This is a genomic window from Pseudomonas sp. zbq_18 (assembly GCF_043102245.1).
Taxonomy (GTDB): Bacteria; Pseudomonadota; Gammaproteobacteria; order Pseudomonadales; family Pseudomonadaceae; genus Aquipseudomonas.
This window is the reverse complement of sequence record NZ_JBICIT010000022.1, coordinates 278105-334746: the sequence shown is the minus strand read 5'-3', so window position 1 is coordinate 334746 and position 56642 is coordinate 278105. Positions and strand designations below refer to the sequence as shown.

Below are 56642 nucleotides of genomic sequence, written 5' to 3'. Positions count from 1 at the left end.
CGCTGAGCAGGAGCCAGCAGGATTTCATGCGAGCCTTCGACCTGGCGCCACAGGGAATGGCCATGCTCAACGCCTCGGGGTATCTGCTGGAAGCCAACCAGGCGCTGCGCCAACTTCTCAAGCGCAGCCACAAGGAGTTGGTCGGCGCGGTACTGGCTGATTTCTGCCTGCCGAGTGACCGTGAACTGTTGCACCAACACCTCGCCCAAGCCTCCGGACAGTCGCGGCTGGGCTGGTGGATACGGCTGCTGGATGCAGAGCAGAACCCTGTCGACGTCGAATGCAGTGCCTCCTGGCTTGGGCAGTCGGTGACCGGCGAAGCACTCTGCATCCTGCATATTCAGGACATCACCGAGCGTTTGCGCCTTCAGCAGTTGCAGCGCGAGTTCATTGCCAGCGTCAGCCATGAACTGCGCACCCCCCTGACGTCCATCGCGGGCTCGCTCGGCCTGATCAACGGCGGAGCGCTGGGCGAGGTTCCGCCAGCGATGCAGTCATTGCTGCACATCGCGCAAGCCAACAGTTCGCGCTTGCAGGAACTGATCAACGACCTGCTCGACATGGAAAAACTGATGGCCGGGAAAATGCGCTACGACATCCGCGAGCAGCCCATCTGGCCGCTGCTAGAGGATGCCGTGACGCACAACCAGCCGTATGCCGACCAATATCAGGTTGGGCTTGAGCTGGTCGGCAACCCTCTGGAGGTCAACGCCGCCTTCGATAGCCAGCGTCTGGCCCAGGTCCTGGCCAACCTGATTTCCAACGCGGTCAAGTTCTCCCCGCCCGGATCGGTCGTAACAGTCAAGGCAAGTGTCGATCACGACTGGCTGCGGGTCAGTGTCAAGGATCGGGGTATCGGCATTAAGGACGAATTCAAGAGCCGGATATTCACCCGGTTTTCTCAGGCGGATGCCGGCGATGCCCGGCAGAAGGGCGGCACCGGGTTGGGACTGGCCATCTGCAAGGAGCTGATTGAAGCCATGTCGGGACGCATGGGTTACGAATCGCAGGAACACCTGGGCAGCACCTTCTGGTTCGAGCTGCCCATTGCCAATCAGGTGGTCAAGGTATGACGAAACGCAAGGCTCCAGGCCATCCTCCCACGCCATCGAATGAGAGCAGCCGGCTCGCCGCCCTGCTCAGATTTGAGCTGCTCGATACGCCTGCCGAGGCCATGTTCGACAACATCACCGCGTTGGCGGCGCAAATCTGCGGAACCCCTATTGCGCTGATCTCGTTGGTCGATGCCGAGCGTCAGTGGTTCAAGAGTCGGCAGGGGCTGGACGCCCGTGAAACCCCGCGAGAGCTGGCCTTCTGTGCGCATGCGATCAACGGCGAAAGCCTGTTCGAAGTGGAAAACGCCCAGCTCGACCCACGCTTTAGGGACAACCCACTGGTGACCGGCGCCCCGGATATTCGCTTTTATGCAGGCATGCCACTGGCTGACGGTGAGGGCCATAACCTGGGCACCCTGTGTGTGATTGATCGCCAGCCCCGGCAACTCAATGCACAACAGAAGGCAGCGCTCGGCCTGCTCGCGCAGCAGACTATCCACTTGTTCGAGCTGCGCTTGCAGACGCGCCGTCAGCGTGAGCAGGCGGCGCTGCACAAGGCGATTCTGAGCAGTGTGGGGACTGCGGTGCTGGTCACCGACATGGAGGGCGTGATCCGCCAGGCCAGTCCGGGCGTGCGTCCTCTGCTGGGCTATGAGGCGGATGCCCTGAGTGGCCATAGCCTGCAACTGGTGCTACCGGATGAAGATCGTCAGCTGCGGCATGATCCTGCCAGCCCCTCCTTTAACGGCAGTCATGGACAGACCAGCCTGCATGAGTTGAGTGCCCGGCATCGCAAGGGACAGCGCATTCCCGTGCTGTTCAGCCTGACGCCGATTGCCATGGATGGTGATGCGCAGCTGGGCTATCTGTGCATCCTCAATGACCTGAGCTACCGCGAGGAAGCCCTGCAGCGCTTGCAACACATCGCCGGGCAACTGCCGGGTGTGGTCTATCAGTTCCAGCTGCATCCCGACGGCCGCAGTTGTTTCCCCTACGCCAGCGAGGGGCTACAGGACGTGTACGGACTGCAGCCCGAAGAGGTGCGAGAGGATGCGAGCATCGTGTTCGCGCGCATCCACCCGGACGACCTTCCCGCCGTGACCAGCAGCATCCAGGCCTCAGCGGAAAACCTCAGCGTCTGGCAGCAGGAGTACCGCTTCCTGCATCCCACCAAGGGGCCCATCTGGCTGGAAGGCCGAGCCATGCCGCAGCAACGTGCCGACGACAGCATTCTCTGGCATGGCTTCATCACCGATATCACTCAGCGAAAACACCTGGAGCAGATGAAAAACGAGTTTGTCTCGACCGTCAGCCACGAGCTGCGCACCCCCCTGACCTCCATTGCCGGCTCGCTGGGTTTGATCAATGGCGAGGCGTTGGGCCCTGTGCCGGACGCCATGCGCGAGATGCTGCTGATTGCCCAAAGCAATACCCAGCGTCTGCGCCAGCTGATTGATGACCTGCTGGACATGGACAAGTTGCTCGCGGGCAAGATGAGCTTTATTCCGCAACAACTGGAGCTCGACAGCTTTCTCGCCGAGTGTGCCAGCAACCATCAGGGGTTCGCCCGTCAGCATGAGGTGCAGCTCAGCTACATCGGCGGCCCGGCAGTGCAGGTCGTGGCGGACCCTCTGCGCTTGCAGCAGGTACTGAGCAATCTGCTGTCCAATGCGCTGAAATTCTCGCCAGCTGGAGGCCAGGTGCTGCTCTCAGGTCAATCACTAGAGGGGCAGATCAGGGTTTCGGTGGTGGATCAGGGGCCTGGCATTCCTGCCGAGTTTGCCGATCGGCTTTTCGAGAAGTTCGCCCAGGCCGATGCCAGTGACCGCCGGCAGAAAGGCGGCACCGGGCTGGGCCTGGCCATCAGCAAGGAGCTGATGGAGCGCATGGGCGGTGCCATTGGCTTTTATTCGCGCCCGGAGGGCGGCACTGTTTTTTGGATTGAGCTACCAGCTCCACGTCAGGATGAAACGCAATGACGATACTTGAACATGCGGTGGCCAAAGGACCCAGGTGGATGCCTTTCGTGGTGCTGTTGTGTGGTTTGCTGACCACGCTGGGGGCCTGGTATGCGCTTTGCACCATCCAGGAGAAAGCTGCAACTGAGGAGTTCCAGCAACTGGGCGATGAGGTGCTGGAGGCGATCGAGAAGCGCATGAGCAACCATCGCCAGATACTCCTGGGGGCGGCAGGCCTGTTTGACGCCAGCGCCGACGTCAGCCGGGACGATTGGCGGCGCTATGTCCAACGCCTGGATCTGGAGTCCAACTATCCGGGCATTCTCGGGCTTGGTTACAGCCAGGCCGTGCAACCAGATCAGTTGCATGCGTTTGAGCAGAGCGTGCGCCAGGAAGGCTTTGCCGAGTTCGCCATCAAGCCGGCTGGCAAGCGCGACTTGTATACCTCGATCACCTATCTGGAGCCCTTTTCGGGGCGCAACCTGGCGGCGTTTGGCTATGACATGTTTTCCGAGCCCACGCGACGAGCCGCGATGGTCAGGGCAGCGGAAACCGGCCTTGCCCAGCTGAGCAGCAAGGTCACGCTCCTCCAGGAGAATAACGGGCCGGTGCAAGCGGGCTTGCTGATGTACGTACCCGTCTATCAGCCGGGGGCTCAGCTGGATTCAAGCGCCGAACGCTGGGCGGCGTTACGCGGTTTCGTGTATAGCCCCTACCGCGTGACCGACCTGATGAATGCCCTGCTCGACAGTCGGGATTTGCAGATCGACTTCGCCCTCTACACCGGCGCGACAGCCTCTGCTGAACAGCGGATTTTCCTCAGCCACCCGCGCCTTGAAACGGCAGGCGAGCCTTCACGCACCCAGTTGCTGGAGCTGTTTGGCCAGCCCGTCTATGTAAGCTTCTATGCGCAGCCTGATTTCTACGAGCGCTTCCAGCAAGGCCAGGGGCTCTTGCTGGGCCTGGGCGGTGTGATCAGCCTGCTGCTGTTCCTTCTGACCCAGGTGCTTGCCAACGGCCAGCAACGGGCCATCGCCCTGGCCAGCGACATGACGTCCCAGCTGCGCCACAGCGAAGCAAGACTCCAGCGCGTCTTGCAGGGGGGGCATGATGGCTGGTGGGACCAGGACATCGAGGCGGGTCGCTTCTTTGCCTCGGCGCATACCTGGCGGATGCTCGGATATCCCGACCAGGGGCCTCAGCCGCCCCTCAAGGACCTTCTGCAGCTGGTTCACGCTGACGATGTCGCCGCGCTGCGTGAGCAACTCGTGGCCCCCGCAGGAGTCATGGAGCATTACCTCAATCACGAATGCCGGTTGATACGCCAGGATGGCCAGCCACTCCACGTGCTGCTGCGCGCATTGATTAAATGCTCGCCTGAGGGCCGCATGCTCAGTGCCAGCGGCACTGCGATGGATCTCACCGAGCAGAAGCGCATTGAACAGCTCAAGAATGATTTCGTATCGACGGTCAGCCATGAGCTGCGTACGCCGCTGACCTCGATCTCGGGCTCCTTGGGTTTGGTCAACGGCGGCGCTCTCGGCACCGTGCCCGAGAGCATGCGACCCATGCTGGAGATTGCCCAGCAGAACAGCCAGCGGCTCTCCCACTTGATTAACGACCTGCTGGACATGGACAAGCTGGCTGCCGGGAAGCTCAGCTTCGAACTCACCAGCCTTGATTTGGGCCAACTGCTCAGTGAAGCCCTGCTCAGCAATGCCTCCTATGCCGAGCAGCACCAGGTGCAGCTGGTGCTCGACAGCATGCCCACCATCACCGTGCGCGCCGATGCGCTTCGGCTGCAGCAGGTGCTCGCCAACTATCTATCCAACGCCATCAAGTTTTCCACGCCTGGCGCGGTGGTGCGGGTGCACGGCACGCTACGGGATGGGCGCGTCAGGGTCAGCGTCACCGACACTGGGCGGGGCATTCCCGAGCATTTCCACTCGCACATTTTCCAGAAGTTCTCCCAGGCAGACAGCAGCGATCAAAGGCAAAAGGGTGGCACCGGACTTGGCTTGGCGATCACCAAGGAACTCATTGAGCGCATGGGCGGGCAGGTGGGTTTCGACTCCCATGAGGGCCGGGGCAGCACCTTCTGGTTCGAGCTCCCGGTACTGGCCGAGAGCCTTCCACTGCTTGAGATGCAGCGCCCAATCATCCTGGTGGTGGAGGACGATCAGGACATAGCCCGGCTGTTGCACTCCCTGCTGGAAGAGGGTGGGTATCGGGCGCTGCTGGCTGAAAACCTGGCTGAGGCGCGGCATATCCTGGCAACACATGACGTGGCCGCCGTGACCCTGGACTTGCGCCTGCCTGACGGCCACGGATTTGAGATATTACTGGAGATTCAGCGTGCAGAGCGCACGAGAGACTTGCCCGTTATGGTCATCTCCGCAGCAGCCGAGCACGGCCGCCTCAATCTGCAGGGCGGCATCCACCTGGTGGACTGGCTGGATAAACCCATTGACCCGCATCGGCTGTTGAGCGGCCTGCGTCGTGCGCTCAACAACGTGCAGGGCAAACCGCGCATTCTGCATATCGAGGATGACCCTGATCTGCGCAGGGTGGTTGCCGAGCAGGCCAGAAATCTTGCGGAATTTGTGGGGGCCAGCACTCTCGTGGAGGCCCGCCAGCAGCTGGCACGCGGCTCATGGAATCTGGTGCTGCTTGATCTGCTCCTGCCAGACGGCAATGGCTCCAGCCTAATCGAAGAGATCCACCAGTCCCACCCGGGGCTGCCGATAGTGGTACTGTCCTCGACAGAGCTGTCGACGGAACAGCTAAGCTCTGTCGAAGCGGCACTGGCAAAATCTCGAACCGAACCGCGGGCATTCTTGAATGTGCTCGCTCGCCTGCTACCGACCAAAGGGGATACCCATGCCTGAGCTGAAACGCATATTGCATGTGGAGGACGACCCCTCCATTCAGGCCGTTGCCAAGGTGGCTCTGGAGGCTGTCGGCGGATTCGAAGTGCTGAGCTGCAGCAGTGGCCAGGAAGCACTCGACAAGGTGGCGGGTTTTGCGCCGGACTTTATTCTGCTGGATGTCATGATGCCCGGCATGGACGGCCCGCAAACGCTGGAGCGCCTGGTAGCGCTGGTCGATATCGACGTGGTTCCAGTCGCCTTTATGACCGCCAAGGTCCAGCCTCCGGAAATCGAGCACTACCTGAGCCTGGGTGCACGTGACGTCATCATTAAACCCTTCGACCCCATGCAGTTGGCGAGTCAGATACGCGCCATTTGGAGCCGCTCGAATGGATAGACAGAAGCAATTGGCTGACCTGCACGCCCAGCTGCAGCTGTTGGGCGAACAGTTCGCCAAACGCCTTGAGGAAGAGTTGCCGCAGCTGGCAGACAGGGCGCAGCAATTACAACGTTCCACCGATCCCACGGAGCAGATTGCGTACTTGCAGGATCTGCGCGAACAGCTGCACAAGCTGGCTGGCAGTGCCGGGACCTTTGGTTTCAAGGACCTGGGGCATCAGGCTCGGTTACTGGAACAGCAGTCGCAGCAATGGCTCAGCAGCCTGGAGCTGCAGCGCAAGGGGATTGACAGTTTTATCGATCAGCTCCAGAAACTGGCAGGCACTTCAGATCTCTCTGCCATGGCGACGCCAGCCCCGGCCGCTGTCGCGCAGCCGCGCAATAGCGCCTCTCAGGAGGCCCCCCGCCTCATCTACATACTCGAGGATGAGGAAAATGTAGGCGAGAGCATCCGGCGCACGCTCTCGACCTTCGGTTACCAAGCCCGCCACTTCACCTGCACTCGCCAACTGGATGAGGCGATAGCTCAGCAGAGCCCGGACGCACTGATTGTCGATGTCAATCTTGGTAATGATCGCCAGAGCGGCCTGGAATATGCGGCTTCACTGCTGGCTCATCTCCCGCAAGTGCCTCCGCTGCTGGTACTGACGACGCAGGATGACTTCGCTACCCAGCTACAGGCGGCACGCCTGGGGGCCGTCGGCTTTTTCAGCAAACCGGTTGATGTGGCCAAGCTGGAGAGTCGCCTTGAGCAATGTTTCGCACAGCAGGGCGGAACGCCATACCGCGTATTGATCGTGGATGATGACTATGAGCTGGCCAGTCATTACCGACTGGTGTTGGGCAGCGCCAACATGCTGGCGGAGGTGGTCAGTGAGCCGAGCCGGTTGTTCGAAGCCATTGCTCAGTTCAGCCCAGAGGTGCTGCTGCTGGATGTGAATATGCCGGGCTGCTCGGGAACTGAGCTGGCGCAGATGATTCGCTTCCACGACGACTGGATCAGAATGCCGATCATCTATCTGTCGGCCGAGACCGATATCGGCCTGCAGATGAATGCCCTGCTCAAGGCCGGTGATGATTTCATCACTAAGCCGATATCCGACAAAAGCCTGATCACCACGGTGTTTGCTCGAGCCCAGAGAGCAAGGCTGCTGAGCAATGCATTGTCACGGGATAGTCTGACGGGGCTGCTGAAGCACGCGGACATCAAGGAGCAGGTTGCCGTCGAGCAAGAACGAGCCTTGCGCACAGGCAAGCCCGCAAGTGTGGTCATGCTGGACATCGACCATTTCAAGAAGGTCAACGACTCATACGGCCATGCGGTGGGCGATAACGTCATTCGGGCACTGGCCAACCTGCTCAGGCAGCGGCTGCGCAGAGTCGACGGCATTGGCCGTTACGGCGGCGAAGAATTCCTCGCAGTACTGCCCGAGTGCAGTGCCGCTCAAGCCGTACAGATACTGGACGAAATTCGCCAGCAATTCTCCGGAATAGCGTTTTCCAGTGAAGTGGGGGATTTCAGTGTCAGCCTGAGTGCGGGCGTAGCGTCATGTGCCGAGCTGGAAGGCACTGCGCTGATCGATGCTGCCGACAAGGCGCTCTACGCGGCGAAACATTCGGGACGAAACAAGGTGTGTGTGGCTGAGATATAAAAACCCAACCCGAATTGCCCCGCCTTCGATGGACTATTGGGGTTGCTGGCGAGGCACCAGACACCTCTGCACAGCACTGCCCCCGACAGGACGGTGAGCACAAAAAAGCCCAGCTTCGTGCTGGGCTTTTTGCTGTCTGCCGACCTTACTGCGCGGCTTGCATGGTGCGTGCGCGCTCAGCCTGTTTCTGCTTCTTGTAGGCCAGCGCCGCCGGCGCCACCTGGCTCACCTGGCCGGTTTCCAGCCACTTCTTCAGGCGATTGGCGTCAGCCATGTGGGTGTATTTGCCGAAAGCATCCAGGACCACGAAGGCCACCGGCTTGCCGGCCATCTGCGTACGCATCACCAGGCAGTGACCGGCGGCGTTGGTGAAGCCGGTCTTGGTCAGCTGGATGCTCCAGTTGGCCTTGTGCACCAGGCTGTTGGTGTTGCGAAAGCCCAGGCTGTAGCGCGGCTTGCTGAACTGCTGGACGTGCTCGCGGGTGCTGCTGTACTGGCCGATCAGCGGAAACTGGCCGGCGGCCTTGATCAGCTTGACCAGGTCATTGGCGGTAGACACGTTGCCTTCCGACAGGCCTGTGGGCTCGCGGTAGCGGGTGTGGTTCATGCCCAGGGCGCGGGCCTTGGCGTTCATCGCCGCGACAAAGGCCGGCACGCCGCCCGGGTAGTGGTGGGCCAGGCTGGCGGCGGCGCGGTTTTCGGAACTCATCAGGGTCAGCAGCAGCATGTCGCGGCGGCTCAGTTGGCTACCGATGCGTACGCGCGAATACACACCACGCATCTCGTGGACGTCCTTGATGACGATGGGCAGCTGCTGATCCAGCGGCTGCTTGGCGTCCAGCACCACCATGGCGGTCATCAGCTTGGTCACCGAAGCGATCGGCACCTGCAGGTCGGGGTTGCTGGAGTAGAGGACCTGGTTGTTGTTGAGATCAACCAGCAGGGCGCTGCCGGAGGCCAGTTCCTGGGTCTGTGGCGCCGCCTGGGTGACGGGGGCGGTGAGGGTCAGGCAGGCCAGCAACAGGCCGGCGAAGGAAAGCATTTTTTTCACGGTCGGGATCCGCACGGTCGAGTGATGCCTGGCGATCCCTGCTGGCGAATGGCGTGAGTATAAGTGTGCGCTGCGCCTCAGGCGAGCGCGGGCGCGCTACGGCGGCCCAGGCGCAACAGGCCCATGGCCAGGAGGATGACCGCGGCACCAGCGGCCAGACGCGGCAGGTCGAAGTCACGGTTCCAGATCAGCAGGTTGACCAGCAGGCCGGCCGGCACGTGCAGCTCGTTCATGATCGCCAGGGTGCCGGCGTCCACCCGCGTGCTGCCCTTGACCCACCAGTACAGGCCCAGCGCCGTGGCGAACAAGCCCATCCAGACCAGCACGCCCCACTGCACGGTGGTTTGCGGCAGCTTGTCAGGGTTGCCGAACAGCAGGAAGGAGGGCAACACCAGCACCAGCGCGCCGAGGAAGAAATGGCCGAAGAAACGGTGCAGCGGCTGCGTCGGCTGGTAGTGCAACAGCAGCCGGCGGCACAGCACCTGGCCGGCGGCGAAGGTGGCGTTGGCGATCTGCAGCAGAATGAAGCCGAGCAGGTAATCGCCTTCCAGCTTGTCGAAACGGATGATCACCCCGCCGCCCACCGCCACCAGCGCGGCGAGCAGCGCCCAGGGGCTGAAGCGGCGAGCCAGGGCATCATCGAGCAGCGTCACGTAGATCGGCGTGAGCACGGTGAACAGCAGCACCTCGGGCACCGTGAGCACCTGAAAGCTGCGGTACAGGCACAGGTAGGTGATGCCGAACTGCAGCGCCCCGGCCAGCCAGAAGCCGGCCAGCATCCGTCGCGGCAGGCCGCGCCAGAGGGTGAAGGGGAGGAACACCAGGGCGGCAATCAGTACCCGCACCAGCACGGCGAAGTCACTGTCGACCCGCCCGGCCAGGTACTCGCCGATCAGACTGAAGGAAAAGGCCCAGAGCGCGGTGACGACCAGCAGGTAGGGCATGTCAGCTCAGCTGTGCACGCAGCTCGGCCAGTACCGGCGCGCTGTCCGGGCGCACGCCACGCCAGACGCAGAAGGCTTCGGCAGCCTGCTCGACCAGCATGCCCAGGCCGTCGAGGCAACGCGCCGCGCCATGCTCGGCGGCCCAGCGGTTGAACGCAGTCGGCGCCTTGCCGTACATCATGTCGTAGCAGACCGTGTGGCCGGGCCGGATCAGGCTCGGGTCGAGCGGTGGCAGCTCACCGGCCAGCGAGGCCGAGGTGCCGTTGATGATCAGGTCGACCGGCGCGCTGATCCAGTCGAAGCCACTGGCGGCTACCGGGCCGAGGTCGGCGAACTCGTGAGCCAGCTGTTCGGCCTTCTCCACCGTACGATTGGCGATGGTCAGGCTCTGTGGTCGTTCGGCCAGCAGCGGCTCCAGCACGCCGCGCACGGCACCACCGGCACCGAGCAGGAGGATGTGTTTGCCCGCCAGGTCGAGCCCGGCATTCACCGTCAGGTCACGAACCAGGCCGGCGCCGTCGGTGTTGTCGCCGAGCAGGCGTCCATCGTCGAGCTTCTGCAGGGTATTCACCGCGCCGGCGCGGCGGGCGCGCTCGCTCAGCTCGTCGGCCAGGCGATAGGCCTGCTCCTTGAACGGCACAGTGACGTTGCCGCCGCGACCCTCGGCGAAGAAGGCGCGGGCAAAGCCGGGGAAGTCGTCCAGCGGCGCCAGCAGAGCCTCGTAGGACAGGTCCTGGCCGGTCTGTGCGGCAAACAGGCGGTGGATCAGCGGCGACTTGCTGTGGCCGATGGGGTTGCCGAATACGCCGTAGCGGTCCATGGAAAATCCTTATGTCGAAGTAGGGCGGGTGAAACCCGCGATGCAAGACGCGGGTTTCACCCGCCCTACGCAGCAGATCTACGCGCCGGCCAGCCAGTCGCGGTCGGTCAGGAAGTACTCGGTCAGGCGCGCTTCCTCGCTACCCGGCGCGGGCTTCCAGTCATAGCCCCAACGCACGTGCGGCGGCAGCGACATGAGGATGGACTCGGTGCGCCCGCCGGACTGCAGGCCGAACAGGGTGCCGCGGTCGAACACCAGGTTGAACTCGACGTAGCGGCCCCGGCGGAAGGCCTGGAACTCGCGCTGCTGTTCGGTGAACGGCGTGGCCTTGCGCCGCTGAATGATCGGCAGGTAGGCCTGGATATAGGCATCACCGATGGCGCGCAGGAAGGCAAAGCTGGTGTCGAAGTCCCACTCATTCAGGTCGTCGAAGAACAGCCCGCCGATGCCGCGCGGCTCGCCACGGTGCTTGAGGTGGAAGTAGCGATCACACCAGGCCTTGAACTTCGGGTAGACCTCGGCACCGAACGGCGCACAGGCATCGAAGGCGACCTGGTGCCAGTGCACGCAGTCTTCCTCGTTGGCGTAGTAGGGGGTGAGGTCGAAACCGCCGCCGAACCACCACACGGGGTCCTCGCCTTCTTTCTCGGCGCTGAAGAAACGTACGTTGGCGTGCGAGGTGGGTACGTGCGGGTTTTCCGGGTGGATCACCAGCGACACGCCCATGGCCTCGAAGCCGCGCCCGGCCAGCTCGGGGCGATGGGCACTGGCCGACGGCGGCAGGCTGTCGCCGAACACATGGGAGAAGTTGACCCCGCCTTTCTCGATCAGCGCGCCGTTCTCGATCACCCGGGTGCGGCCGCCACCGCCGGCAGGGCGCTCCCAGCTGTCTTCGAAGAAGCGGGCGCCGCCGTCCTCGGCTTCGAGGGCGGCGCAGATGCGATCCTGCAGATTGAGCAGATAGGCCTTCACGGCCTGGGTACGTTCACTCACGGCATGGGTCCGGGCTGGGCAGAAGAGGGCGCAAGCATACCATCGTCGCATCCGCTGCTGGCTTGACGGCGGTCAGTCCGCGGCGTTGTATGGGCGTTTTGCCGAGGAGCACGAGACATGGCCAAGCGAATCCAGATCAGCCAGCACGGCGGACCGGAAGTGCTCGAATACACCGACTTCACGCCCGCCGAGCCGGGCCCGCAGGAAGTGCGGGTACGCAACCGCGCCATCGGCCTGAACTTCATCGACACCTACTATCGCAGTGGCCTCTATCAGCCGCCGGCACTGCCGTCCGGCCTGGGCACCGAGGCCGCCGGCGAGGTCGAGGCGGTGGGCAGTGCGGTGAGCCAGCTCAAGGTCGGCGACCGTGTGGCCTACGCCACCGGCCCGCTGGGCGCCTGCAGCGAGGTGCATGTGCTCCCCGCGCAGCACCTGGTCAAGCTGCCGGACTCGATCAGCTTCGAACAGGCGGCCGCGATGATGCTCAAGGGCCTCACCGTGCAGTACCTGCTGCGCCAGACCTACGCGGTGCAGGCCGGGCAAACCATTCTCTGGCACGCCGCCGCCGGCGGCGTCGGCCTGTTCGCCTGCCAGTGGGCCAAGGCCCTCGGCGTGAAGCTGATCGGCACCGTGTCGTCGCCGGAAAAAGCCGCGTTGGCCAAGGCCAATGGCGCCTGGGCGACCATCGACTACAGCCACGAAGATGTGGTGCAGCGCGTGCTGGAGCTGACCGACGGGGCCAAGTGCCCGGTGGTCTATGACTCGGTGGGCAAGGACACCTGGGAGCGCTCGCTGGACTGCGTGGCGCCGCGTGGCCTGCTGGTCAGCTTCGGCAACGCCTCGGGCGCAGTGACCGGGGTCAACCTCGGCATCCTGGCGCAGAAGGGCGCGATCTATGTGACCCGGCCCACCCTGTTCGCCTACGCCAACAGCGCCGAGAAACTGCAGGCCATGGCCGACGAACTGTTCGCCCTGGTCGAGAGCGGCCAGATCCAGGTCGAGATCGGCCAGCGCTACCCGCTGGCAGAGGCCGCCCAGGCGCAGATCGCCCTGGCCGGACGGCAGACCACAGGTTCGACCATTCTGTTGCCATAGGTTGGGTTGAGGCGCGTAACGCCGAAGCCCAACGAGCGAACCCCAGGGCGGCTATTTCGCCAATTCGCTCGCCTGCTGGGCTTCGCTGCGCTCGACCTCCGCTCCTCAACCTACGATGGGCGAATCACATCGCCCGTACGCAGGTCGCGGATCAGGCTGGGGTTGCGTCGCCCACCCAGAGCACCGCCGAGCACGGCGTCGAGCTGAGCATGGAAGTACTGCTCGACGCGCAGACGCGAGCGCGCGGAAGGGCGGCCGGCCGGGTTGGCCGAGGTGGACACCAGCGGGCCGGTGAGGGCACACAGCTCGCGCACCAGCGGGTGATCGCTGACGCGCAGGGCTACGCTGTCGTGCATGCCGGTGATCCACTCGGGCAAACGGTTCTGGTGTGGCACCAACCAGGTAGTGGGTCCGGGCCAGGTGCTGGCCAGGCGGTCGAGCCAGCGCTCGGGCAGGTCGTCGAGAAGAAAATCGAACTGCTCGATATTGTCGGCCACCAGGATCAGCCCCTTGTGCATGGGCCGATCCTTGAGCGCCAGCAGACGATCCACCGCGACCTCGTTCCAGGGGTCGCAGCCCAGGCCCCAGACTGCCTCGGTCGGATAGGCGATCACCCCGCCCTGACGCACCACCCGTGCTACCCGCTGTACCTGCCAACTGCTGTACATGCTCGCACCCATACGCGATGACTGGCTGCGAGTGTAGCCAGCTCAGACAACCCGGGGTACCCAACGTCCACCCTCGCAGGCCACCAGGCCTTCCAGCTCCAACTCGGTCAACGCCACCAGCGTCGCGCCGAGTTCCAGGCCACAGGCCTGGGCCAGGCTCTCGCTGGTCTGCGGGGCTGCACGAAGCTGCTGCAGCAACGGATGGTCGTTGCTCGGCACACTGACGGTACTCGGCGGCACCTGTTGCCAGCCGCGCAGGGCCTGCAGGATGTCGTCGACGCTTTCCACCAGCGTGGCACCTTCACGAATCAGCTGATGGCAGCCGCGCGCGCCGGGATGGTGAATGGAGCCGGGGATGGCATACACCTCGCGGCCTTGCTCGACCGCCAGGCGGGCGGTGATCAGCGAACCACTGGACGGGCTGGCCTCGACGACCAGTACGCCGAGTGAAAGGCCACTGATGATGCGGTTGCGCCGTGGAAAGTTGCTGGCCTGCGGGGGACTGTCCAGCGGCAGCTCGGAGACCAGTGCGCCACCCTGTTCGACAATGCGCGCCGCCAGCGCGAGATGGCGTTGCGGATAGATGTGCTGCAACCCCGTTCCCAGCACAGCCACTGTGCCCCCACCCGCGGCCAATGCCCCGCCGTGGGCTGCTCCGTCGATACCCAGCGCCAGGCCGCTGGTAATCACGAAACCACCGCCGGCCAGGCTGCGGGCAAAGGCATTGGCCGTATCCAGCCCAGGCCTCGACGCCCGCCGGCTGCCCACCATGGCCAATTGCGGGCGTTCGAGCAGACTGGCATCACCCGCCACGAACAGCAGCGGCGGAGCATCGTTCAGCTCGGCCAGCAGCCCAGGGTACAGCGGGTCGTCCCACATCAGCACGGATTGGCCAGGCTGCTCCAGCCAGCGGAGTGCCGAGGCGGCACGTTCACGCACCTCGGCACTGCGCCGCGCCTCGGCACAGGCCGCCGGAAGCCCCAGCGAACGCCAGGCAGCGGCCGGGGCACTGATGGCGGAACAGGCCGAACCAAAGGCCTCGAGCAAACGCTGAAAACGCTTCGGCCCCAGTTCGGGCAGGCTGTGCAGGCGCAGACGCGCCTCCAGTTCCGCAGGAGAAATGCAGCTCGTCATGTCGATCGTCCCTGATCGTCAACGCAGAAAAACAAACCCCCGCACGGGGCGGGGGTTTGGGTATTACGGGTTCTTCACCTTGTCCATCAAGGCCAGGTCGCGAGTGGCGTAGAGCACCAGACCATAGCTGAGCTTCTCGTAGGCGCGGAACACCATCAACAGACCGGAGCGCTGGTCGGGGATCTTCACCGAGTCGCCGGTGACACGATCACGCACGGTCTCGCCAGTCTTGTAGACAGCCAGCACGTTACCCTCGGACAGGCCATCGATCTTGCCCTTGTTGATGGTCACCACGTCGAACTGACCGATGCGATTCACACCGCGCGGCACGTCGAGGATGACGCCATCGACATCGGTCGCCGGCTCGCTCGGCATGAACGTGGAGTTGACGGCGCGTTCTTCGGTGGGGAACAGGCGGTCACCCGGACGGACTTCCTGGGTGGTGCGGGTCAGGTGCAGGGTCGCGATGTCGCCTTCCTCGGCCACCAGCTCGCCGCTGCCGATATCGTCGGCGTTGATCCCGAGGAGTTCCTTGGTCTCAGGGTCAGTGTAAGTCTTGCCCTGGCGGAAAATGCCGTAGACGGCCTGGGCGTCATCGAATGCGCCACGGGCGAAGATCCGGCTGCCCGCACCACTGATGACACTTTCCTGGTCACCGGCGACGACGTAGGGCTTATCCAGGAAGTCCTCCGCCGTATCGACAATCCGGTTGCTCAGCAGGAAGCTGTTGATGGCCTCCAGGGGAATGGTCGGAATGGCTTCGGCCATCGGCGTGCTGCGTACTTGCGGCGAGAGTTTGATGGTGCCACGCGAAGCACCGCGGTTGAGCATCAGGCGCGGCTGGCCATCGATGTAGACCAGGCTCAGGGTATCGCCCGGGTAGATCAGATGAGGATTCTCGATCTGCGGGTTGGCGTGCCAGAGTTCCGGCCACTTCCAGGGTTGGCTGAGGAACTTGCCGGAGATGTCCCACAGGGTATCGCCCTTGACGACCGTGTAGCGCTCCGGGTGACCTTGCTTGAGCTGAACGTCTGCCAGGGCAGTGCCGGACAGGCTCAGGCCGCCAGCGGCGACCAGCAGCAGGGCGAGTAGTGATTTCCTCATGCGGTGAATCCCTTTATTATGTGGCCAGCGCCTGTATGCCGCAGAAGTAGCGGCTTTCGAGCCGTTTTTCAAAGCTGCTCATCATCTTAGCAGCGGTTTTTTACTTTATTCCACAAGTGCATCACAAACAGCCATGGCGATTCTAAACATCCTCGAATTCCCCGATCCGCGTCTGCGGACGATCGCCAAACCGGTGACCGTTTTTGACCAGGCACTCTCGAAGCTGATCGACGACATGTTCGAGACCATGTACGCCGCTCCAGGCATCGGCCTGGCGGCGACCCAGGTCAACGTCCACAAGCGCGTGGTGGTCATGGATCTGTCCGAAGATCAGTCCGAGCCGCGGGTATTCATCAACCCCGAGTTCGAGTCGCTGACCGAGCAGATGGATCAGTACCAGGAAGGCTGCCTGTCGGTACCCGGCTTCTATGAGAATGTAGACCGTCCGCAAAAGGTGCGAATCAAGGCCCAGGAGCGCGACGGCACACCCTATGAGCTGATCGCCGAGGGCCTGCTCGCCGTGTGCATCCAGCACGAGTGCGATCACCTCAACGGCAAGCTGTTCGTCGACTACCTGTCCAGCCTCAAACGCGACCGGATCAAGAAGAAGCTGGAAAAACAGCACCGCCAGCAAGCTTGACCCCGATCTTCCAAAGGCTTGCTCCGGCAAGCCTTTTTGTTTGCAGTGAGAAAACCATGCGTATCATCTTTGCCGGCACCCCGGAATTCGCCGCCCAGCACCTGCAGGCCCTGCTTGATGCCGGCCGTCAGGTGGTAGCTGTTTACACCCAGCCCGACCGTCCAGCCGGACGCGGGCAAAAGCTGATGCCAAGCCCGGTCAAGCAGCTGGCCCTGCAGCATGGCCTGCCGGTGTATCAGCCGCAGACCCTGCGCGACCCCATCGCCCAGGCCGAGCTGGCCACCCTGCAGCCCGACTTGATGGTGGTGGTGGCCTACGGCCTGATCCTGCCTCAGGTGGTGCTTGATACCCCGCGCCTGGGCTGCATCAACAGCCACGCCTCGCTGCTACCACGCTGGCGCGGCGCGGCGCCGATCCAGCGCGCGATCGAAGCGGGTGACGCCAGCAGCGGCGTCACCGTGATGCAGATGGAAGCGGGTCTGGATACCGGACCGATGCTGCTCAAGGTCAGTACTACCATCACCGCCGAAGACACCGGCGGCAGCCTGCATGACCGCCTCGCCACACTGGGCTCGGCCGCCGTGGTCGAGGCCGTGGCCAAGCTGGCCGCAGGCGCCCTGCAGGGCGAAGTACAGGACGACAGCCTGGCCACCTACGCGCACAAGCTGAACAAAGATGAGGCACGTCTGGACTGGAGCCGCCCGGCCGTCGAGCTGGAGCGCCTGATCCGCGCCTTCAACCCCTGGCCGATCTGCCACAGCACGCTGAATGGCGACGCGCTGAAGGTCCACGCCGCCCAGCTGGGCGAGGGCAGTGGCCAACCCGGCACCATACTCGCCGCCGACAAGACTGGCCTCACCGTCGCCTGTGGCCAGGGCGCCCTGCGCCTGACTCGTCTGCAGCTGCCGGGGGGCAAGCCGCTGAGTTTCACCGACCTGTACAACAGCCGCCGCGAGCAGTTCGCCCCAGACCTGGTGCTCGGTCAATGAACCCACGCCTGGCCGCCGCCCGCGCCCTGGCCGCCGTGCTCAATGGTAAGGCCTCGCTGGGCAGCAGCTTGCCGCCGCTGCTGGACAAGGTCGAGCCGCGTGACCGCAGCCTGGCCCAGGACCTGGCCTTCGGCACCGCGCGCTGGCAGCCGCGCCTGCAATTGCTCGCCGACAAGCTGCTGCAGAAGCCGTTCAAGGCCGCCGACCGCGATGTCGAAGCGCTGCTGCTGATCGGCCTGTACCAGCTGCTGCACACGCGCATCCCCGCCCATGCCGCGATTGGCGAGACGGTCGCCTGCGTCGACAAGCTGAAGAAGAGTTCGCTCAAGGGCCTGCTCAATGCCGTGCTGCGCAATGCCCAGCGTGAGCATGCAGCCATCTTCGCCGAACTGGAGCGTGACCCGGTGCTGCATACCGCCCACCCACGCTGGCTGCAAAAGCGCCTGAAGGCCGACTGGCCGGAGCAGTGGCATGCGATCTGCGCGGCCAACAATGAACATCCGCCACTGCTGCTGCGGGTCAACCGCCGTCATGGCAGCCGCGATGACTATCTCGCCGAGCTGCGTAGCGCCGGCATCGACGCCGAAGCCTGCAGCTACAGCCGCGACGGTATCCGCCTGCTCGCACCCTGCGATGTAAAGACCCTGCCCGGCTTCGCCGAAGGCCGCGTCAGCGTGCAGGACGAGGCGGCCCAGCTGGCCGCCGACCTGCTCGACCTGGCGCCCGGTCAGCGGGTGCTGGACGCCTGTGCCGCGCCGGGCGGCAAGACCTGTCACCTGCTGGAGACGCAACCCGATCTCGCCGAAGTGATCGCCCTCGACCTGGAACCCGGGCGCCTGGCCCGCGTACAGGAAAACCTTGACCGCCTGCAGCTCAAAGCCACCCTGATCGCCGCCGACGGCCGTGCGACCAAGGTCTGGTGGGATGGCAAGCCGTTCCAGCGCATTCTGCTCGATGCGCCCTGCTCGGCCACAGGCGTGATCCGTCGCCACCCGGACATCAAGCTGACCCGTCAGGCCGACGACATCAGCGCCCTGGCCCAACTGCAGGGCGAACTGCTGGACGCCCTGTGGCCAACCCTGGAGGTCGGCGGTGTGCTGCTCTACGCCACCTGCTCGGTGCTGCCGCAGGAGAACTCGGACAACATCGCCGCCTTCCTCGCCCGCACACAGGGCGCACGTGAACTGGATATCGCCGGCCCCTTCGGCCTGAAACCGGCCCATGGCCGCCAATTGTTGCCACAGGTAGACGGCCACGACGGCTTCTACTATGCCAAGCTGATAAAGATCGCCGCGACTCCTCGCGGCTGAGGAAGGAACCCGATGAAGATCATCATTCTCGGCGCCGGCCAGGTCGGCGGAACCCTGGCCGAACACCTCGCCGGCGAGGCCAACGACATCACCGTGGTCGACACCGACGGCGACCGCCTGCGTGACCTTGGCGACCGCCTGGATATCCGCACCGTGGTCGGCCGCGGCTCGTTTCCCACCGTGCTGCGCCAGGCCGGTGCCGACGACGCCGACATGCTGGTCGCGGTGACCAACAGCGATGAAGTCAACATGATCGCCTGTCAGGTCGCCTACACCCTGTTCCACACGCCGACCAAGATCGCCCGGGTACGCGAGGCGGCCTACCTGACCCGCACCGGCCTGTTCGACAACGAAGCCATCCCGGTCGATGTGCTGATCAGCCCCGAACAGGTGGTGACCAACTACATCAAGCGCCTGATCGAAATTCCCGGCTCGCTGCAGGTGATCGATTTCGCCGAGGGCAAAGCCCAGCTGGTGGCGGTGCGTGCCTACTACGGCGGCCCGCTGGTCGGCCAGCAACTCAAGCAGCTGCGCGAACACATGCCCAATGTCGACACCCGGGTCGCGGCGATCTTCCGCCGCAACCGGCCGATCATGCCCAAGGGCGACACAGTGATCGAAGCCGACGACGAAGTGTTCTTCATCGCCGCCAAAGCGCACATCCGTGCGGTGATGAGCGAAATGCGCCGCCTGGAAGACAGCTACAAGCGCATTGTTATCGCCGGTGGCGGGCATATCGGCGAACGCCTGGCCGAGGCCATCGAGAGCCGCTACCAGGTGAAGATCATCGAGATGAACCCGGCGCGCTGCCGCTACCTTTCGGAAAACCTGGAAAGCTCCGTGGTGCTCCAGGGCAGCGCCTCGGACCGGGACCTGCTGGTGGAAGAGAACATCAACGACGCTGACATCTTCCTGGCCCTGACCAACGACGACGAGGCCAACATCATGTCCTCGCTACTGGCCAAGCGCCTGGGCGCGCGCAAGGTGATGACCATCATCAACAACCCGGCCTACGTCGATCTGGTCCAGGGCGGCGACATCGACATCGCCATCAGCCCGCAGCTGGCCACCATCGGCACCCTGCTGACCCACGTGCGCCGCGGCGACATCGAGAGCGTGCATAGTCTGCGCCGCGGTGCGGCAGAAGCCATCGAGGCCATCGCCCACGGCGACGCCAAGTCGAGCAAAGTGATCGGCCGGATGATCGAGGACATCGCCCTGCCACCGGGCACCACCATCGGCGCGGTGATCCGCGACGAGGAAGTGCTGATCGCCCACGACGACACCATCATCGAGTCCGGCGACCACGTGATCCTGTTCCTCGTCGACAAGAAGTACATCCGCGACGTGGAGCGCCTGTTCCAGGTCGGCCTGACCTTCTTCTAGCGCTGCCGAGGCCTGATGCCATGACGACGCCGGACTCGCTGGAAAAACTGCTGGCCAGGGGCGTGGACAACGCCCTGCTGCGCTTCGGCCTGGGCAAGAGCTACCTGGATGCCGATCAGCCCGAGGCGGCAGCGGAGCACCTGCAGAAGTGCCTGGGCTTCGATCCCAACTATTCGGCGGCGTGGAAGCTGCTGGGTCAGGCCTGCCAGCGCCAGGGCATGCTGGAGGAAGCGCGCCAGGCTTGGCACAACGGCCTGGAGGTCGCGCGCAAACGCGGCGACAAGCAGACCGAAAAGGAAATGACGGTGTTTTTGCGCCGCCTGGAGAAGGCCGTCGCACAGGAAGAAGGGGAGCGCTAGTCAATCGCGCTTGAAAGCCAGGGCGACTCCGCTGGGCTCGAAACGCACCACCTCCATCTGCACCACCGGGGCCTCGATCGGCAGGCCCTGTACCTGACCGCTGACCACTTCACCGATCTGCAGCAGACGCTGAGCCTCATCGACCACCACAAACACCCCGCTGTCGGAGATATCGCGGGTGGTGACCAGCATCTGGCCATGTACCGGATGATCGATGCGCAGCTGAACCTTGAGCGTCGTACGCACGTGTTCGCGCTTGTTGTCCATGCCATTCCCTGATCAGTGGCGAGAGTGCTCAGACGTTAATGGCTATCGGCCTCGGCATCAATACCACTTCTGCTCGCCATCAGGCCGCTTCTTGAAGCGTTTCATGCTCCACATGTACTGGCTGGGATAGGTGCGCACGTAGCGGGACACCACTTCGCTCATCGCTGCCACGCCCTCTTCGACGTTGTCGCTGTACATACCTTCGGGCGCTGCTTCGAGGATCACCTTGTAGCCGCTGCCATCGGCCAGGCGCAGCGCGTGCAGGAACACGCCCACCGCCTTGCCGCCGGCGAGCATGCCCGGCACGAACTTGCTGGTCAGCGCCGTGGTGCCGAGAAAGGGCACGAAAACCCCACTGCTGCGGCTCGGTTCGGGGTCCGCCGGAATACCCACGGCGCCACCCTTGCGCACTTCCTTGATGACGCTGAGGATGCCTTCCTTGGTCGATGGCGCCACGCGATTGCCCATCTGTACGCGCTGCTTCTGCAGCAACTCGTCCACCGCCTTGAGCTTGGGTGGACGGTAGAAAATGATCGGTTTGCACTGGTTGCAATAGAAGTGATTGAGCACTTCCCAGTTGCCCAGATGGCTGGTGATGCCGACCACGCCCTTGCCGCTGGCCAGCGCCTGCTGCAGCACCTCCAGACCTTCGACTTCGCGGATCAGCTTGAGCGACTTGTGCGCCGGCCAGATCCAGGCGCAGGCGCTTTCGGTCAGGGTCTTGCCGATGTCCTTGAGGCTCTGGCCGACCAGCTGATCCAGCTCAGCCTCGTTCAGCTCGGGAAAGCATTTGTTCAGGTTGGTGCGCACGACCTCGCGCGAGCCGTTGGGCAGCTTCCACATCAGCCAGCCAATGGCATTGCCCACCGCCTGCACCGCACGCCAGGGCAGCAGGGCAAACAGACGAAGGAAACCGACCACCAGGGCGCCTTTGAGCTTTTCCACCTGGGAACTCCGAGCATGAAGGGGCGGGCATTGTAACGGCTGCCCGGGCGCGCTGCAGGTAGTGAGCGACGAAAGCCGTCAGCTCAACTGCGCGTGGCGATCACAATCGGTCGTGTGATCCATGACCATGCCGGTGGCCTGCATATAGGCGTAGCAGATGGTCGACCCGACGAAGGTGAAGCCGCGCTTCTTCAGGGCCTTGCTCATCGCCTCGGCCTCGGGCGTCACCGCCGGCACATCGCTGCGAGCGCTGAAGTGATTGATCTTCGGCACGCCACCGACAAATGACCAGAGAAACTCGACCGGGTCCTCCAGCCTGAGCCAGGCCTGGGCGTTCTTGCGCGCCGCCTGCAGCTTGAGGCGGTTGCGGATGATACCGGGGTCCTGCATGCGCTCTTCGATTTCAGCGTCGGTCATGCGCGCCAGACGCTCGGCGTCGAAGCCGAACAGTACCTGGCGGTAACGCTCACGCTTCTTCAGCACGGTGATCCACGACAATCCCGCCTGGGCCCCCTCCAGCAGCAGCATCTCGAACAGGTGCTGCGCATCGCGCGAGGGCACGCCCCATTCCTCGTCGTGATAGGCGATGTACAACGGGTCGTCGTTGCACCAGAAGCAGCGGGTCATGGGCGTGCACCAGTCGGTGGATGGGAAGCAGAACTATAGCCAATAAATACTGTATGCAAATACAGCTATAAAGTGCGAAACCACTGGCCAGGGCGCAGCCTCGCAGGCCGGGATGATCGGGTATACTGCCCGGCTTTATGCAAACGCCTCGACACCGGTGGAATTCGTGAGCCAGACAACGCCCGACGTGAGCACCTTCCAAGGCCTGATCCTCGCCCTGCAAAGCTATTGGGCCGAGCAAGGCTGCGTGATCCTGCAACCCTACGACATGGAGATGGGTGCCGGTACCTTCCACACCGCCACCTTCCTGCGCGCCATCGGTCCGGAGACCTGGAACGCCGCCTACGTGCAGCCTTCGCGCCGCCCGGCCGACGGTCGCTACGGTGAGAACCCCAACCGCCTGCAGCACTACTACCAGTTCCAGGTGGTGCTCAAGCCGAACCCGGAGAACATCCAGGACCTGTACCTGGAGTCGCTGCGCCGCATCGGCGTCGACACCAACGTCCACGACATCCGCTTCGTCGAGGACAACTGGGAGTCGCCGACCCTCGGCGCCTGGGGCCTGGGCTGGGAAGTCTGGCTAAACGGCATGGAAGTCACCCAGTTCACCTATTTCCAGCAGGTCGGTGGCGTCGAGTGCTACCCGGTCACCGGCGAAATCACCTACGGCCTGGAGCGCCTGGCCATGTACCTGCAGGGCGTCGACTCGGTGTATGACCTGGTCTATTCCGACGGCCCGTTCGGCAAGGTCACCTACGGCGACGTGTTCCACCAGAACGAAGTGGAGCAGTCCACCTTCAACTTCGAGCACGCCAACGTCGACAAGCTGTTCGACCTGTTCGACTTCTACGAGTCCGAGGCCAACCGCCTGATGGAGCTGCAGCTGCCGCTGCCCGCCTACGAAATGGTGATCAAGGCCTCGCACAGCTTCAACCTGCTCGACGCCCGCCGCGCCATCTCGGTGACCGCGCGCCAGCAGTACATCCTGCGCGTGCGCACCCTGGCGCGGAACATCGCCCAGAGCTACCTGCTGGCCCGCGCCAAGCTCGGCTTCCCGATGGCCACCCCCGAACTGCGTGACGAAGTGCTGGCCAAGCTGGAGATTGCAGAATGAGTGCACATGATTTCCTGGTCGAACTGGGCACCGAAGAGCTGCCACCCAAGGCCCTGAAGAGCCTCGGCGAAGCCTTCCTGGCCGGTGTCGAGAAAGGCCTGAAGACTGCCGGCCTGGAGTATGCCAAGGCACGCTATTACGCCGCGCCGCGCCGCCTCGCCGTGCTGGTCGAACAGCTCGCCGCGCAGCAGCCGGACCGCAGCGTGCGCCTCGACGGTCCGCCCGTGCAGGCCGCCTTCGATGCCGAGGGCAAGCCGACCCAGGCGGCGCTGGGCTTCGCCAAGAAGTGCGGCGTCGAGTTGAGCCAGATCGACACCAGCGGCCCGAAACTCAAGTACGAGCAAAACATCGCAGGGCTGCCGGCAGTCGGCCTGCTGCCCGGCATCGTCGAGGCCTCGCTGGGTGATCTGCCGATTCCCAAGCGCATGCGCTGGGCCGCGCGCAAGGAAGAGTTCGTGCGCCCAACCCAGTGGCTGGTCATGCTCTACGGCCACCATGTCGTCGATTGCGAGATTCTTGCGCAGAAGGCCGGACGCCTGTCCCGTGGCCACCGTTTCCACGCCAACTACGACGTGGCGATCGAAAGCCCGGCACACTACGCCGAGAACCTGCGCGGTGCCTTCGTGGTCGCCGATTTTGCCGAACGCCGCACGCTGATCAGCCAGCGCGTCGCCGAACTGGCTGCCGCGGAGCAGGGCAGCGCCATCGTGCCGCCGGCGCTGCTCGATGAAGTCACCGCCCTGGTCGAGTGGCCGGTGCCGCTGGTCTGCTCGTTCGAAGAGCGTTTCCTCGAGGTGCCGCAGGAAGCGCTGATCACCACCATGCAGGACAACCAGAAGTATTTCTGCCTGGTCGACGCGGGCGGCAAGCTGCTGCCGCGCTTCATCACCGTGGCCAACATCGAGTCCACGGACCCTGCGCAGATCGTTTCCGGTAACGAGAAAGTCGTGCGCCCGCGCCTGACCGACGCCGAGTTCTTCTTCAAGCAGGACAAGAAGCAGCCGCTGGAACAGCGTAACGAGCGCCTGGCCAACGTGGTGTTCCAGGCCCAGCTGGGTAGCGTGTTCAACAAGGCCGAGCGCGTATCCAAACTCGCCGCCTTCATCGCCGAGCGCATCGGCGGTGATGCCAGCCGTGCAGCCCGCGCCGGCATCCTGTCCAAGTGCGACCTGGCCAGCGAGATGGTCGGTGAGTTCCCGGAGATGCAGGGCATCGCCGGCTACTACTACGCCAAGCATGATGGCGAAGCCGACGATGTGGCCCTGGCGCTGAACGAGCAGTACATGCCGCGCGGTGCCGGTGCCGAACTGCCGAGCACCCTGACTGGCGCGGCCGTGGCCGTGGCCGACAAGCTCGACACCCTGGTCGGCATCTTCGGCATCGGCATGCTGCCGACCGGATCCAAGGACCCCTATGCCCTGCGTCGTGCGGCCCTGGGCGTGCTGCGCATCCTGATCGAGAAGCAGCTGGATCTGGATCTGGTCGAAGCGGTGAGCTTCGCCATCGGCCTGTACGGCGACAAGGTCAAGGCCGCCGGCCTGGCGCCGCAGGTGCTGGACTTCATCTTCGACCGCCTGCGTGCGCGTTATGAAGACGAAGGCGTGGATGTCGCGGTGTATCAGGCTGTGCGCGCCCTCAGCCCGGCTTCGCCGCTGGACTTCGACCAGCGCGTACAGGCCGTGCAGGCCTTCCGCCAACTGCCGGAAGCCGCTGCCCTGGCCGCTGCCAACAAGCGCGTGTCCAACCTGTTGAGCAAGTATGAGGGGCAGATCGCCGCCAGCGCTGAAGCCCACTACTTCGACAACCCGGCGGAGTTCAGCCTGTACTCGGCCATCCAGCAGGCCAGCCAGGCCGTGCAGCCGATGGCCGCCGCGCGCTGCTACCGCGAAGCGCTGGAGCGCCTGGCCGCCCTGCGCGAACCGGTCGATGCCTTCTTCGAGGCGGTGCTGGTCAATGCCGAGGATGCCTCGGTGCGTGCCAACCGCTACGCGCTGCTCAACCAACTGCGTGGCCTGTTCCTCGGCGTCGCCGATATCTCGCTGCTGGGCTGATGGCCAACCGGGCGGCGCAAGGCCGCCCGGTTGCCGTGGTGATCAAATGAAGCTGCTGATTCTCGACCGCGACGGCGTCATCAATGAAGACTCCGACGCCTACATCAAGTCCCTCGACGAATGGATCCCGATCCCGGGCTCCATCGCCGCCATCGCGCGGCTGAGCAAAGCTGGGTGGACCGTGGCCGTGGCCACCAACCAGTCGGGCCTGGCGCGCGGCTACTACGATGCAGCCACGCTGGAGTCCATGCATCAGCGGCTGCGCCAACTGGTGGCGGAGCAGGGCGGCGAGGTTGGCCTGATCGTGCATTGCCCGCATGGCCCGAACGACGGCTGCGACTGCCGCAAACCAAAGCCAGGCATGCTCAAGCAGATCGCAGCGCACTACGCCACGGAACTGACAGGTGTATGGTTCGTCGGCGACAGCATGGGTGACCTGGAAGCCGCCCTGGCCGTCCATTGCCAACCCGTGCTGGTAAAAACCGGCAAGGGCGAACGTACGCTGGCCAAACCGTTGCCAGCGGCAACCCTGATATTCGATGATCTGGCGGCGATCGCCGATCAGCTTCTTCGCTAGAGAATACGAGCCCAATGACGACAGTGCAGGCCATCAGAACCTTCCTCTTCTACCTGCTGCTGTCATCGAGCGCCTTCTTCTGGTGCATCCTCTGCGTGTTCATAGCGCCCTTTCTGCCGTTTCGCGCCCGCTACCGCCTCGTGATCCAGGCCTGGTGCCGCTGCGCGACCTGGCTGGCCAAGGTGGTGGCCGGCATCCGCTACGAAGTGCAGGGCCTGGAGCATATTCCGCAGCAACCCTGCGTGATCCTGGCCAAGCACCAGAGCACCTGGGAAACCTTCTTCCTTTCCGCCTTGTTCGAGCCGCTGTCGCAGGTGGTCAAGCGCGAACTGCTCTACGTGCCCTTCTTCGGCTGGGCCATGGCCATGCTCAAACCCATCGCCATTGACCGCAGCAACCCCAAGGCGGCACTCAAGCAACTGGCCAAGCAGGGCGACGAGCGCATCAAGCAGGGCGCCTGGGTGCTGATCTTCCCCGAAGGCACCCGGATTCCGCCGGGCCAGATCGGCAAGTTCTCCCGCGGCGGTGCGGCATTGGCAGTGAACGCCGGCCTGCCGGTGCTGCCGATTGCCCACAACGCCGGCGAGTTCTGGCCCAAGCAAGGCTGGGCCAAATACCCCGGCACTATCCAGGTCATCATCGGCCCGGTCATGCACGCCGAAGGCGAGGGGCCTCGCGCCATCGCCGAACTTAACGAACGTGCCTTCAACTGGGTTTGCCAAGCACAGCAGCAAATCAGCGGAAAAGCCCCGCAAGTCAGCCGCGAAAATGCCTCCAGCGTCGCTTGACTGTCTGTGGACAAGCTGTGCATGAAATGCCATTAAAATGATATCAAGCTGCTTAAACTGATGATTCAAAAGGCTTAATTAACTTACCAAGCCGCACTCTTCGCGGGGCATAAGTTTTCTGCGCAATCGCGCACAGACTTCGTGGCACAGCGCACCGGCAAAGGGGCTAAGCTAGCCCGCATCATGTGAAAGGGACTTTCGCACCATGCCATCGATCTACCAGCTCAAACCCGCCTTCCAGAACCTGCTGCGCCCCACCGTGCAACACCTTTACGAGCGCGGCGTCACCGCCAATCAGGTCACCCTCGCCGCAGCCGTTATTTCCGTACTGCTTGGCGCTCTGCTGGCGCTATTCCCCACCACCACCTGGCTATTCGCCCTGATCCCGTTGTGGATGCTGCTGCGCATGGCGCTCAACGCCATCGACGGCATGCTCGCCCGCGAGTTCGGCCAGCAGTCAAAACTCGGCGCCTATCTCAACGAGTTGTGCGACGTGGTCGCCGACAGCGCCCTGTATCTGCCTTTTGCCTTGCTGGCTGGCGTATCGCCGCTGCTGGTCGTGCTGGTCGTGGTGCTGGCGGTGATCAGCGAGTACGCCGGCGTGCTCGGCCCCATGGTCGGTGCCTCGCGACGTTATGACGGCCCCATGGGTAAAAGCGATCGAGCCTTTGCCTTCGGCGTACTGGCTGCCGGAGTTGCCAGCGGCTTGCTCTCAGCGACATGGATCAACGGCCTGTTGGCGCTGATGCTGCTGTTGCTGTTGCTGACCCTGCTCAACCGCGTGCGCCAGGGCCTGAAAGAAGCGGCCTAGCGCCACTCCCCGGAATAAGGACATTCCCATGCGCCACTCAGACACTCCCAACACCGGCCAACTCAGGCACCCGCAGCTAGCCGCGGCGCTACCACAGCGCCCTGCGCTGGCTGCCCCTGCAGCCGCCTCGCGACGTGCCCAGCTACGACGGGCCTTGTTCACCATACCCACCACGCCCTGGTTTTTTCCGGCTGGATAAAAGGAGTTCTGTCCATGCTTGCCTCCATCGCCGCTTTCGCCATCACTTCGGCAGCCCGCCTGCTGACCGGCGCACGCGCCCTCTGGCTGGGCTGTACGGCCCAGCCGGTACAACGCCTGTACTACGCCAACCACAGCAGCCACGGCGATTTCGTCCTGCTCTGGGCCTCGCTGCCGCCGGAACTGCGCCGCCGCACCCGCCCGGTAGCGGGTTCCGACTACTGGATGAAGGGCGAACTGCGCCGCTTCCTCATCCGCGACGTGTTCAACGGCGTGTTGGTCGATCGTGACCGTAGCGATCCCAACGCCAATCCTCTGCAGGCCATGCTCGATGCCCTGGAGCAGGGTGACTCGCTGATCATCTTTCCCGAGGGCACCCGCAACCTCAGCGACGAGCCGCTGCTGCCGTTCAAGAGCGGCCTGTTCCACCTGGCCCAAGCCAGGACGGAGGTCGAATTGGTGCCGGTGTGGATCGCCAATCTCAACCGGGTCATGCCCAAGGGCAGGGCGCTACCGCTGCCACTGCTGTGCACCCTGAGTTTCGGTGAGCCGTTGCAGCGCCAGGAAGGCGAGGACAAACACGCCTTCCTGGAACGCGCACGCAACGCCCTGCTGGCCCTGGCCCCGGAGGAAATCTGAGATGGATCGCAACACACTCCTGCTGTTTGCCGGCATTGGTGCCGTACTGCTCATCGCCACCCTGATCGCCCGCATCCTGCGCCGCCGCGCCGGGGACGCACCCAATGCGGTGATCGACAACCTCAATGCGCGAATCGACGCCTGGTGGGCCATGGTACTGGTCATCGGCATCGCCTTCCTGTTTGGCAACAATGGCGTGATCCTGCTGTTCTACTTCGTGTCGTTCTACGCCCTGCGCGAGTTCCTCACCCTGACGCCGACCCGGCGCAGCGACTATCCAGCCCTGGTGGCGGCCTTCTACTTCGCCCTGCCGATGCAGTACCTGCTGATCGCCCTGGACTGGTACGGCCTGTTCGCCATTTTCATCCCGGTCTACCTGTTCCTGCTGCTACCGATTCTCGCCTCACTGGGCGGCGATACCACGCGCTTCCTCGAGCGTGCCTCGGAAGTGCAGTGGGGGCTCATGATTGCTGTGTACTGCGTGTCCGCGGTGCCGGCGCTGCTGACCCTGGACATCCCCGGCTACGAGGGGCGCAACCTGCTGCTGATCGCCTGGCTGATTATCGTCGTGCAGCTGTCGGACGTGCTGCAGTACGTCTGTGGCAAGCTGGCGGGCAAACGCAAGATCGCGCCCAAGCTGTCGCCGTCAAAAACGGTGGAAGGCTTCGTCGGCGGCGTCGCCCTGGCCAGCCTGGTCGGCGCTTCGCTGTTCTGGATCACCCCGTTCAGCTTCTGGCAGGCCGCGCTGATGGCGCTGATCGTCAACCTGCTGGGCTTTGCCGGCGGCCTGGTGATGTCGGCGATCAAGCGCGACCGCGGGGTGAAGGATTGGGGCCACATGATTGAAGGCCACGGCGGCATGCTCGACCGCATGGACTCGGTCTGTTTTGCAGCACCGATCTTCTTCCATTTCGTACGCTACTGGTGGGCTTGAGGCCCGCCTTTGGCGCAGACAACAAAAGATTGCCGGGAACAATGTTTGACGTCGCCCGTTAAGGGCGACGGCCCGAAGGGTTTCGCCAGGAACGACGGAAACAAAAAACCCGCCGAAGCGGGTTCTTTATGACCTTCCGACATCCTGTCGTTTGCCATCCTGGCGCGGTCTGTCTTCCTTGACTCGGGACATCCTGTTCCCGACTTGTATATAGGTTAGCCCCCGGTCGGGGCATGAGAAATAGCCTCACTCCCCGTGGTCGTGTAAGCCTTTCGCTATAGCTGTTATGAAAACGGGAGCCAAGCCCCCGTTTTCATCAGTGCGCCTGGTTCAGCGTCAGGCGCATGTGGCGGTTAACATCCTTGTACAGCAAATAACGGAAGCGCCCCGGACCACCGGAATAGCAGGCCTGCGGGCAGAAGGCGCGCAACCACATGAAGTCGCCGGCCTCCACTTCGACCCAGTCCTGGTTCAGGCGATAAACCGCCTTGCCTTCCAGCACATAAAGTCCGTGCTCCATGACGTGGGTTTCAGCGAAGGGAATCACACCGCCCGGTTCGAAATTGACGATGTTGACGTGCATGTCGTGGCGCATATCGGCCATGTCGACAAAGCGGGTGGTGCTCCAGCGGCCCTCGGTATCCGGCATTACCAGCGGCTGGATATCCTGCTCGTTGGTGACGAAGGCTTCTGGCAGTGGCACACCTTCGACGCGCTGGTAGTGCTTGCGGATCCAGTGGAAGCGGGTGTGCTGGCCACTGGTGTTACGCACCTTGTAGTCGGCCCCCGGCGGGATGAAGGCATAGCCGCCCGGCTGCATATTGTGCACCTGGCCCTGTAGGGTCAGGGTCAGTTCGCCCTCGACGATGAACAATACCGCCTCGGCGTTAATGTCTTGCTCTGGCTTGTCGCTGCCGCCGTTGGGTGCCAGCTCGACGATGTACTGCGAGAACGTCTCGGCAAAACCGGACAGCGGGCGCGCGATCACCCACATGCGCATGTGGTCCCAGAAGGGCAGGTGGCTGGTGACGATGTCACGCATCACGCCCTTGGGAATCACCGCGTAGGCTTCGGTAAACATGGCACGGTCAGTCAACAGCTCGGTCTGGGCTGGATGACCACCATGCGGCGCGTAGTAGGAAGTCTTGGACACTGAAGGTCTCCTGTTGAGAATCGGCTCCCCACCAAAAAATCGGTAGCTGCGCAGCGGCACTCTATGACCAGACGCTGATCAAGCGCGGGGGCAATTCAAGATATCCAGTCCATCTGTCATCGACAAATTAAATGTAGGTATGCGCAGGATTTGATAAACGAATACAAACTTAGATCACCTTGTTGTCGCTTAATCACCCTCTTCTTCCAGCAAACGAGAGAGTGACTCCGCCAACGCGACCACAATCGGTCCTGCACTTGGGCGGTGAATGATCGCCACCTCGAACACATCAACCTCAGGAAGAGCAGACTCCTTGTCCAGCACACGGTGCTCAGTGGTCACTGCGCGCAGCGGCAGCAAACCGATCCCCATACCGTCAGCCACCGCATCCTGGATGCCACTCAGGCTGGAGCTGGTAAAACTGATACGCCAGCGCCTACCGATAGACTCCAACGCAGCAATCATCTCGTCACGATACAGGCCGCGTGGTGGAAATGTGACAATCGGCAGTGGGTCCTGATCGAATACCGGGCTGCGCTGGCTGTCTACCCAGCGCGTCTTCTCCGACCAGCGCGCCACTGCATCACGGCTATTGCGACGCTGCTTCAACAGCACCAGATCCAGCTCACCGCGGTCATAGCTGCCAGCCAAATCTCGGCTAAGACCAGCAGTAACCTCCAACTTGATATGGGGATAGCGGCGGTTGAACTCGGCCAGATGACGGGTGGTCCTGCCAGCGGCAAAATCATCGGGAACGCCAATACGCACGACAACCGAAACACTGGCACCCTCCAGCGCCTCATACAGTTCATCGTTGAGCGCGAGCAATCGCCTGGCATACCCCAGCACCGTCTCGCCGGAATCAGTCGGTAGCACATCGCGATTGCCCCGCTCCAGCAATCGGTACCCCGCCAACTCTTCCAGCCGGCGGATCTTCTGGCTAACGGTCGATTGTGTCGAATTCAAACGTAGTGCCGCGGTGGTAAAGCTGCCGCAGTCGGCGACCGTCACTAATGCCCGCAACAAATCCAGCTCGAACAAGCGGTTATTCGTTCTATCTATACGATCCATGCCAGCATCCACTTTTCAAATCCGCATGCACTGGCTTGTAACAGGGCAGGCCCGCCACCAGCAATACACCCATTTCAATCCAGTAGGGCATTAGCAAAGAAAAAGCCCCAGCTGACTCACATCAGCAGGGGCTTTTATCTACACCATATGACTGACAGATGATTTGTCAGCCATGCAGGTAGGCCTTAGAAGTCCAGGTTCGACACCGCCAGGGCGTTGGACTCGATGAAGTCGCGGCGCGGCTCCACAGCATCACCCATCAAGGTATTGAAGATCTGATCGGCTGCGATGGCGTCTTCGATGGTGACCTTGAGCATGCGGCGCACACTGGGGTCCATGGTCGTTTCCCACAGCTGTTCGGGGTTCATCTCGCCGAGTCCCTTATAGCGCTGGATGCTGTGGCGCTTGGTGCTCTCGGTCATCAGCCAGCCCAAGGCATCCTTGAAGGTGCTGACCGCTTTCTTGCGCTCACCGCGCTGCACGTATGCACCCTCTTCCAGCAGGCTGTTGAGCTGATTACCCAGAGTCGTCACCGACTTGTAGTCATTGCTGGCGAAGAAGTCGCGATTGAAGGTGATGTAGTTGGACAAGCCATGGGCCGTGATCTCGACCTCCGGCAGCCACAGGTGACGCTCACGATCCTCACGCAGGCTAGCGCTATAAGTCTGACCGGATTTCTCTGCAGCTTTCAGACGAGCCTGGAAGCTCTCCAGCCAGGTTTGCATGGCAGCCTGGTCAGCCATCTGGTCGAGAGAGACACTCGGCAGGTAGACGAAGTGCTCGGTGATGTCCTTCGGATAGACCCGCGACAGGCGATCCAGGGTTTTCATCACGCTGCGGTAGTCGTTGACCAGCTTCTCCAGCGCCTCGCCGGACAGACCAGGCGCGTTCTCGTTGACGTGCAGGCTGGCATCTTCCAGGGCCGACTGGGTCATGTATTCGTCCATGGCCTCGTCGTCCTTGATGTACTGCTCCTGCTTGCCTTTCTTCACCTTGTACAGCGGCGGCTGGGCGATATAGATGTAGCCACGCTCGACCAGCTCCGGCAACTGACGGAAGAAGAAGGTCAGCAGCAGGGTACGGATGTGCGAACCGTCAACGTCGGCATCGGTCATGATGATGATGTTGTGGTAACGCAGCTTGTCGATGTTGTACTCCTCGCGACCGATACCACAGCCGAGGGCAGTGATCAGGGTGCCAACCTCCTGTGAGGAAAGCATCTTGTCGAAGCGCGCCTTCTCGACGTTGAGGATCTTGCCCTTGAGCGGCAGGATCGCCTGGGTCTTGCGGTTACGGCCCTGCTTGGCAGAGCCGCCCGCGGAGTCACCCTCCACTATGTAGAGTTCAGACAGCGCCGGGTCTTTTTCCTGGCAGTCGGCCAGCTTGCCGGGCAGACCGGCGATATCCAGGGCGCCTTTACGGCGGGTCATCTCGCGCGCCTTGCGGGCGGCTTCACGGGCGCGGGCAGCGTCGAGCATCTTGCCGACCACGGCCTTGGCCTCGTTGGGGTTTTCCAGCAGGAAGTCGGCGAAGTACTTGCCCATTTCCTGCTCGACCGCGGTCTTTACCTCGCTCGATACCAGCTTGTCCTTGGTCTGCGAGCTGAACTTGGGGTCCGGCACCTTGACCGAGATGATCGCGGTCAGGCCTTCTCGGGCATCGTCACCGGTGGTGGCGATCTTGAACTTCTTCGCCAGGCCTTCCTGTTCGATGTAGTTGTTCAGATGGCGGGTGAGGGCGGAGCGGAAGCCGGCCAGGTGGGTACCACCGTCACGCTGCGGGATGTTGTTGGTGAAGCAAAGGATGTTCTCGTTGAAGCTGTCGTTCCACTGCAACGCCACTTCCACGCCTACGCCGTCTTCCTCACGCTGGATGTTGAAGTGGAACACCTGGTTGACGATGGTCTTATTGGTATTCAGGTACTCGACGAAGGCCTTGAGGCCCCCCTCGTACTTGAACAGCTCTTCCTTGCCGCTGCGTTCATCCTTGAGCAGGATGCCAACACCGGAGTTGAGGAAGGACAGCTCGCGCAGACGCTTGGCCAGGATGTCCCAACTGAAGTGAATATTCTTGAAGGTATCGTCGGACGGCTTGAAGTGAATCTGCGTACCAGTGCCTTCACTGTCACCCACCGCCGCCAGCGGCGCCTGGGGCACGCCATGTACGTAGGTTTGTTCCCAGACCTTGCCGCTGCGGCGAATGGTCAGGATCAGCTCTTTGGACAGGGCGTTCACCACGGAAACACCTACGCCGTGCAGACCGCCGGACACCTTATAGCTGTTGTCGTCGAACTTACCGCCGGCGTGCAGCACGGTCATGATGACCTCGGCAGCGGATACACCTTCCTCCTTGTGCATGTCCACCGGAATGCCGCGACCGTTATCGCGCACAGTGATGGACTCATCAGGATGAATGGTGATGCTGATGTCGGAGCAATAACCGGCGAGCGCCTCGTCGATGGAGTTGTCCACCACTTCGAACACCATGTGGTGCAGACCGGTACCGTCATCGGTATCACCGATATACATGCCCGGGCGCTTGCGTACGGCATCCAGACCTTTGAGTACCTTGATACTCGAAGAGTCGTATGTTTTGTTTTCGTCGCTCATGGGTTCACTCCCGATGCGGTGATCACTCCATGTTCCACGTGGAACATGGCGACCGGCGTGTCCGTGCGCCAGCCATCCTTCAAATATTCATGGTCGACACAGGTGATGAACACCTGACACTGCAAATCGTCCAGCAGCCGGCACAGGGCCTGTCGATGTTGCTCATCCAGCTCCGACGGCAAGTCGTCCACTAGATAAATACACTGGCCATGTTTGGCCTGGTTCAGCAGATGCCCCTGGGCAATGCGCAAGGCACAGACCACTAGTTTCTGCTGACCACGTGAGAGAATCTCTGCGGCATTATGCGCACCAAGGCGCAACCGCAAATCGGCTCGCTGCGGCCCAGCCTGGGTATGTCCCAACTGCTGATCACGGGGGAGGGTAGAAGCCAGGACTTCGCTCAAGGGTCTATCCTTGTCCCAACCGCGGTAGTAGCTCAGGGTCAGCCCATCCAGTTCCACAAGCTCGCGCAAAACCTGCTCGAAAACCGGTTTCAGAGCCTGGATATAAGCTCTTCGGTAACTGTCTAACTCGTCGCTGGCGAGACATAACTCACGATCCCAAGCCGCCTGCGACGCGGCGTCGAGTGTACCATGCCGCAGCCACGAGTTCCGCTGCCGCAGGGCCTTCTGCAGGCGCTGCCAGGCCGGTAGGAAGCGTTGTTCCACGTGGAACACTCCCCAGTCGAGAAACTGCCGCCGCACCTTAGGCGCCCCTTCAAGCAGGCGAAAGCTATCCGGATTGATAACCTGCAGTGGAAGTAACTCTGCCAGCTGCGCAGCACTGCGCGCATTCTGTCCGTCGATACGAATTTGCAGCTCACCTTGACGGTCACGGGAAATCCCCAAACTGTTGGAGATTCCGTTTTGCTGCTCAATCTGACCGAAGACCGTGCAAGCTGGCTGCTCATGCTGGATCATCGGTTGCAGCTTGTTGCTACGAAACGAGCGAGCAAGCCCAAGCAAATGAATGGCTTCGAGCAGGCTGGTTTTTCCGCTGCCGTTGGCGCCGTGAAGGATATTGATGCGAGGAGAAGGAGAGATCGTCACCGGGCGCAAATTTCGCACCGCGGTGACGGTGACGCGGGAAAGGGACATTCAGTGATTACAGGCGCATCGGCATGACGACATAAGAAGAGTCGTCGTTGTCGGCTTCCTGGACCAGAGCACTGCTGTTGGAGTCAGAGAGAATCAAACGAACCTGCTCAGTGGTCATGACACCCAGGACATCCAGCAGATAGCTGACGTTGAAGCCGATTTCCAGGGAGCCGCCATTGTAGTCAACGACTACTTCTTCTTCGGCCTCTTCCTGTTCCGGGTTGTTAGCCTGAATCTTCAGCAGGCCCGCGGCCAGCTGCAGGCGAATACCACGGTATTTTTCATTGGACAGAATCGCGGTGCGGCTAAACGCCTCACGCAGGGCCTGACGATCGCCCACAACCAGCTTGTCGCCACCACGCGGCAACACGCGCTCGTAATCGGGGAACTTGCCGTCGACCAGTTTGGAGGTGAAGGTGAACTCACCAGTGGTCGCACGAATGTGGTTCTGGCCCAGAACGATCGCGACCTCACCATCCTGCTCAGTCAACAGACGCGCCAGCTCCAGAATGCCCTTACGCGGCACGATGACCTGATGCTTCTCGTTCTGCTCGATGCTCGCCTGCATGGCACACATGGCCAGGCGGTGACCGTCAGTCGCCACAGCACGCAGAACACCCGTCTGAACTTCCAGCAACATGCCGTTGAGGTAGTAACGCACGTCTTGCTGAGCCATGGCGAAACTGGTGCGGTCGATCAAGCGGCGCAACTTGCTCTGCACCAGGGTGAAGGTCAGCGACCCCGGACCTTCTTCCACGGTAGGGAAGTCGTTGGCCGGCAGAGTCGACAGTGTGAAGCGACTGCGTCCGGCTTTAACCACCAGCTTCTGCTCATCAAGGCGAATGTCGATCAGCGCATCACTCGGCAGGCTTTTGCAGATATCCATCAGCTTGCGTGCAGGAACCGTGATTTCACCCGGTTCGGCACTGTCTTCCAGCGCCACACGACCAACCAGCTCGACCTCCAGGTCGGTACCGGTGAGCGAGAGCTGCTGGCCTTCGACCACCAGCAACACATTCGACAAAACCGGCAAGGTCTGGCGACGTTCGACGACGCCGGCGACCAGTTGCAGGGGTTTCAACAGGGCTTCGCGTTGAATAGTGAAATGCATGGTCTCATCCCTTGCCTTGTGGGCTGCGATCAGGTGGTCAGGGTGCGCAGCAGGTTCTTGTAGTCCTCGCGGATATCCGCGTCGGATTCCCGCAGTTCAGCAATCTTACGACAGGCGTGCAGCACTGTGGTGTGGTCTCTTCCGCCAAATGCATCGCCGATTTCCGGCAGGCTATGGTTGGTCAATTCCTTCGATAGCGCCATAGCGACTTGGCGCGGTCTGGCGACAGAGCGAGAACGTCGCTTGGAAAGCAGGTCGGATATCTTGATCTTGTAGTACTCGGCCACCGTGCGCTGAATATTGTCCACGCTGACCAGCTTGTCCTGCAGCGCCAACAGATCCTTCAGCGACTCACGAATCAGCTCGATACTGATCGGCTGATTGGTGAAGTGCGAATGGGCAATCACCCTTTTGAGGGCGCCTTCCAGTTCGCGCACATTAGAGCGGATACGCTGGGCGATGAAGAACGCAGCATCATGCGGAAGGTCCACCTTGGTCTGCTCAGCCTTCTTCATCAGAATTGCGACGCGGGTTTCCAGTTCAGGCGGCTCCACGGCGACCGTCAGGCCCCAGCCGAAACGCGACTTCAGACGCTCTTCCAAGCCCTCGATCTCCTTCGGGTAGCGATCGCTGGTGAGAATCACCTGCTGACCACCCTCGAGCAGAGCATTGAAGGTGTGGAAGAATTCTTCCTGGGAACGTTCCTTCTTGGCGAAGAACTGGATGTCGTCGATCAGTAGCGCATCCACCGAACGGTAGAAGCGCTTGAACTCGTTGATGGCATTGAGTTGCAGTGCCTTGACCATGTCGGCGACGAAGCGCTCGGAATGCAGGTAAACCACCTTGGCGTTGGGGTTCTTCTTCAGCAGGTGGTTGCCCACCGCATGCATCAGGTGAGTCTTGCCTAGGCCAACACCACCGTAAAGGAACAGCGGGTTGTAACCGTGCTTGAGATTGTCCGCGACCTGCCAGGCTGCAGCCCTGGCCATTTGGTTGGACTTACCCTCGACGAAGTTTTCGAAGGTAAAGGTACGGTTCAGATAACTGGTGTGCTTGAGCGCCCCCTCCACCTGGACCGTACGCTCAGTCGGACGCGGTGCCGGGGGCGCAGTCACTGGTTCGCGGGATGGTGCCTCGACCAATGTAGGTGTGGAAGCAGGAACACCATTAATAGAAGGGGCAGGTGCAGCCATGCGCGGTGCCGGACTACGCTTGCTGCCGATCAGTAACGACAGCGCCGGGGCTAGGCCATTCGCTCTCTCGGCCAGCAGCTCCAGCAAGCGCATCATGTACTTTTCGTTGACCCAGTCGAGCACGAAGCGGTTGGGCGCATAAACGCGCAGCTCGTCGCCGGAAGATTCCACCTGCAAGGGGCGGATCCAGGTATTGAATTGTTGCGCAGGCAACTCGTCGCGAAGCAGCTCCACACACTGCTGCCAAAGTTCTACGGACACGTATATCCCCTGAAATCGCTACGGTGGCGATGCAAAAAACAGCCTGCATTGTAGCCATGCCAGCACGAGTTATCCACACGAATAGGGAATTTCAGCCAAGCAAAATCAATGATTTATTTCTGTTTTCGCGGCGAGATCGGTTAACGCAAAAGTCTGTGGATAAAGGTAACGCGGCCCACTGCAAAGCCCCTAGGAGAAGCTGTCTAAAAGTAGGCACTGTGGGTAAAGACTCAATCCTCCCACAGGAAACTCACCAGAGCCGCACAAGAGCCTAACGCCTTACCGACATACTTATACCGCGCTAAAGGCTAGCAATCACGGAGCCTGGATGACCTTGTCCACAGGCAACGCCTCTCCTAAGAGCAGTTATCACTTCAAGCTCTTAAAGAATTTCTTTCCATTTATCTTCTTTCTCAATCCAATGCTGGTTGGAAATTGACCTTGGAGCTCGGTTTCACTAGAATCGCCGGTCTCTTTAAACGGGGGCCATTCCGGCCCGTATGGACCACCCAGGTAAATCACCATGAAACGCACTTTCCAACCCAGCACCCTCAAGCGCGCTCGCACCCATGGTTTCCGCGCTCGCATGGCTACCAAGAACGGCCGCGCCGTCCTGTCGCGTCGTCGCGCCAAGGGCCGCAAGCGTCTGACCGTCTAATAGCCGGAACGGGTGGTGAGTCAAGGCTTCGGCCGGGACAAGCGTCTGCTGACTCCCCGGCAATTCAAATCCGTCTTCGACTCACCTAGCGGCAAGGCCCCCGGCAAGAACGTCCTGCTTCTTGCACGCGCCAACGAACTGGATCACCCCCGCCTCGGGCTGGTGATCGGCAAGAAAAGCGTCAAGCTCTCCGTCGAACGCAATCGTCTGAAACGTCTGATCCGGGACTCATTCCGGCTCAACCAGACCTTGCTCGGTGGACTGGACATTGTCGTGGTAGCCCGCAAGGGGCTTGGCGATCTGGAAAACGCTGAGCTGCATCAGCAGTTTGGCAAACTCTGGAAACGCTTGGCTAAGCAGCGGGCTGAAGCCTCTCCTCCCGGGGTAAGCGAAAGCCCTCATGCGTAAACTGGCCATCCTTCCGATCCAGTTCTACCGCTATGCCATCAGCCCCTTGATGGCCAATCACTGCCGTTTCTACCCCAGCTGTTCCTGCTACACCCAGCAAGCCATCGAAACGCATGGTGTGCTGCGTGGCGGCTGGCTCGGCATTCGCCGTCTGAGCCGCTGCCATCCCTGGAACCCCGGTGGTTACGACCCGGTTCCACCGCTTTCTTCCTCCCCTTCGCTGACCGAGTAATCCATGGATATCCAACGCTCGATCCTGCTCGTCGCTCTGGCCATCGTGTCCTACCTGATGGTTCTGCAGTGGAACGAGGACTACGGCCAGGCCGCGTTGCCGGCCAACGCCACAGCCACCGTTGGCGGCCAACAGACCGCAAACCTGCCGGACACGCCGAGCAGCAGCACTAGCGCGAGTGACGTGCCGACCGCTAGTGGCGAAGCCACTCCGCAGCTGGCCGCCTCTACTGCGGTCAGCGATGAGCTGATCCGGGTGAAGACCGATGTGCTCGAACTGGCTATCGATCCCAAGGGCGGCGACATCGTTCAGCTGACCCTGCCGCAGTATCCGCGTCGCCAGGATCGCCCGGACGTGCCGTTCCAGCTGTTCGACAACGGTGGCGAACGCACCTACCTGGCGCAGAGCGGCCTGATCGGCAGCAACGCACCGGACAAGTCCAGCGGCCGTGCCCTGTGGAACAGCGACAAGCGCAGCTACGAACTGGCCGACGGCCAGGATCAGCTGGTGGTCGAGCTGACCTACAGCGAGGGGGGCGTCAACTACGTCAAGCGCTTCAGTTTGGAGCGTGGCCAGTACGATCTGAACGTCGATTACAAGATCGACAACCAGAGCGGCCAGGTATGGAACGGCAACTTCTACGCCCAGCTGAAGCGTGACGCCAGCGGCGATCCCTCTTCTACCACCGCCACCGGCACCGCCACCTACCTGGGCGCTGCGATGTGGACCGCCGAAGAGCCTTACAAAAAGGTCAGCATGGGCGACATGGACGAGAAGAGCCTGCGCGAAACCGTGCAGGGCGGCTGGGTGGCCTGGCTGCAACATTACTTCGTCACCGCCTGGGTGCCGTCCAAGGACAGCAACAACACCGTGCAGACCCGCAAGGACGGCCAGGGCAACTACATCATCGGCTTCACCGGTCCGCAGCTGAGCGTAGCCAACGGCGCCAGCCTGGAAACCGGTGCCACCCTGTACGCCGGTCCGAAGATCCAGAACCATCTCAAGGAACTGTCTCCTGGCCTGGAACTGACCGTCGACTACGGTGTGCTGTGGTTCATCGCCCAGCCGATCTTCTGGCTGCTTGAACATATCCACAGCCTGCTCGGCAACTGGGGCTGGTCGATCATCGTACTGACCATCATCATCAAACTGGCCTTCTTCCCGCTGTCGGCCGCCAGCTACAAGTCGATGGCGCGCATGCGTGCCGTATCGCCCAAGCTGCAGGCGCTGAAAGAACAGCACGGCGATGATCGCCAGAAGATGTCCCAGGCGATGATGGAGCTGTACAAGAAGGAGAAGATCAACCCGCTGGGTGGCTGCCTGCCAATCCTGGTTCAGATGCCGGTATTCCTGGCCCTCTACTGGGTGCTGCTGGAAAGTGTCGAGATGCGTCAGGCGCCTTGGCTGGGCTGGATCACCGACCTGTCGATCAAGGATCCGTTCTTCCTGCTGCCGATCATCATGGGCGCCACCATGTTCATCCAGCAGCAGCTCAACCCGACCCCGCCGGACCCCATGCAGGCCAAGGTGATGAAGCTGATGCCGATCATCTTCACCTTCTTCTTCCTCTGGTTCCCCGCGGGCCTGGTGCTGTACTGGGTGGTCAACAACGTCCTATCCATCGCCCAGCAGTGGTACATTACCCGCAAGATCGAGGCGGCCACGGCGAAAGCCTGAACCCGCTAAGCTACACAAGACGCCCCCTCGTGGGGCGTTTTGCTATCCGCAAGATACCCACAGCCGAGAGCCCGACCATGACCACCGCCCGCGAAACCATAGCCGCAGTCGCCACCGCCCAGGGCCGCGGAGGGGTTGGTATCGTTCGCGTGTCCGGGCCTCGGGCACGGGCCATCGCCATCACCCTGGCCGGACTGGAGCCCAAACCGCGCCACGCCCATTACGGCCCCTGGCACGACGACGACGGCGATGTGATCGATCAGGGCCTGCTACTGTTCTTCCCCGGCCCCAACTCCTTCACCGGCGAGGACGTGCTGGAGCTGCAGGGCCACGGCGGCCCTGTGGTGCTCGACATGCTGCTGCAGCGCTGCCTGTCCCTTGGAGCACGCCAGGCCCGCCCCGGTGAATTCAGCGAACGCGCCTTCCTCAACGACAAACTCGATCTGGCCCAGGCCGAGGCCATTGCCGACCTGATCGAGGCCAGCTCGGCGCAGGCCGCGCGCAACGCCCTGCGCTCGCTGCAGGGCGAGTTCTCCCGACGGGTGCATGAACTCACCGAGCGGCTGATCCAGCTGCGCATCTACGTCGAAGCGGCCATTGACTTTCCCGAGGAAGAGATCGACTTCCTCGCCGACGGCCATGTACTGAGTCAACTCGACGCGGTACGCGAGTACTTATCCACAGTGCTGCGCGAGGCTGGTCAAGGTGCCCTGTTGCGTGAGGGTATGAACGTGGTGATTGCAGGCCGGCCCAATGCCGGAAAGTCCAGCCTACTCAATGCCCTGGCCGGACGCGAAGCGGCTATCGTCACCGATATCGCTGGCACCACCCGCGACGTGCTGCGCGAACATATCCACATCGACGGAATGCCCCTGCACGTGGTGGACACCGCCGGCCTGCGCGACACCGAAGATCAGGTCGAACGTATCGGCGTGGAGCGTGCGCTCAAGGCCATCGGCGAGGCCGACAGGGTGCTGCTGGTGGTCGACTCCACCGCACCGGAGGCTGCAGATCCCTTCGCCCTGTGGCCGGAGTTCCTCGACGAAAAACCTGATCCGGCGCGGGTCACCCTGATTCGCAACAAGGCCGACCTGTCGCAAGAAAATGTCGGCCTGGAAACCTGCGATGATGGCCATGTCACCCTCACCCTATCCGCCAAATCGTCCGAAGGTCTTGAGCTGCTGCGCGAACACCTCAAGGCCTGCATGGGCTTCGAGCAGACCGCCGAAAGTGGCTTCAGCGCGCGCCGCCGTCACCTGGAAGCACTGCGTCAGGCCCAGGCCAGCCTTGAGCATGGTCGCAATCAACTAACCCTGATGGGCGCCGGCGAGTTGCTGGCCGAAGACCTGCGTCAAGCCCAGCACCATCTCGGCGAAATCACCGGCGCATTCAGCTCGGACGATCTGCTCGGTCGTATCTTTTCCAGCTTCTGCATCGGTAAATAGGCCATCGGGGCTTGTCCCAAGCCCGCCTAAAGCCTGTGGAAAACCCGCCCTAAGCCCCGTCGATAAGTGGGTGGAAAAGCTAACGATAAATCGGCATGTGCATAACCTGATCTTTCATCCACAGCTGTCACGCAGCTTTCCCAGTGGAAAATGCCAGGAAAGGCACAACCTTATCATTGGCTGAAAGCCTTGCACTCACTGGCTTATAGAGATCTATCCACAGAATGTGGCTTCCCTATTCATAAACATAAAAATAAGGCTTTATAAAATTTCTTCTTTTTATTCTTTATGAACCTTAAGCCCTATCAACTGGCTATTTTTTGTGCAGAAGGCTTCATTCACTCTGCCTAAGTCCCTATACTTGCGCCCCTTCCTATTTCTCCCTTCTCTACAGGCACGAGGTGCGTGGTGGATTTCCCTTCCCGTTTTGACGTGATCGTGATCGGCGGCGGCCATGCCGGTACCGAGGCTGCATTGGCAGCTGCACGCATGGGCGTGAAGACCCTGCTGCTGACCCACAATGTGGAAACCCTCGGCCAGATGAGCTGTAACCCGGCCATCGGCGGTATCGGCAAGAGCCACCTGGTTAAAGAGATTGACGCTCTCGGCGGCGCCATGGCCCTGGCTACCGACAAGGGTGGCATCCAGTTCCGTGTACTCAACAGCCGCAAAGGCCCGGCCGTCCGCGCCACCCGCGCGCAGGCTGATCGCGTGTTGTACAAGGCCGCCGTGCGCGTAATCCTGGAGAACCAGGCCAACCTGTGGATATTCCAGCAATCGGCCGACGACCTGATTGTCGAGCAGGATCAGGTCAAGGGTGTAGTTACCCAGATGGGGCTGCGCTTCATGGCCGACAACGTGGTGCTGACCACCGGTACCTTCCTCGGCGGACTTATCCACATCGGCTTGCAGAACTACTCCGGTGGCCGTGCGGGTGATCCGCCCTCAAACGCCCTGGCCAAGCGTCTGCGCGAGCTGCCGCTGCGCGTTGGCCGCCTGAAGACCGGTACGCCGCCGCGTATCGATGGTCGTTCTGTGGATTTCTCGGTGATGACCGAGCAGCCTGGCGACACTCCCACCCCGGTGATGTCCTTCCTCGGCAACCAGGCCATGCATCCCAAGCAGATCAGCTGCTGGATGACCCACACCAATGCGCGCACCCACGAGATCATCGCCAGCAACCTGGATCGCTCGCCGATGTACTCCGGTGTCATCGAGGGCATCGGCCCGCGCTACTGCCCGTCGATCGAAGACAAGATCCATCGCTTCGCCGACAAGGACAGCCACCAGGTATTCATCGAGCCCGAGGGACTCACGACCCACGAGCTGTATCCCAATGGCATCTCCACCTCGCTGCCGTTCGACGTGCAGCTGCAGATCGTGCGTTCGATACGCGGCATGGAGAACGCCCACATCGTGCGTCCCGGCTACGCCATCGAGTACGACTACTTCGACCCGCGCGACCTCAAGTACAGCCTGGAAACCAAGGTCATCGGCGGCCTGTTCTTTGCCGGCCAGATCAACGGCACCACCGGCTACGAAGAGGCCGGCGCCCAGGGCCTGTTGGCCGGTGCCAACGCCGCGTTGCGCGCCCAGGGCAAAGAAGCCTGGTGCCCGCGTCGCGACGAGGCCTATATCGGGGTGCTGGTCGACGACCTGATCACCCTGGGCACCCAGGAGCCCTACCGCATGTTCACCTCGCGCGCCGAGTACCGGCTGATCCTGCGCGAGGACAACGCCGACCTGCGCCTGACCGAGAAGGGGCGCGAGCTGGGCCTGATCGACGACAGCCGTTGGGCCGCCTTCGAGGCCAAGCGCGAAGGCATCGTGCAGGAAGAACAGCGCCTGAAGAGTACCTGGGTGCGCCCGGGCACACCGCAGGGCGATGCCATCGCTGCGCGTTTCGGCACACCGCTGGCTCACGAGTACAACCTGCTCAACCTGCTGGCACGCCCTGAAATCGACTATGCCGGGCTGGCCGAAGTGACTGAAGCCCCAACCGTGGATGCTCAGGTCGCCGAACAGGTGGAGATCAAGACCAAGTACGCCGGTTACATCGACCGCCAGCAGGAAGAGATCGCCCGTCTGCGCGCCAGCGAAGACACTCGCCTGCCGGCCGATATCGACTACGCCAGCATTTCCGGCCTGTCCAAGGAAATCCAGGGCAAGCTGGGCAAGACCCGCCCCGAGACGCTCGGCCAGGCCGGGCGTATTCCGGGCGTGACCCCGGCAGCCATTTCCCTGTTGCTGATTCACCTGAAGAAACGCAATGCCGGCCAGACCCTGGAGATCAGCGCCTGATGTCTCTCGTTACCCAGCGCCATGCCGATGAACTCGCGCTGGGCGCTCAAGTGCTGGGCATTGCACTGACAGCCCAACAGCACGAACAGCTGCTGGCCTACCTGGCCCTGCTGATCAAGTGGAACAAGGCCTACAACCTCACCGCCGTGCGTAACCCGGACGAGATGGTCTCGCGTCACCTGCTCGACAGCCTGTCCGTGGTCCCCTTCGTGGCCCAGTACGGCGACAATTGGCTCGACGTCGGCAGTGGTGGCGGCATGCCCGGCATTCCCCTGGCCATCCTGTTTCCCGAGCGACGCTTCACCCTGCTCGACTCCAACGGCAAGAAGACCCGCTTCCTTACCCAGGTGAAGTTGGAGCTCAAGCTGGCCAACCTGGACGTTATCCACAGTCGGGTTGAAGAGTTCCGTCCCGCGCAGCCGTTCACGGGGATCTGCTCGCGTGCGTTCAGCTCGCTGGAAGATTTCACCAACTGGACGCGCCACCTCGGCGATGAAGCCACCCACTGGCTGGCGATGAAGGGTGTGCAGCCGGACGACGAACTGCAGGCGCTGCCAACGGACTTCCGTCTGCAAAGCTGTGATGTGCTCAAGGTTCCCGGTTGCCAAGGTCAGCGCCATCTGTTGATACTGCGTCGCTCGGTCTAGGGGGAAGCAGAAGATGGCCAAGGTATTCGCGATCGCCAACCAGAAAGGCGGAGTGGGCAAGACCACGACCTGCATCAATCTGGCCGCCTCGCTGGTGGCGACCAAGCGCCGCGTGCTGCTGATCGACCTCGATCCACAGGGCAACGCCACCATGGGCAGTGGTGTGGATAAGCATGCGCTGGAGCACTCGATCTACGACGTGCTGGTGGGCGAGAGTAGCGTTGGCGAGGCCATGCAGTTCTCCGAACACGGCGGCTATCAGTTGCTGCCGGCCAACCGCGATTTGACTGCCGCCGAAGTCACCTTGCTGGAAATGAAGATGAAGGAGAGTCGCCTGCGTTATGCCCTGGCGCCGATCCGCGAGAACTACGACTACATCCTCATCGACTGTCCGCCGGCACTGTCCATGCTGACCATCAACGCCCTGGTCGCCGCCGATGGCGTGATCATCCCCATGCAGTGCGAGTACTACGCACTGGAAGGTCTGAGCGACCTGATGAACAGCATTCAGCGTATCGGCTCGTTGCTCAACCCGAGCCTGAAGATCGAAGGCCTGCTGCGCACCATGTACGACCCGCGCATCAGCCTGACCAACGACGTCAGCGCCCAGCTCAAGGAGCATTTCGGTGATCAGCTCTATGACGTCGTCATTCCGCGCAACGTACGTCTGGCCGAGGCACCCAGCTTCGGCATGCCGGCGCTGGCCTACGATAAGCAATCGCGCGGCGCCATCGCCTACCTGGCCCTGGCCGGCGAGTTGGTGCGCCGTCAGCGCGCCGCCGCGAAAACCGCAACCGCATAAGGAATCCCATGGCCACCAAGAAACGAGGACTCGGCCGCGGCCTGGACGCTCTGCTCGGCGGTAGCACCGCCGCCACCCTGGAAGAAGAAGCCGTCAAGGTCGACACTCGCGAGTTACAACACTTGCCGCTGGACCTGATCCAGCGTGGCAAGTACCAGCCGCGCCGTGACATGGATCCGGCGGCGCTTGAAGAGCTGGCCAGCTCGATCAAGGCCCAGGGCGTGATGCAGCCCATAGTCGTGCGTCCCATCGGCGGCGGTCGCTTCGAGATCATCGCCGGCGAGCGGCGCTGGCGTGCCAGCCAGCAGGCGGGTCTGGACAAGATTCCGGCCATGGTTCGCGAAGTGCCGGACGAGGCCGCCATCGCCATGGCGCTGATCGAGAACATCCAGCGCGAAGACCTCAACCCCATCGAGGAAGCCGTGGCCCTGCAGCGGCTGCAGCAAGAGTTCGAGCTGACCCAGCAGCAAGTTGCCGATGCCGTCGGCAAGTCGCGGGTGACCATCACCAACCTGCTACGCCTGATCGCGCTGCCGGATGAGATCAAGACCCTGCTGTCGCATGGCGATCTGGAGATGGGCCATGCCCGCGCCCTGCTCGGTCTACCGCTGGAGCAGCAGGTTGAAGGCGCGCGACATGTTGTCGCACGCGGCCTCACCGTGCGCCAAACCGAGGCGCTGGTGCGTCAGTGGCTGAACAGCAAGGAAAAAACGGTCGAGAAGGCCAAGGTCGATCCGGACATCAATCGCCTGGAACAGCGTCTAGCCGAGAAGCTAGGGGCTCCCGTGCAGATCAAGCACGGGCAGAAAGGTAAGGGACAGCTGGTCATTCGATACAGTTCCCTGGACGAGCTACAGGGCGTGCTTGCCCATATCCGCTAAATCCGGACACATTTGCACATGTAGCGGGCGGTCGGAATTCACTACCGGCCTGTTGAACAGGGGGGGAACCCCCCCTATACTCTGCGCGCATTTTGTCGGCACAAAGCATGCCAAGTTGTTGATTTAACGTGCCGACTCAGAGGAACAGCAAGAGATGGACGCCCGCACGCCAAACCGCCTGCCCTTCCATCGTCTGCCGGTCTTTCCGGTACTGCTGGCCCAGCTGGTCGTCATTCTGCTGGCCGCTGCCGCCCTGTATGGCTGGCGCGACGCAGTGAATGGCTACTCGGGACTCTGTGGGGGGCTGATTGCCTGGCTGCCCAATCTGTATTTCGCCCACAAGGCGTTCCGTTATAGCGGCGCGCGGGCTGCCCAGAATATCGTTCGGTCGTTTTACACCGGCGAAGCGGGCAAATTGATTCTGACGGCGGTGCTGTTTGCACTGGCGTTTGTAGTGGTGAAACCACTGGCGGCACCGGCTCTGTTCGGTGTCTTCGTGCTGGCGCTCAGCGTCGGCTGGTTCGCTCCACTGCTGATGAGAACAAGACTTTCGAGACCTTAGAGCGTTTGAGGCAAACATGGCAGAACAAACCGCTTCGGGCTACATCCAGCACCACCTGCAGAACCTGACCTTCGGTCAGCTGCCGAATGGCGACTGGGGCTTCGCCCACACCGCGCAAGAAGCAAAGGAAATGGGCTTCTGGGCCTTCCACGTTGATACCCTGGGCTGGTCGGTCTTCCTCGGCCTGGTGTTCATCCTGCTGTTCCGCATGGCCGCCAAGCGTGCCACTAGCGGTCAACCGGGTGGTCTGCAGAACTTCGTCGAAGTGCTGGTCGAGTTTGTCGACGGTAGCGTCAAGGACACCTTCCACGGGCGTAACCCGCTGATCGCTCCGCTGGCCCTGACCATCTTCGTCTGGATCTTCCTGATGAACCTGATGGACCTGGTGCCGGTGGACTTCCTGCCGGTCCTGGCGGCCAAGATCGCCGGTAACGACCACCTGTTCTTCCGTGTCGTGCCGACCACCGACCCGAACGCCACCCTGGGCCTGGCCCTGTCCGTGTTCGCCCTGATCGTGTTCTACAGCATCAAGGTCAAGGGTATCGGTGGCTTCCTCGGCGAGCTGACCCTGCACCCGTTCAGCAGCAGCAACATCTTCGTGCAGATCCTGCTGATCCCGGTCAACTTCCTGCTTGAGTTCGTCACCCTGATCGCCAAGCCGATTTCTCTGGCTCTGCGTCTGTTCGGCAACATGTATGCCGGCGAACTGATCTTTATCCTGATCGCCGTGATGTTCGGCAGCGGCCTGTTCCTGCTGAGCACTCTGGGCGTTGCGTTGAACTGGGCGTGGGCCGTGTTCCACATCCTGATCATCACCCTGCAGGCCTTCATCTTCATGATGCTGACCATCGTCTACCTGTCGATGGCCCACGAAGACAACCACTAAGCGGCATCCGCCGCTTTAGGTAAACGAAAACCGCTTTATCGCTTCAACCTAAACCAATACGACGTAAAAGTCGGGAGGAAAAATGGAAACTGTAGTTGGTCTCACCGCGATTGCTGTTGCCCTGCTGATCGGCCTGGGCGCTCTGGGTACTGCCATTGGCTTCGGTCTGCTGGGCGGCAAGTTCCTGGAAGGCGCTGCTCGTCAGCCGGAAATGGTTCCGATGCTGCAGGTCAAAATGTTCATCGTCGCCGGTCTGCTGGACGCCGTGACCATGATCGGTGTGGGTATCGCTCTGTTCTTCACCTTCGCGAACCCCTTCGTTGGTCAGATCGCCGGCTAATCACTCGTTCACGAGTGATTGGTGTGACGAAACAACGAACAGCGAGGTGTTGGCGTGAACATTAATGCAACCCTGATTGGCCAGGCCGTTGCGTTCTTCATTTTCGTGATGTTCTGCATGAAGTTCGTATGGCCTCCGGTCATTACAGCTCTGCGTGAACGTCAGAAGAAGATCGCCGATGGTCTGGACGCCGCCAACCGCGCGGCTCGCGATCTGGAACTGGCCCACGAGAAAGTTGCTCAGCAACTGCGTGAAGCCAAGGCCCAGGCTGCCGAGATCATCGAGCAGGCCAAAAAGCGCGGCACTCAGATCGTCGACGAAGCCCGTGATCAGGCTCGTGTCGAGGCTGACCGTGTGAAGGCTCAGGCTCAGGCCGAGATCGAACAGGAACTGAACAGCGTCAAAGACGCCCTGCGTGCCCAAGTGGGTGCCCTGGCCGTTGGCGGTGCAGAGAAGATCCTGGGTGCATCCATCGATCAAAACGCGCATGCGGAGCTGGTTAACAAACTGGCTGCCGAAATCTAAGCGAGGGCGATCATGGCAGAACTGACCACGCTGGCCCGACCTTACGCCAAGGCGGCCTTCGAGCACGCTCAGGCCCACCAGCAGCTGGCCGCTTGGTCAGCCATGCTCGGCCTGGCTGCCGCGGTGTCGCAAGACGACACTGTGCAGCGCGTGCTCAAGGCCCCGCGTTTGACGAGTACAGACAAGGCCACCACTTTCAACGAAGTGTGTGGTGACAAGTTCGACGCCCAGGCACGTAACTTCATTTCCGTGGTAGCCGAAAACGGTCGTCTCGACCTGTTGCCGGAAATCGCCGCCCTGTTTGAGCTGTATAAGGCCGAGCAGGAAAAGTCGGTGGACGTGGAAGTGACCAGTGCCTTTGCATTGAGCACAGAACAGCAAGACAAACTCGCCAAGGTTCTCAACGCACGGCTCAGCCGAGACGTGCGTCTGCATGTGACGGAAGACGCCGCCCTCATCGGTGGTGTGGTTATCCGCGCAGGCGACCTGGTTATCGATGGCTCGGTTCGCGGCAAAATCGCGAAGCTGGCCGAAGCGTTGAAATCTTGAGTTTGAAGGGGCAGCAGAGCAATGCAGCAACTCAATCCTTCCGAAATTAGTGAAATCATCAAGGGACGTATCGAGAAACTCGACGTCTCTTCCCAAGCCCGCAACGAAGGTACTGTGGTATCCGTTTCCGACGGTATCGTGCGTATCTACGGTCTGGCCGACGTTATGTACGGCGAAATGATCGAGTTCCCGGGTGGTGTCTACGGTATGGCGCTGAACCTGGAGCAAGACTCCGTGGGTGCCGTTGTGCTGGGTGCATACACCAGCCTCGCCGAAGGCATGAGCGCCAAGTGCACTGGCCGCATCCTGGAAGTCCCGGTTGGTCCGGAACTGCTGGGTCGCGTGGTCGACGCACTGGGTAACCCGATCGACGGCAAAGGCCCGATCAATGCTCAGGCCACCGACGCTGTCGAGAAAGTTGCACCGGGCGTGATCTGGCGTAAGTCGGTCGACCAGCCGGTACAGACCGGTTACAAGTCGGTTGACGCCATGATCCCGGTAGGCCGTGGCCAGCGCGAGCTGATCATCGGTGACCGTCAGATCGGTAAGACTGCTCTGGCCGTCGACGCCATCATCAACCAGAAGAACAGCGGCATCCGCTGCGTCTACGTCGCCATCGGTCAGAAGCAATCGACCATCGCCAACGTAGTGCGCAAGCTGGAAGAAGCTGGCGCCCTGGCCAACACCATCGTGGTAGCCGCTAGCGCTTCCGAGTCGGCTGCTCTGCAGTTCCTGGCTCCGTACGCCGGTTGCACCATGGGCGAATACTTCCGCGACCGCGGTGAAGACGCCCTGATCGTGTACGACGACCTGTCCAAGCAGGCTGTTGCCTACCGCCAGATCTCCCTGCTGCTGCGCCGTCCGCCGGGCCGCGAAGCCTACCCGGGCGACGTGTTCTATCTCCACAGCCGTCTGCTGGAGCGCGCTTCCCGCGTTTCCGAAGAGTACGTCGAGAAGTTCACCAATGGCGCCGTGACTGGCAAGACCGGTTCCCTGACCGCTCTGCCGATCATCGAAACCCAGGCTGGCGACGTTTCCGCGTTCGTTCCGACCAACGTGATTTCCATCACCGACGGTCAGATCTTCCTGGAATCGGCCATGTTCAACTCGGGTATCCGTCCGGCCGTCAACGCCGGTATCTCGGTATCCCGCGTGGGTGGTGCTGCACAGACCAAGATCATCAAGAAGCTCTCCGGTGGTATCCGTACCGCTCTGGCTCAGTACCGTGAACTGGCGGCTTTCGCCCAGTTCGCTTCTGACCTGGACGAAGCCACCCGCAAGCAGCTTGAGCATGGTCAGCGTGTAACCGAGCTGATGAAGCAGAAGCAGTACGCGCCGATGTCGATCGCCGACATGGCTCTGTCGCTGTACGCCGCTGAGCGTGGCTTCCTGGTGGACGTCGAAGTCGCCAAGATCATCAGCTTCGAGCAGGCCCTGATCGCCTACTTCAACCGTGAGAACGCCGCTCTGATGGCGAAGATCAACGAGAAGGGCGACTTCAATGACGACATCGATGGCCAGCTGAAAGCCGGTATCGAGAAGTTCAAGGCCACCCAAACCTGGTAAGCCGCAGTGGGGGCCGTGAGGTCCCCGCTTGCTAACCTGATAGGTGTTACATGGCAGGCGCAAAAGAGATTCGCAGCAAGATTGCGAGCATCAAAAGCACGCAGAAGATCACCAGCGCCATGGAAAAAGTGGCGGTCAGCAAAATGCGCAGAGCTCAAATGCGCATGGCTGCCAGCCGCCCTTACGCGGAGCGTATCCGCCAGGTGATTGGTCATCTGGCCAACGCCAACCCGGAATACCGTCACCCGTTCATGATCGAACGTGAAGTGAAGCGTGTCGGTTACGTGGTGGTGAGCTCCGACCGTGGTCTGTGTGGTGGTCTGAATACCAACCTGTTCAAGGCTCTGGTCAAGGACATGGCGAGCAATCGCGAGCAAGGCGTGGAGATCGATCTCTGCGTGATTGGCAGCAAGGGGGCGGCGTTCTTCCGCAACTTTGGTGGCAATGTTGTTGCTGCGATCAGCCACCTGGGCGAAGAACCCTCGATCAACGATCTGATCGGTTCCGTCAAGGTCATGCTCGATGCTTACCTCGAAGGTCGCATCGATCGTCTGTCCGTGGTCTCGAACAAGTTCATCAATACCATGACGCAAAAGCCGACAGTGGAGCAGCTGGTTCCGCTGGTGGCGACTCCGGATGAAGGTCTCAAGCATCACTGGGACTACCTGTACGAACCCGACGCCAAGCAGATCCTCGATGGTCTGATGGTGCGCTACGTGGAATCGCAGGTGTACCAGGCGGTGGTCGAGAACAACGCTGCTGAACAAGCGGCGCGGATGATCGCGATGAAGAACGCCACCGACAACGCTGGCGAGCTGATCAAAGACCTGCAGCTGATTTACAACAAGGCGCGTCAGGCAGCGATCACCCAGGAAATTTCGGAAATCGTCGGCGGCGCTGCCGCGGTTTAAGAACGGTTCAAATATTCAGAGGAACCAAAGATGAGTAGCGGACGTATCGTTCAAATCATCGGCGCCGTTATCGACGTGGAATTCCCGCGTGATCAAGTGCCGAGTGTTTATGAAGCGCTGAAAGTAGTTGGCGCCGAAACCACCCTGGAAGTTCAGCAGCAGCTGGGCGACGGCGTGGTTCGTTCCATCGCCATGGGCTCGACCGAAGGTCTGAAGCGTGGCCTGGAAATCACCCGTACCCACAAGGCCATCTCCGTACCGGTCGGTAAAGCGACTCTGGGCCGGATCATGGACGTACTGGGTAACCCGATTGACGAAGCTGGCCCGATTGGCGAAGAAGAGCAGTGGGAAATCCACCGCGCTGCGCCGTCCTACGCTGAGCAAGCTGGCGGCAACGACCTGCTGGAAACCGGCATCAAGGTAATCGACCTGGTTTGCCCGTTCGCCAAGGGTGGTAAGGTCGGTCTGTTCGGTGGTGCCGGTGTCGGCAAGACCGTGAACATGATGGAACTGATCCGTAACATCGCCATGGAACACAGCGGTTACTCCGTGTTCGCTGGTGTGGGTGAGCGTACTCGTGAGGGTAACGACTTCTACCACGAGATGAAGGATTCCAACGTTCTCGACAAGGTAGCCCTGGTCTACGGTCAGATGAACGAGCCGCCAGGCAACCGTCTGCGCGTGGCGCTGACCGGCCTGACCATGGCCGAGAAGTTCCGTGACGAAGGTCGTGACGTTCTGCTGTTCGTCGACAACATCTACCGTTACACCCTCGCCGGTACCGAAGTATCCGCACTGCTGGGCCGTATGCCTTCCGCAGTAGGTTACCAGCCGACTCTGGCCGAAGAGATGGGTGTTCTGCAGGAGCGTATTACCTCCACCAAGAACGGCTCCATTACCTCGGTACAGGCCGTATACGTACCTGCGGACGACCTGACCGACCCGAGCCCGGCGACCACCTTCGCCCACTTGGACGCTACCGTCGTACTGTCGCGTGACATCGCTTCCCTGGGTATCTACCCGGCCGTTGACCCGCTGGACTCCACCAGCCGTCAGCTGGACCCGAACGTGATCGGCCAGGAGCACTACGACACCGCTCGTGGCGTTCAGTATGTTCTGCAGCGCTACAAAGAGCTGAAGGACATCATCGCGATCCTCGGCATGGACGAACTGTCGGAAGACGACAAGCAACTGGTAGCCCGCGCTCGTAAGATCCAGCGCTTCCTGTCGCAGCCGTTCTTCGTGGCCGAAGTCTTCACCGGCTCGCCAGGCAAGTACGTTTCCCTGAAGGACACCATCGCTGGTTTCAGCGGTATTCTGAAAGGTGACTACGATCACCTGCCGGAGCAGGCGTTCTACATGGTTGGCAGCATCGACGAAGCAATCGAGAAAGCCAAGAAACTGTAATCCCTTGTGCGCCCGGCAACGGGCGCTCATGTGAGGCTCGATATGGCTATGACAGTCCATTGCGACATCGTCAGCGCAGAAGCGGAAATCTTCTCCGGTCTGGTCGAGATGGTGATTGCGCACGGCAACCTGGGTGATCTTGGTATCGCTCCGGGCCACGCCCCGCTGATCACCGATCTCAAGCCGGGTCCGATCCGCCTGGTCAAGCAAGGTGGTGAGTCCGAGGTGTTCTACATCTCCGGCGGCTTCCTCGAAGTCCAGCCGAACATGGTGAAGGTTCTGGCCGACACCGTACTTCGCGCTGGTGACATCGACGAAGCGGCTGCTCAGGAGGCTCTCAAGGCCGCCGAGAAGGCTCTGAACGAGAAGGGCGCGGAGTTCAACTACGGTTCCGCCTCCGCTCACCTGGCCGAAGTCGCAGCCCAGCTGCGTACCGTCCAGCAGCTGCGCAAGAAGTTCGGCGGCTAAGCCACCTGCTTCAACAGCGTTGGGAGAAAGGGTAGCCTTGGCTACCCTTTTTCTTTTCTGCCGTTTTTATCCACAGGTGCTTATCCACCTGTGCCTGCTCAGGATCTTCAGCATGTCCCTCGATATCGTCATCCTCGCCGCCGGCCAGGGCACCCGTATGCGTTCGTCCCTGCCCAAGGTGCTGCATCCGGTCGCTGGCAAACCCATGCTCGCTCATGTCATCGACACCGCGCGCCAGCTTGCACCGCGCAAGATTCACGTGGTGATCGGCCATGGTGCCGAGTTGGTGCGTGAGCGCCTGGCGGCGGATGACGTCGACTTCGTCCTGCAAGCCGAGCAACTGGGCACCGGCCATGCCGTGGCCCAGGCGCTGCCGCACATCGAGGCGGACAAGGTGCTTATCCTCTATGGCGATGTGCCGCTGACTCGCGTCGAAACCCTGCAGGGCTTGCTGGCACAGGCCAGCGACGCTCAACTCGGCCTGCTAACCGTGAACCTGGCGGATCCGACCGGCTATGGCCGCATCCTGCGTGACGCCAACGGCGTGGTGCAGGCGATCGTCGAGCACAAGGATGCCAGCGACGCGCAGCGCGCCATTCGTGAAGGCAACACCGGCATCCTCGCCGTGCCGGGAAAGCGTCTCGGTGATTGGCTGGGTCGGCTGTCCAACAGCAATGCCCAGGGCGAGTACTACCTGACGGACGTGATTGCCATGGCAGTGGCTGACGGCCTGCTCGTCGCCACCGAAACCGCGCAGGACGAAATAGAAGTGCTGGGTGCCAACGACCGTATCCAACTGGCCCAGCTGGAGCGTTACTACCAGCTGCGCGCCGCCCGTGGCCTGATGGCCCAGGGCGTAACCCTGCTCGATCCGGCCCGTTTCGATTTGCGCGGCGAGGTCAGCGTAGGTCGCGACGTGCTGATCGACGTGAACGTGATCCTCGAAGGCAAGGTGCAGATCGAGGATGGCGTGCAGATCGGCCCCAATTGCGTGATCAAGAACAGCACTCTGCGTAAGGGCGCCATCGTCAAGGCCAATAGCCATCTGGAAGGTGCAGAGCTGGGCGAAGGCGCCGACTGCGGTCCGTTCGCCCGTCTGCGCCCCGGCGCCAAGCTGGGTGCCAAGGCGCATGTCGGTAACTTCGTCGAGCTGAAGAACGCGGTACTGGGCGAGGGTGCCAAGGCTGGTCACCTGAGCTATCTGGGCGACGCCGAGATCGGCGCGCGGAGCAACATCGGTGCCGGCACCATTACCTGCAACTACGACGGTGCCAACAAGCACCGCACGGTGATGGGCGAGGACGTGTTCATCGGTTCCAATAGCTCCATCGTCGCCCCCGTGACCTTGGGCAACGGCGCCACTACCGGCGCCGGCTCCACCGTGACCCAGGACGTGCCGGCCGCCACATTGGCCGTGGGCCGCGCCAAGCAGCGCAATATCGAGGGCTGGAAACGCCCGCAGAAAGCACCGAAATAAGGCTTGGACTTAGGATGGGTTGGCGTAGCGATAACCATCGCGGATCAAAGGAAGGCGGCGAAAGCCGCCTTTCGTCTGTCTGGCGCTTGACCTGACGCTTTCGTTAGGTTTTGATTCGCGCACTTATCTTTCGAATCGAAACTTAAATGTCGAAGCGCAACACTCCCCAGCGTCGCCGCGCCATACTCGCCTTGCTCAACGAGCAGGGCGAAGTGGCCGTGGATGCCCTGGCGCAGCATTTCGCCACGTCGGAAGTTACGATTCGAAAGGACCTGGCCGAACTGGAGAGAAACGGCCTGCTGCTGCGTCGCTACGGCGGCGCCGTGCCCATGCCGCAGGAGCTGATTGGCGAACCGGCACAACCCGTTTCCCCCATCAAACAGGCCATCGCCCGCACGGCGGTCGGGCTGATCCGCGAACATGCGCGGATCATCATCGACAGCGGCAGCACCACGGCGGCGATGATCCCGCAGCTCGGCTACAAGCCCGGCCTGGTGGTGATGACCAACTCGCTGAACGTGGCCAATGCCCTGCGCGACATCGAGCACGAACCGGTGCTGCTGATGACCGGCGGCACCTGGGACCCGCACTCGGAGTCGTTCCAGGGCCAGGTGGCCGAGCAAGTCCTGCGCTCCTACGATTTCGACCAGCTGTTCATCGGCGCCGACGGCATCGACCTGGAGCGTGGCACCACCACCTTCAACGAGCTGCTGGGCCTGTCCCGGGTCATGGCCGAAGTGGCCCGCGAGGTCATCGTCATGGTCGAGAGCGACAAGGTCGGCCGCCGCATCCCCAACCTGGAGCTGCCCTGGAGCAGCGTCCATACCCTGATTACCGACGACCGCCTGGATGCCCAGGTGGCCGAGCAGATACGTGCGCGCGGGGTTCAGCTGATCCTCGCCAGCGCACAGCCCTAAAGGAGAGCAGCCATGTGTGGCATCGTTGGCGCCGTCGCCGAACGCAACATCACCCCGATCCTGGTCGAAGGCCTCAAGCGCCTGGAATACCGCGGCTATGACAGTGCCGG

55 protein-coding genes (2 of these 55 running past the window's edge) are annotated in these 56642 nt (G+C 62.0%); 39 read left to right on the top strand and 16 right to left on the bottom strand.

The genetic code is table 11. The annotated features are described in order from the left end of the window. The 5 genes in view from ACF8C6_RS18160 to ACF8C6_RS18140 are tightly spaced (each overlapping or abutting the next) and all read left to right on the top strand, a layout consistent with a single transcriptional unit that may run on beyond the window. On the top strand, nt 1-1073 hold the 3' portion of the coding sequence (locus ACF8C6_RS18160; RefSeq protein WP_392500562.1) for an ATP-binding protein. It extends 835 nt beyond the left edge of the window; the window shows 1073 of its 1908 coding nt (coding positions 836-1908); its start codon lies beyond the left edge, outside the window; its stop codon occupies nt 1071-1073. Further along, nucleotides 1070-3034, top strand: coding sequence for an ATP-binding protein (locus tag ACF8C6_RS18155; RefSeq protein ID WP_392500560.1), 1965 nt, complete (start codon nt 1070-1072; stop codon nt 3032-3034). Before ACF8C6_RS18160 ends, ACF8C6_RS18155 begins: the two co-directional genes overlap by 4 nt. Then, on the top strand, nt 3031-5901 hold the full coding sequence (locus ACF8C6_RS18150) for a CHASE domain-containing protein (RefSeq protein WP_392500558.1): 2871 nt from the start codon (nt 3031-3033) through the stop codon (nt 5899-5901). Before ACF8C6_RS18155 ends, ACF8C6_RS18150 begins: the two co-directional genes overlap by 4 nt. Beyond that, nucleotides 5894-6280 (top strand): response regulator, encoded by a 387-nt coding sequence (locus ACF8C6_RS18145; protein WP_392500556.1) that lies wholly within the window; start codon nt 5894-5896, stop codon nt 6278-6280. The genes ACF8C6_RS18150 and ACF8C6_RS18145 overlap by 8 nt, the downstream gene beginning before the upstream one ends. Then, nucleotides 6273-7934, top strand: a complete 1662-nt coding sequence (locus ACF8C6_RS18140) for a diguanylate cyclase (protein ID WP_392500555.1) — start codon at nt 6273-6275, stop codon at nt 7932-7934. The genes ACF8C6_RS18145 and ACF8C6_RS18140 overlap by 8 nt, the downstream gene beginning before the upstream one ends. Nucleotides 7935-8079: 145 nt before the next feature. On the opposite strand, the gene pbpG is transcribed toward ACF8C6_RS18140, so the two are convergent. The 4 genes from pbpG to hemF form a co-directional block, all read right to left on the bottom strand. Next, nucleotides 8080-8976: a D-alanyl-D-alanine endopeptidase gene (gene pbpG, locus ACF8C6_RS18135; RefSeq protein ID WP_392500616.1), complete on the bottom strand. Its 897-nt coding sequence runs from the start codon at nt 8974-8976 to the stop codon at nt 8080-8082. Between the two features lie 86 nt (nt 8977-9062). Continuing rightward, the gene (locus ACF8C6_RS18130; RefSeq protein ID WP_392500554.1) at nt 9063-9929 is read right to left on the bottom strand and encodes a carboxylate/amino acid/amine transporter; all 867 of its coding nucleotides are present in this window, start codon (nt 9927-9929) and stop codon (nt 9063-9065) included. A 1-nt stretch (nt 9930) separates the two neighbouring features. Continuing rightward, a complete protein-coding gene (gene aroE / locus ACF8C6_RS18125) occupies nt 9931-10749 on the bottom strand; it encodes a shikimate dehydrogenase (RefSeq protein WP_392500552.1) in 819 nt (272 codons plus the stop codon). A gap of 78 nt (nt 10750-10827) precedes the next feature. Next, nucleotides 10828-11793, bottom strand: coding sequence for an oxygen-dependent coproporphyrinogen oxidase (gene hemF / locus ACF8C6_RS18120; RefSeq protein ID WP_392500550.1), 966 nt, complete (start codon nt 11791-11793; stop codon nt 10828-10830). A gap of 66 nt (nt 11794-11859) precedes the next feature. Between hemF and ACF8C6_RS18115 the strand changes: the two genes are divergently transcribed. Next, nucleotides 11860-12837 (top strand): NADPH:quinone reductase, encoded by a 978-nt coding sequence (locus ACF8C6_RS18115; protein ID WP_392500549.1) that lies wholly within the window; start codon nt 11860-11862, stop codon nt 12835-12837. A 110-nt stretch (nt 12838-12947) separates the two neighbouring features. On the opposite strand, the gene ACF8C6_RS18110 is transcribed toward ACF8C6_RS18115, so the two are convergent. From ACF8C6_RS18110 to ACF8C6_RS18100, 3 genes are all read right to left on the bottom strand, one after another. Then, nucleotides 12948-13505 (bottom strand): L-threonylcarbamoyladenylate synthase, encoded by a 558-nt coding sequence (locus ACF8C6_RS18110; RefSeq protein ID WP_392500548.1) that lies wholly within the window; start codon nt 13503-13505, stop codon nt 12948-12950. A gap of 42 nt (nt 13506-13547) precedes the next feature. Further along, entirely contained in the window at nt 13548-14639 is a 1092-nt protein-coding gene (gene dprA / locus ACF8C6_RS18105) for a DNA-processing protein DprA (RefSeq protein WP_392500547.1), read from the bottom strand. A 63-nt stretch (nt 14640-14702) separates the two neighbouring features. Continuing rightward, nucleotides 14703-15743, bottom strand: coding sequence for a LysM peptidoglycan-binding domain-containing protein (locus tag ACF8C6_RS18100; protein ID WP_277691464.1), 1041 nt, complete (start codon nt 15741-15743; stop codon nt 14703-14705). Nucleotides 15744-15876: 133 nt separating this feature from the next. On the opposite strand from ACF8C6_RS18100, the gene def reads away from it, so the two are divergent. Genes def through ACF8C6_RS18075 form a run of 5 tightly spaced genes read left to right on the top strand, consistent with a single transcriptional unit; the run spans nt 15877 to nt 20427 of the window. Beyond that, entirely contained in the window at nt 15877-16383 is a 507-nt protein-coding gene (gene def, locus ACF8C6_RS18095; RefSeq protein WP_392500546.1) for a peptide deformylase, read from the top strand. A 56-nt stretch (nt 16384-16439) separates the two neighbouring features. Then, complete coding sequence (gene fmt / locus ACF8C6_RS18090) at nt 16440-17372, top strand: methionyl-tRNA formyltransferase (protein ID WP_392500545.1); 933 nt, start codon at nt 16440-16442, stop codon at nt 17370-17372. After that, on the top strand, nt 17369-18682 hold the full coding sequence (gene rsmB, locus ACF8C6_RS18085) for a 16S rRNA (cytosine(967)-C(5))-methyltransferase RsmB (protein WP_392500544.1): 1314 nt from the start codon (nt 17369-17371) through the stop codon (nt 18680-18682). The genes fmt and rsmB overlap by 4 nt, the downstream gene beginning before the upstream one ends. Nucleotides 18683-18694: 12 nt before the next feature. Then, the gene (trkA, locus tag ACF8C6_RS18080) at nt 18695-20068 is read left to right on the top strand and encodes a Trk system potassium transporter TrkA (RefSeq protein ID WP_277691468.1); all 1374 of its coding nucleotides are present in this window, start codon (nt 18695-18697) and stop codon (nt 20066-20068) included. 20 nt (nt 20069-20088) lie between these two features. Then, nucleotides 20089-20427, top strand: coding sequence for a tetratricopeptide repeat protein (locus ACF8C6_RS18075; protein WP_392500543.1), 339 nt, complete (start codon nt 20089-20091; stop codon nt 20425-20427). On the opposite strand, the gene ACF8C6_RS18070 is transcribed toward ACF8C6_RS18075, so the two are convergent. The 3 genes from ACF8C6_RS18070 to ACF8C6_RS18060 form a co-directional block, all read right to left on the bottom strand. Beyond that, nucleotides 20428-20694, bottom strand: coding sequence for a PilZ domain-containing protein (locus ACF8C6_RS18070; protein WP_277691471.1), 267 nt, complete (start codon nt 20692-20694; stop codon nt 20428-20430). Between the two features lie 57 nt (nt 20695-20751). Further along, the gene (locus ACF8C6_RS18065) at nt 20752-21639 is read right to left on the bottom strand and encodes a lysophospholipid acyltransferase (protein ID WP_392500542.1); all 888 of its coding nucleotides are present in this window, start codon (nt 21637-21639) and stop codon (nt 20752-20754) included. Nucleotides 21640-21717: 78 nt separating this feature from the next. Next, the gene (locus ACF8C6_RS18060) at nt 21718-22266 is read right to left on the bottom strand and encodes a DNA-3-methyladenine glycosylase I (RefSeq protein WP_392500541.1); all 549 of its coding nucleotides are present in this window, start codon (nt 22264-22266) and stop codon (nt 21718-21720) included. A 166-nt stretch (nt 22267-22432) separates the two neighbouring features. On the opposite strand from ACF8C6_RS18060, the gene glyQ reads away from it, so the two are divergent. The 7 genes from glyQ to ACF8C6_RS18025 all read left to right on the top strand — a co-directional run bounded on the left by glyQ (nt 22433) and on the right by ACF8C6_RS18025 (nt 29378). Then, nucleotides 22433-23380 carry a glycine--tRNA ligase subunit alpha gene (gene glyQ, locus ACF8C6_RS18055; RefSeq protein ID WP_392500540.1) on the top strand — a complete coding sequence of 316 codons (948 nt, stop codon included), beginning with the start codon at nt 22433-22435 and terminating at the stop codon, nt 23378-23380. After that, nucleotides 23377-25431, top strand: a complete 2055-nt coding sequence (gene glyS / locus ACF8C6_RS18050) for a glycine--tRNA ligase subunit beta (RefSeq protein ID WP_392500539.1) — start codon at nt 23377-23379, stop codon at nt 25429-25431. The genes glyQ and glyS overlap by 4 nt, the downstream gene beginning before the upstream one ends. Before the next feature lie 46 nt (nt 25432-25477). Then, a complete protein-coding gene (gmhB, locus tag ACF8C6_RS18045; protein WP_392500538.1) occupies nt 25478-26008 on the top strand; it encodes a D-glycero-beta-D-manno-heptose 1,7-bisphosphate 7-phosphatase in 531 nt (176 codons plus the stop codon). A gap of 14 nt (nt 26009-26022) precedes the next feature. Beyond that, nucleotides 26023-26796, top strand: a complete 774-nt coding sequence (locus tag ACF8C6_RS18040) for a lysophospholipid acyltransferase family protein (protein WP_392500537.1) — start codon at nt 26023-26025, stop codon at nt 26794-26796. Nucleotides 26797-27001: 205 nt separating this feature from the next. Beyond that, nucleotides 27002-27607 (top strand): CDP-alcohol phosphatidyltransferase family protein, encoded by a 606-nt coding sequence (locus tag ACF8C6_RS18035; RefSeq protein ID WP_392500536.1) that lies wholly within the window; start codon nt 27002-27004, stop codon nt 27605-27607. 213 nt (nt 27608-27820) lie between these two features. Continuing rightward, complete coding sequence (locus ACF8C6_RS18030; protein ID WP_392500535.1) at nt 27821-28444, top strand: lysophospholipid acyltransferase family protein; 624 nt, start codon at nt 27821-27823, stop codon at nt 28442-28444. 1 nt (nt 28445) lies between these two features. Beyond that, complete coding sequence (locus ACF8C6_RS18025; protein WP_392500534.1) at nt 28446-29378, top strand: phosphatidate cytidylyltransferase; 933 nt, start codon at nt 28446-28448, stop codon at nt 29376-29378. A gap of 316 nt (nt 29379-29694) precedes the next feature. Here the strand turns inward: ACF8C6_RS18025 and ACF8C6_RS18020 are convergent, their stop codons facing one another. From ACF8C6_RS18020 to dnaA, 6 genes are all read right to left on the bottom strand, one after another. Next, the gene (locus ACF8C6_RS18020) at nt 29695-30531 is read right to left on the bottom strand and encodes a bifunctional allantoicase/(S)-ureidoglycine aminohydrolase (RefSeq protein ID WP_392500533.1); all 837 of its coding nucleotides are present in this window, start codon (nt 30529-30531) and stop codon (nt 29695-29697) included. 189 nt (nt 30532-30720) lie between these two features. Continuing rightward, nucleotides 30721-31602: a LysR substrate-binding domain-containing protein gene (locus ACF8C6_RS18015; protein ID WP_392500532.1), complete on the bottom strand. Its 882-nt coding sequence runs from the start codon at nt 31600-31602 to the stop codon at nt 30721-30723. A gap of 185 nt (nt 31603-31787) precedes the next feature. Then, on the bottom strand, nt 31788-34211 hold the full coding sequence (gyrB, locus tag ACF8C6_RS18010; protein ID WP_392500531.1) for a DNA topoisomerase (ATP-hydrolyzing) subunit B: 2424 nt from the start codon (nt 34209-34211) through the stop codon (nt 31788-31790). Beyond that, nucleotides 34208-35308: a DNA replication/repair protein RecF gene (recF, locus tag ACF8C6_RS18005; protein WP_392500530.1), complete on the bottom strand. Its 1101-nt coding sequence runs from the start codon at nt 35306-35308 to the stop codon at nt 34208-34210. Before recF ends, gyrB begins: the two co-directional genes overlap by 4 nt. 7 nt (nt 35309-35315) lie before the next feature. After that, nucleotides 35316-36419, bottom strand: a complete 1104-nt coding sequence (dnaN, locus tag ACF8C6_RS18000) for a DNA polymerase III subunit beta (protein ID WP_277691486.1) — start codon at nt 36417-36419, stop codon at nt 35316-35318. A 29-nt stretch (nt 36420-36448) separates the two neighbouring features. Next, the gene (dnaA, locus tag ACF8C6_RS17995) at nt 36449-37873 is read right to left on the bottom strand and encodes a chromosomal replication initiator protein DnaA (RefSeq protein WP_392500529.1); all 1425 of its coding nucleotides are present in this window, start codon (nt 37871-37873) and stop codon (nt 36449-36451) included. A gap of 523 nt (nt 37874-38396) precedes the next feature. Between dnaA and rpmH the strand changes: the two genes are divergently transcribed. The 21 genes from rpmH to glmS all read left to right on the top strand — a co-directional run. Continuing rightward, entirely contained in the window at nt 38397-38531 is a 135-nt protein-coding gene (rpmH, locus tag ACF8C6_RS17990) for a 50S ribosomal protein L34 (RefSeq protein ID WP_137973924.1), read from the top strand. Nucleotides 38532-38543: 12 nt separating this feature from the next. Beyond that, nucleotides 38544-38939, top strand: coding sequence for a ribonuclease P protein component (gene rnpA, locus ACF8C6_RS17985; protein WP_392500528.1), 396 nt, complete (start codon nt 38544-38546; stop codon nt 38937-38939). Beyond that, nucleotides 38932-39171, top strand: a complete 240-nt coding sequence (yidD, locus tag ACF8C6_RS17980; protein WP_392500527.1) for a membrane protein insertion efficiency factor YidD — start codon at nt 38932-38934, stop codon at nt 39169-39171. The genes rnpA and yidD overlap by 8 nt, the downstream gene beginning before the upstream one ends. Nucleotides 39172-39174: 3 nt before the next feature. After that, nucleotides 39175-40848: a membrane protein insertase YidC gene (yidC, locus tag ACF8C6_RS17975; RefSeq protein WP_392500526.1), complete on the top strand. Its 1674-nt coding sequence runs from the start codon at nt 39175-39177 to the stop codon at nt 40846-40848. Between the two features lie 77 nt (nt 40849-40925). Beyond that, complete coding sequence (gene mnmE / locus ACF8C6_RS17970; RefSeq protein WP_392500525.1) at nt 40926-42293, top strand: tRNA uridine-5-carboxymethylaminomethyl(34) synthesis GTPase MnmE; 1368 nt, start codon at nt 40926-40928, stop codon at nt 42291-42293. Nucleotides 42294-42701: 408 nt separating this feature from the next. Continuing rightward, nucleotides 42702-44594 carry a tRNA uridine-5-carboxymethylaminomethyl(34) synthesis enzyme MnmG gene (gene mnmG / locus ACF8C6_RS17965; protein ID WP_392500524.1) on the top strand — a complete coding sequence of 631 codons (1893 nt, stop codon included), beginning with the start codon at nt 42702-42704 and terminating at the stop codon, nt 44592-44594. Continuing rightward, the gene (gene rsmG / locus ACF8C6_RS17960; RefSeq protein ID WP_392500523.1) at nt 44594-45241 is read left to right on the top strand and encodes a 16S rRNA (guanine(527)-N(7))-methyltransferase RsmG; all 648 of its coding nucleotides are present in this window, start codon (nt 44594-44596) and stop codon (nt 45239-45241) included. The genes mnmG and rsmG overlap by 1 nt, the downstream gene beginning before the upstream one ends. A gap of 13 nt (nt 45242-45254) precedes the next feature. After that, entirely contained in the window at nt 45255-46043 is a 789-nt protein-coding gene (locus ACF8C6_RS17955; RefSeq protein ID WP_277691496.1) for a ParA family protein, read from the top strand. A gap of 8 nt (nt 46044-46051) precedes the next feature. Further along, nucleotides 46052-46924, top strand: coding sequence for a ParB/RepB/Spo0J family partition protein (locus tag ACF8C6_RS17950; RefSeq protein ID WP_392500522.1), 873 nt, complete (start codon nt 46052-46054; stop codon nt 46922-46924). 154 nt (nt 46925-47078) lie between these two features. Next, nucleotides 47079-47486: a F0F1 ATP synthase subunit I gene (locus ACF8C6_RS17945; protein ID WP_392500521.1), complete on the top strand. Its 408-nt coding sequence runs from the start codon at nt 47079-47081 to the stop codon at nt 47484-47486. Nucleotides 47487-47502: 16 nt separating this feature from the next. Further along, the gene (gene atpB / locus ACF8C6_RS17940; RefSeq protein ID WP_392500520.1) at nt 47503-48372 is read left to right on the top strand and encodes a F0F1 ATP synthase subunit A; all 870 of its coding nucleotides are present in this window, start codon (nt 47503-47505) and stop codon (nt 48370-48372) included. An 82-nt stretch (nt 48373-48454) separates the two neighbouring features. After that, nucleotides 48455-48712: a F0F1 ATP synthase subunit C gene (atpE, locus tag ACF8C6_RS17935; protein ID WP_003097235.1), complete on the top strand. Its 258-nt coding sequence runs from the start codon at nt 48455-48457 to the stop codon at nt 48710-48712. A 54-nt stretch (nt 48713-48766) separates the two neighbouring features. After that, entirely contained in the window at nt 48767-49237 is a 471-nt protein-coding gene (locus ACF8C6_RS17930; protein ID WP_277691501.1) for a F0F1 ATP synthase subunit B, read from the top strand. Between the two features lie 12 nt (nt 49238-49249). After that, nucleotides 49250-49786: a F0F1 ATP synthase subunit delta gene (locus ACF8C6_RS17925; RefSeq protein WP_277691502.1), complete on the top strand. Its 537-nt coding sequence runs from the start codon at nt 49250-49252 to the stop codon at nt 49784-49786. Nucleotides 49787-49807: 21 nt separating this feature from the next. Beyond that, entirely contained in the window at nt 49808-51352 is a 1545-nt protein-coding gene (atpA, locus tag ACF8C6_RS17920; protein WP_277691503.1) for a F0F1 ATP synthase subunit alpha, read from the top strand. 50 nt (nt 51353-51402) lie between these two features. Beyond that, on the top strand, nt 51403-52263 hold the full coding sequence (gene atpG, locus ACF8C6_RS17915) for a F0F1 ATP synthase subunit gamma (RefSeq protein WP_392500519.1): 861 nt from the start codon (nt 51403-51405) through the stop codon (nt 52261-52263). 30 nt (nt 52264-52293) lie between these two features. Further along, on the top strand, nt 52294-53670 hold the full coding sequence (atpD, locus tag ACF8C6_RS17910) for a F0F1 ATP synthase subunit beta (RefSeq protein ID WP_277691505.1): 1377 nt from the start codon (nt 52294-52296) through the stop codon (nt 53668-53670). 42 nt (nt 53671-53712) lie between these two features. Further along, complete coding sequence (locus ACF8C6_RS17905; RefSeq protein WP_277691506.1) at nt 53713-54138, top strand: F0F1 ATP synthase subunit epsilon; 426 nt, start codon at nt 53713-53715, stop codon at nt 54136-54138. A gap of 112 nt (nt 54139-54250) precedes the next feature. After that, the gene (gene glmU / locus ACF8C6_RS17900) at nt 54251-55615 is read left to right on the top strand and encodes a bifunctional UDP-N-acetylglucosamine diphosphorylase/glucosamine-1-phosphate N-acetyltransferase GlmU (RefSeq protein ID WP_392500518.1); all 1365 of its coding nucleotides are present in this window, start codon (nt 54251-54253) and stop codon (nt 55613-55615) included. 146 nt (nt 55616-55761) lie between these two features. Beyond that, nucleotides 55762-56532, top strand: a complete 771-nt coding sequence (locus tag ACF8C6_RS17895) for a DeoR/GlpR family DNA-binding transcription regulator (RefSeq protein WP_392500517.1) — start codon at nt 55762-55764, stop codon at nt 56530-56532. A 12-nt stretch (nt 56533-56544) separates the two neighbouring features. Next, a protein-coding gene (gene glmS, locus ACF8C6_RS17890; protein ID WP_392500516.1) for a glutamine--fructose-6-phosphate transaminase (isomerizing) crosses the window boundary here: on the top strand, nt 56545-56642 show its 5' end (the start). It continues 1738 nt past the right edge of the window; the window shows 98 of its 1836 coding nt (coding positions 1-98); its start codon is at nt 56545-56547; the stop codon falls past the right edge of the window.

What these genes read in the sequence shown, in the direction of transcription:
- ACF8C6_RS18060 (WP_392500541.1), bottom strand. Translation starts at nt 22,266, where the DNA reads ATGACCCGCTGCTTCTGGTGCAACGACGACCCGTTGTACATCGCCTAT.
- ACF8C6_RS18110 (WP_392500548.1), bottom strand. Translation starts at nt 13,505, where the DNA reads ATGTACAGCAGTTGGCAGGTACAGCGGGTAGCACGGGTGGTGCGTCAG.
- ACF8C6_RS18015 (WP_392500532.1), bottom strand. Translation starts at nt 31,602, where the DNA reads ATGGATCGTATAGATAGAACGAATAACCGCTTGTTCGAGCTGGATTTG.
- def (WP_392500546.1), top strand. Translation starts at nt 15,877, where the DNA reads ATGGCGATTCTAAACATCCTCGAATTCCCCGATCCGCGTCTGCGGACG.
- ACF8C6_RS18115 (WP_392500549.1), top strand. Translation starts at nt 11,860, where the DNA reads ATGGCCAAGCGAATCCAGATCAGCCAGCACGGCGGACCGGAAGTGCTC.
- gyrB (WP_392500531.1), bottom strand. Translation starts at nt 34,211, where the DNA reads ATGAGCGACGAAAACAAAACATACGACTCTTCGAGTATCAAGGTACTC.
- pbpG (WP_392500616.1), bottom strand. Translation starts at nt 8,976, where the DNA reads ATGCTTTCCTTCGCCGGCCTGTTGCTGGCCTGCCTGACCCTCACCGCC.
- ACF8C6_RS18075 (WP_392500543.1), top strand. Translation starts at nt 20,089, where the DNA reads ATGACGACGCCGGACTCGCTGGAAAAACTGCTGGCCAGGGGCGTGGAC.
- yidD (WP_392500527.1), top strand. Translation starts at nt 38,932, where the DNA reads ATGCGTAAACTGGCCATCCTTCCGATCCAGTTCTACCGCTATGCCATC.
- ACF8C6_RS18100 (WP_277691464.1), bottom strand. Translation starts at nt 15,743, where the DNA reads ATGAGGAAATCACTACTCGCCCTGCTGCTGGTCGCCGCTGGCGGCCTG.
- glmU (WP_392500518.1), top strand. Translation starts at nt 54,251, where the DNA reads ATGTCCCTCGATATCGTCATCCTCGCCGCCGGCCAGGGCACCCGTATG.
- ACF8C6_RS18155 (WP_392500560.1), top strand. Translation starts at nt 1,070, where the DNA reads ATGACGAAACGCAAGGCTCCAGGCCATCCTCCCACGCCATCGAATGAG.
- yidC (WP_392500526.1), top strand. Translation starts at nt 39,175, where the DNA reads ATGGATATCCAACGCTCGATCCTGCTCGTCGCTCTGGCCATCGTGTCC.
- ACF8C6_RS18025 (WP_392500534.1), top strand. Translation starts at nt 28,446, where the DNA reads ATGGATCGCAACACACTCCTGCTGTTTGCCGGCATTGGTGCCGTACTG.
- ACF8C6_RS18070 (WP_277691471.1), bottom strand. Translation starts at nt 20,694, where the DNA reads ATGGACAACAAGCGCGAACACGTGCGTACGACGCTCAAGGTTCAGCTG.
- ACF8C6_RS18140 (WP_392500555.1), top strand. Translation starts at nt 6,273, where the DNA reads ATGGATAGACAGAAGCAATTGGCTGACCTGCACGCCCAGCTGCAGCTG.
- ACF8C6_RS18030 (WP_392500535.1), top strand. Translation starts at nt 27,821, where the DNA reads ATGCTTGCCTCCATCGCCGCTTTCGCCATCACTTCGGCAGCCCGCCTG.
- mnmE (WP_392500525.1), top strand. Translation starts at nt 40,926, where the DNA reads ATGACCACCGCCCGCGAAACCATAGCCGCAGTCGCCACCGCCCAGGGC.
- ACF8C6_RS17905 (WP_277691506.1), top strand. Translation starts at nt 53,713, where the DNA reads ATGGCTATGACAGTCCATTGCGACATCGTCAGCGCAGAAGCGGAAATC.
- hemF (WP_392500550.1), bottom strand. Translation starts at nt 11,793, where the DNA reads ATGCGACGATGGTATGCTTGCGCCCTCTTCTGCCCAGCCCGGACCCAT.
- atpA (WP_277691503.1), top strand. Translation starts at nt 49,808, where the DNA reads ATGCAGCAACTCAATCCTTCCGAAATTAGTGAAATCATCAAGGGACGT.
- rsmG (WP_392500523.1), top strand. Translation starts at nt 44,594, where the DNA reads ATGTCTCTCGTTACCCAGCGCCATGCCGATGAACTCGCGCTGGGCGCT.
- rpmH (WP_137973924.1), top strand. Translation starts at nt 38,397, where the DNA reads ATGAAACGCACTTTCCAACCCAGCACCCTCAAGCGCGCTCGCACCCAT.
- dnaN (WP_277691486.1), bottom strand. Translation starts at nt 36,419, where the DNA reads ATGCATTTCACTATTCAACGCGAAGCCCTGTTGAAACCCCTGCAACTG.
- rsmB (WP_392500544.1), top strand. Translation starts at nt 17,369, where the DNA reads ATGAACCCACGCCTGGCCGCCGCCCGCGCCCTGGCCGCCGTGCTCAAT.
- ACF8C6_RS18035 (WP_392500536.1), top strand. Translation starts at nt 27,002, where the DNA reads ATGCCATCGATCTACCAGCTCAAACCCGCCTTCCAGAACCTGCTGCGC.
- ACF8C6_RS17945 (WP_392500521.1), top strand. Translation starts at nt 47,079, where the DNA reads ATGGACGCCCGCACGCCAAACCGCCTGCCCTTCCATCGTCTGCCGGTC.
- ACF8C6_RS18145 (WP_392500556.1), top strand. Translation starts at nt 5,894, where the DNA reads ATGCCTGAGCTGAAACGCATATTGCATGTGGAGGACGACCCCTCCATT.
- trkA (WP_277691468.1), top strand. Translation starts at nt 18,695, where the DNA reads ATGAAGATCATCATTCTCGGCGCCGGCCAGGTCGGCGGAACCCTGGCC.
- ACF8C6_RS17895 (WP_392500517.1), top strand. Translation starts at nt 55,762, where the DNA reads ATGTCGAAGCGCAACACTCCCCAGCGTCGCCGCGCCATACTCGCCTTG.
- recF (WP_392500530.1), bottom strand. Translation starts at nt 35,308, where the DNA reads ATGTCCCTTTCCCGCGTCACCGTCACCGCGGTGCGAAATTTGCGCCCG.
- ACF8C6_RS17955 (WP_277691496.1), top strand. Translation starts at nt 45,255, where the DNA reads ATGGCCAAGGTATTCGCGATCGCCAACCAGAAAGGCGGAGTGGGCAAG.
- glyS (WP_392500539.1), top strand. Translation starts at nt 23,377, where the DNA reads ATGAGTGCACATGATTTCCTGGTCGAACTGGGCACCGAAGAGCTGCCA.
- ACF8C6_RS18150 (WP_392500558.1), top strand. Translation starts at nt 3,031, where the DNA reads ATGACGATACTTGAACATGCGGTGGCCAAAGGACCCAGGTGGATGCCT.
- ACF8C6_RS17925 (WP_277691502.1), top strand. Translation starts at nt 49,250, where the DNA reads ATGGCAGAACTGACCACGCTGGCCCGACCTTACGCCAAGGCGGCCTTC.
- atpE (WP_003097235.1), top strand. Translation starts at nt 48,455, where the DNA reads ATGGAAACTGTAGTTGGTCTCACCGCGATTGCTGTTGCCCTGCTGATC.
- dprA (WP_392500547.1), bottom strand. Translation starts at nt 14,639, where the DNA reads ATGACGAGCTGCATTTCTCCTGCGGAACTGGAGGCGCGTCTGCGCCTG.
- atpG (WP_392500519.1), top strand. Translation starts at nt 51,403, where the DNA reads ATGGCAGGCGCAAAAGAGATTCGCAGCAAGATTGCGAGCATCAAAAGC.
- aroE (WP_392500552.1), bottom strand. Translation starts at nt 10,749, where the DNA reads ATGGACCGCTACGGCGTATTCGGCAACCCCATCGGCCACAGCAAGTCG.
- ACF8C6_RS18130 (WP_392500554.1), bottom strand. Translation starts at nt 9,929, where the DNA reads ATGCCCTACCTGCTGGTCGTCACCGCGCTCTGGGCCTTTTCCTTCAGT.
- atpD (WP_277691505.1), top strand. Translation starts at nt 52,294, where the DNA reads ATGAGTAGCGGACGTATCGTTCAAATCATCGGCGCCGTTATCGACGTG.
- gmhB (WP_392500538.1), top strand. Translation starts at nt 25,478, where the DNA reads ATGAAGCTGCTGATTCTCGACCGCGACGGCGTCATCAATGAAGACTCC.
- ACF8C6_RS17950 (WP_392500522.1), top strand. Translation starts at nt 46,052, where the DNA reads ATGGCCACCAAGAAACGAGGACTCGGCCGCGGCCTGGACGCTCTGCTC.
- fmt (WP_392500545.1), top strand. Translation starts at nt 16,440, where the DNA reads ATGCGTATCATCTTTGCCGGCACCCCGGAATTCGCCGCCCAGCACCTG.
- ACF8C6_RS18040 (WP_392500537.1), top strand. Translation starts at nt 26,023, where the DNA reads ATGACGACAGTGCAGGCCATCAGAACCTTCCTCTTCTACCTGCTGCTG.
- atpB (WP_392500520.1), top strand. Translation starts at nt 47,503, where the DNA reads ATGGCAGAACAAACCGCTTCGGGCTACATCCAGCACCACCTGCAGAAC.